The sequence below is a fragment of the Siccibacter turicensis LMG 23730 genome, assembly GCF_000463155.2.
Taxonomy (GTDB): domain Bacteria; phylum Pseudomonadota; class Gammaproteobacteria; order Enterobacterales; family Enterobacteriaceae; genus Siccibacter; species Siccibacter turicensis.
Genome location: NZ_AWFZ01000048.1, coordinates 57672 through 115342, shown reverse-complemented (window position 1 = coordinate 115342; position 57671 = coordinate 57672). Strand labels below are relative to the sequence as shown.

At 59.0% G+C, this 57671-nt stretch carries 49 protein-coding genes (2 of these 49 cut by a window edge); 12 read left to right on the top strand and 37 right to left on the bottom strand.

What is annotated here, in order from left to right; translation table 11 throughout:
- The 3 genes from DW58_RS21545 to DW58_RS15295 form a co-directional block, all read right to left on the bottom strand.
- Positions 1–667, bottom strand: partial view of a hemagglutinin repeat-containing protein gene (locus tag DW58_RS21545; protein WP_029593075.1) — the beginning only. Its footprint begins 8444 nt before the window's first position; the window shows 667 of its 9111 coding nt (coding positions 1–667); the start codon lies at positions 665–667; its stop codon lies off the left edge, out of view.
- Positions 668–679: 12 nt separating this feature from the next.
- Complete coding sequence (locus DW58_RS15300) at positions 680–2344, bottom strand: ShlB/FhaC/HecB family hemolysin secretion/activation protein (protein WP_024547972.1); 1665 nt, start codon at positions 2342–2344, stop codon at positions 680–682.
- 279 nt (positions 2345–2623) lie between these two features.
- Complete coding sequence (locus DW58_RS15295) at positions 2624–4723, bottom strand: hypothetical protein (RefSeq protein ID WP_024547973.1); 2100 nt, start codon at positions 4721–4723, stop codon at positions 2624–2626.
- A 491-nt stretch (positions 4724–5214) separates the two neighbouring features.
- On the opposite strand from DW58_RS15295, the gene mutS reads away from it, so the two are divergent.
- Together mutS and DW58_RS15285 are read left to right on the top strand one after the other, a co-directional pair.
- Positions 5215–7776, top strand: a complete 2562-nt coding sequence (mutS, locus tag DW58_RS15290; RefSeq protein WP_024547974.1) for a DNA mismatch repair protein MutS — start codon at positions 5215–5217, stop codon at positions 7774–7776.
- A gap of 126 nt (positions 7777–7902) precedes the next feature.
- On the top strand, positions 7903–8331 hold the full coding sequence (locus DW58_RS15285) for an OsmC family protein (RefSeq protein ID WP_024547975.1): 429 nt from the start codon (positions 7903–7905) through the stop codon (positions 8329–8331).
- Between the two features lie 95 nt (positions 8332–8426).
- Here DW58_RS15285 and rpoS read toward each other — a convergent pair whose 3' ends face one another.
- The 12 genes from rpoS to cysD all read right to left on the bottom strand — a co-directional run bounded on the left by rpoS (position 8427) and on the right by cysD (position 18247).
- Positions 8427–9419 (bottom strand): RNA polymerase sigma factor RpoS, encoded by a 993-nt coding sequence (rpoS, locus tag DW58_RS15280; protein ID WP_024547976.1) that lies wholly within the window; start codon positions 9417–9419, stop codon positions 8427–8429.
- Between the two features lie 120 nt (positions 9420–9539).
- Positions 9540–10667: a murein hydrolase activator NlpD gene (gene nlpD, locus DW58_RS15275; RefSeq protein WP_024547977.1), complete on the bottom strand. Its 1128-nt coding sequence runs from the start codon at positions 10665–10667 to the stop codon at positions 9540–9542.
- Between the two features lie 118 nt (positions 10668–10785).
- On the bottom strand, positions 10786–11412 hold the full coding sequence (locus DW58_RS15270) for a protein-L-isoaspartate(D-aspartate) O-methyltransferase (protein ID WP_024547978.1): 627 nt from the start codon (positions 11410–11412) through the stop codon (positions 10786–10788).
- Positions 11406–12167, bottom strand: coding sequence for a 5'/3'-nucleotidase SurE (gene surE / locus DW58_RS15265; RefSeq protein WP_024547979.1), 762 nt, complete (start codon positions 12165–12167; stop codon positions 11406–11408). Before surE ends, DW58_RS15270 begins: the two co-directional genes overlap by 7 nt.
- The gene (gene truD / locus DW58_RS15260) at positions 12148–13197 is read right to left on the bottom strand and encodes a tRNA pseudouridine(13) synthase TruD (protein WP_024547980.1); all 1050 of its coding nucleotides are present in this window, start codon (positions 13195–13197) and stop codon (positions 12148–12150) included. The genes surE and truD overlap by 20 nt, the downstream gene beginning before the upstream one ends.
- Positions 13194–13673: a 2-C-methyl-D-erythritol 2,4-cyclodiphosphate synthase gene (gene ispF / locus DW58_RS15255; RefSeq protein ID WP_024547981.1), complete on the bottom strand. Its 480-nt coding sequence runs from the start codon at positions 13671–13673 to the stop codon at positions 13194–13196. The genes truD and ispF overlap by 4 nt, the downstream gene beginning before the upstream one ends.
- On the bottom strand, positions 13673–14380 hold the full coding sequence (gene ispD / locus DW58_RS15250) for a 2-C-methyl-D-erythritol 4-phosphate cytidylyltransferase (RefSeq protein WP_024547982.1): 708 nt from the start codon (positions 14378–14380) through the stop codon (positions 13673–13675). Before ispD ends, ispF begins: the two co-directional genes overlap by 1 nt.
- Positions 14381–14401: 21 nt before the next feature.
- Positions 14402–14713 (bottom strand): cell division protein FtsB, encoded by a 312-nt coding sequence (ftsB, locus tag DW58_RS15245; RefSeq protein ID WP_024547983.1) that lies wholly within the window; start codon positions 14711–14713, stop codon positions 14402–14404.
- 190 nt (positions 14714–14903) lie between these two features.
- The gene (locus DW58_RS15240) at positions 14904–15233 is read right to left on the bottom strand and encodes a DUF3561 family protein (RefSeq protein ID WP_024547984.1); all 330 of its coding nucleotides are present in this window, start codon (positions 15231–15233) and stop codon (positions 14904–14906) included.
- 51 nt (positions 15234–15284) lie between these two features.
- Positions 15285–15890 carry an adenylyl-sulfate kinase gene (gene cysC / locus DW58_RS15235; protein WP_024547985.1) on the bottom strand — a complete coding sequence of 202 codons (606 nt, stop codon included), beginning with the start codon at positions 15888–15890 and terminating at the stop codon, positions 15285–15287.
- Positions 15890–17329, bottom strand: coding sequence for a sulfate adenylyltransferase subunit CysN (gene cysN / locus DW58_RS15230; protein WP_024547986.1), 1440 nt, complete (start codon positions 17327–17329; stop codon positions 15890–15892). The genes cysC and cysN overlap by 1 nt, the downstream gene beginning before the upstream one ends.
- A 9-nt stretch (positions 17330–17338) precedes the next feature.
- Complete coding sequence (gene cysD, locus DW58_RS15225; RefSeq protein ID WP_024547987.1) at positions 17339–18247, bottom strand: sulfate adenylyltransferase subunit CysD; 909 nt, start codon at positions 18245–18247, stop codon at positions 17339–17341.
- 470 nt (positions 18248–18717) lie between these two features.
- Between cysD and DW58_RS15220 the strand changes: the two genes are divergently transcribed.
- A complete protein-coding gene (locus tag DW58_RS15220) occupies positions 18718–19845 on the top strand; it encodes an aminopeptidase (protein WP_024547895.1) in 1128 nt (375 codons plus the stop codon).
- 51 nt (positions 19846–19896) lie between these two features.
- On the opposite strand, the gene cysH is transcribed toward DW58_RS15220, so the two are convergent.
- From cysH to cysJ, 3 genes are read right to left on the bottom strand one after another with little or no spacing between them, the layout of a single operon-like run.
- Complete coding sequence (gene cysH / locus DW58_RS15215) at positions 19897–20631, bottom strand: phosphoadenosine phosphosulfate reductase (protein WP_024547894.1); 735 nt, start codon at positions 20629–20631, stop codon at positions 19897–19899.
- 29 nt (positions 20632–20660) lie between these two features.
- Positions 20661–22373 (bottom strand): assimilatory sulfite reductase (NADPH) hemoprotein subunit, encoded by a 1713-nt coding sequence (cysI, locus tag DW58_RS15210; protein WP_024547893.1) that lies wholly within the window; start codon positions 22371–22373, stop codon positions 20661–20663.
- Positions 22373–24181 carry an NADPH-dependent assimilatory sulfite reductase flavoprotein subunit gene (gene cysJ, locus DW58_RS15205; protein WP_029593064.1) on the bottom strand — a complete coding sequence of 603 codons (1809 nt, stop codon included), beginning with the start codon at positions 24179–24181 and terminating at the stop codon, positions 22373–22375. The genes cysI and cysJ overlap by 1 nt, the downstream gene beginning before the upstream one ends.
- A 441-nt stretch (positions 24182–24622) precedes the next feature.
- Here cysJ and queD point away from each other — a divergent pair, with 441 nt between their 5' ends.
- Entirely contained in the window at positions 24623–24985 is a 363-nt protein-coding gene (gene queD / locus DW58_RS15200) for a 6-carboxytetrahydropterin synthase QueD (protein WP_024548229.1), read from the top strand.
- A 95-nt stretch (positions 24986–25080) separates the two neighbouring features.
- On the opposite strand, the gene queE is transcribed toward queD, so the two are convergent.
- The 7 genes from queE to rlmD all read right to left on the bottom strand — a co-directional run bounded on the left by queE (position 25081) and on the right by rlmD (position 35030).
- Entirely contained in the window at positions 25081–25752 is a 672-nt protein-coding gene (gene queE / locus DW58_RS15195; protein WP_024548230.1) for a 7-carboxy-7-deazaguanine synthase QueE, read from the bottom strand.
- A gap of 109 nt (positions 25753–25861) precedes the next feature.
- On the bottom strand, positions 25862–26884 hold the full coding sequence (gene adhP, locus DW58_RS15190; protein ID WP_024548231.1) for an alcohol dehydrogenase AdhP: 1023 nt from the start codon (positions 26882–26884) through the stop codon (positions 25862–25864).
- 161 nt (positions 26885–27045) lie between these two features.
- Positions 27046–28341, bottom strand: coding sequence for a phosphopyruvate hydratase (gene eno / locus DW58_RS15185; RefSeq protein WP_024548232.1), 1296 nt, complete (start codon positions 28339–28341; stop codon positions 27046–27048).
- A 173-nt stretch (positions 28342–28514) separates the two neighbouring features.
- Entirely contained in the window at positions 28515–30152 is a 1638-nt protein-coding gene (gene pyrG / locus DW58_RS15180) for a glutamine hydrolyzing CTP synthase (protein WP_024548233.1), read from the bottom strand.
- Positions 30153–30503: 351 nt separating this feature from the next.
- The gene (mazG, locus tag DW58_RS15175) at positions 30504–31295 is read right to left on the bottom strand and encodes a nucleoside triphosphate pyrophosphohydrolase (RefSeq protein WP_024548234.1); all 792 of its coding nucleotides are present in this window, start codon (positions 31293–31295) and stop codon (positions 30504–30506) included.
- A gap of 88 nt (positions 31296–31383) precedes the next feature.
- A complete protein-coding gene (gene relA, locus DW58_RS15170) occupies positions 31384–33615 on the bottom strand; it encodes a GTP diphosphokinase (protein ID WP_024548235.1) in 2232 nt (743 codons plus the stop codon).
- A gap of 107 nt (positions 33616–33722) precedes the next feature.
- Positions 33723–35030, bottom strand: a complete 1308-nt coding sequence (rlmD, locus tag DW58_RS15165; RefSeq protein WP_024548236.1) for a 23S rRNA (uracil(1939)-C(5))-methyltransferase RlmD — start codon at positions 35028–35030, stop codon at positions 33723–33725.
- 55 nt (positions 35031–35085) lie between these two features.
- On the opposite strand from rlmD, the gene barA reads away from it, so the two are divergent.
- Positions 35086–37854, top strand: a complete 2769-nt coding sequence (barA, locus tag DW58_RS15160; protein WP_029593062.1) for a two-component sensor histidine kinase BarA — start codon at positions 35086–35088, stop codon at positions 37852–37854.
- 87 nt (positions 37855–37941) lie between these two features.
- Here the strand turns inward: barA and DW58_RS15155 are convergent, their stop codons facing one another.
- The 8 genes from DW58_RS15155 to syd form a co-directional block, all read right to left on the bottom strand.
- Complete coding sequence (locus DW58_RS15155) at positions 37942–39087, bottom strand: glycerate kinase (protein WP_024550673.1); 1146 nt, start codon at positions 39085–39087, stop codon at positions 37942–37944.
- A gap of 140 nt (positions 39088–39227) precedes the next feature.
- Positions 39228–40568 carry a glucarate dehydratase gene (gene gudD, locus DW58_RS15150; RefSeq protein ID WP_035884909.1) on the bottom strand — a complete coding sequence of 447 codons (1341 nt, stop codon included), beginning with the start codon at positions 40566–40568 and terminating at the stop codon, positions 39228–39230.
- Between the two features lie 29 nt (positions 40569–40597).
- Positions 40598–41935, bottom strand: coding sequence for an enolase C-terminal domain-like protein (locus DW58_RS15145; RefSeq protein ID WP_024550675.1), 1338 nt, complete (start codon positions 41933–41935; stop codon positions 40598–40600).
- On the bottom strand, positions 41932–43293 hold the full coding sequence (locus DW58_RS15140; protein WP_024550676.1) for an MFS transporter: 1362 nt from the start codon (positions 43291–43293) through the stop codon (positions 41932–41934). The genes DW58_RS15145 and DW58_RS15140 overlap by 4 nt, the downstream gene beginning before the upstream one ends.
- Positions 43294–43669: 376 nt before the next feature.
- Positions 43670–44119 carry a flavodoxin gene (locus tag DW58_RS15135; RefSeq protein WP_024550677.1) on the bottom strand — a complete coding sequence of 150 codons (450 nt, stop codon included), beginning with the start codon at positions 44117–44119 and terminating at the stop codon, positions 43670–43672.
- Positions 44120–44132: 13 nt separating this feature from the next.
- Positions 44133–44915, bottom strand: coding sequence for a tRNA pseudouridine(65) synthase TruC (gene truC / locus DW58_RS15130; protein WP_035884911.1), 783 nt, complete (start codon positions 44913–44915; stop codon positions 44133–44135).
- Between the two features lie 2 nt (positions 44916–44917).
- Positions 44918–45247 carry a YqcC family protein gene (locus DW58_RS15125; protein ID WP_024550679.1) on the bottom strand — a complete coding sequence of 110 codons (330 nt, stop codon included), beginning with the start codon at positions 45245–45247 and terminating at the stop codon, positions 44918–44920.
- A gap of 646 nt (positions 45248–45893) precedes the next feature.
- A complete protein-coding gene (gene syd / locus DW58_RS15120) occupies positions 45894–46439 on the bottom strand; it encodes a SecY-interacting protein (RefSeq protein ID WP_024550680.1) in 546 nt (181 codons plus the stop codon).
- Positions 46440–46508: 69 nt separating this feature from the next.
- On the opposite strand from syd, the gene queF reads away from it, so the two are divergent.
- The 5 genes from queF to xni all read left to right on the top strand — a co-directional run bounded on the left by queF (position 46509) and on the right by xni (position 52910).
- On the top strand, positions 46509–47354 hold the full coding sequence (gene queF / locus DW58_RS15115) for an NADPH-dependent 7-cyano-7-deazaguanine reductase QueF (protein WP_024550681.1): 846 nt from the start codon (positions 46509–46511) through the stop codon (positions 47352–47354).
- Positions 47355–47465: 111 nt separating this feature from the next.
- Positions 47466–48830 carry a nucleotide 5'-monophosphate nucleosidase PpnN gene (gene ppnN, locus DW58_RS15110; protein WP_024550682.1) on the top strand — a complete coding sequence of 455 codons (1365 nt, stop codon included), beginning with the start codon at positions 47466–47468 and terminating at the stop codon, positions 48828–48830.
- A gap of 459 nt (positions 48831–49289) precedes the next feature.
- On the top strand, positions 49290–50579 hold the full coding sequence (locus DW58_RS15105) for an HAAAP family serine/threonine permease (RefSeq protein WP_024550683.1): 1290 nt from the start codon (positions 49290–49292) through the stop codon (positions 50577–50579).
- Positions 50580–50641: 62 nt separating this feature from the next.
- A complete protein-coding gene (locus tag DW58_RS15100) occupies positions 50642–52009 on the top strand; it encodes an L-serine ammonia-lyase (protein WP_024550684.1) in 1368 nt (455 codons plus the stop codon).
- A gap of 139 nt (positions 52010–52148) precedes the next feature.
- On the top strand, positions 52149–52910 hold the full coding sequence (gene xni, locus DW58_RS15095; RefSeq protein WP_024550685.1) for a flap endonuclease Xni: 762 nt from the start codon (positions 52149–52151) through the stop codon (positions 52908–52910).
- 161 nt (positions 52911–53071) lie between these two features.
- Here the strand turns inward: xni and rlmM are convergent, their stop codons facing one another.
- The 4 genes from rlmM to DW58_RS15075 all read right to left on the bottom strand — a co-directional run bounded on the left by rlmM (position 53072) and on the right by DW58_RS15075 (position 56095).
- Positions 53072–54172 carry a 23S rRNA (cytidine(2498)-2'-O)-methyltransferase RlmM gene (rlmM, locus tag DW58_RS15090; RefSeq protein WP_024550686.1) on the bottom strand — a complete coding sequence of 367 codons (1101 nt, stop codon included), beginning with the start codon at positions 54170–54172 and terminating at the stop codon, positions 53072–53074.
- Complete coding sequence (locus DW58_RS15085; protein WP_024550687.1) at positions 54165–54560, bottom strand: DUF423 domain-containing protein; 396 nt, start codon at positions 54558–54560, stop codon at positions 54165–54167. Before DW58_RS15085 ends, rlmM begins: the two co-directional genes overlap by 8 nt.
- Before the next feature lie 45 nt (positions 54561–54605).
- Positions 54606–55523: a glycine cleavage system transcriptional regulator GcvA gene (gene gcvA / locus DW58_RS15080; protein ID WP_024550688.1), complete on the bottom strand. Its 918-nt coding sequence runs from the start codon at positions 55521–55523 to the stop codon at positions 54606–54608.
- A 344-nt stretch (positions 55524–55867) separates the two neighbouring features.
- On the bottom strand, positions 55868–56095 hold the full coding sequence (locus DW58_RS15075; RefSeq protein WP_024550689.1) for a YgdI/YgdR family lipoprotein: 228 nt from the start codon (positions 56093–56095) through the stop codon (positions 55868–55870).
- Between the two features lie 194 nt (positions 56096–56289).
- Between DW58_RS15075 and csdA the strand changes: the two genes are divergently transcribed.
- Positions 56290–57495 carry a cysteine desulfurase CsdA gene (gene csdA, locus DW58_RS15070; protein ID WP_024550690.1) on the top strand — a complete coding sequence of 402 codons (1206 nt, stop codon included), beginning with the start codon at positions 56290–56292 and terminating at the stop codon, positions 57493–57495.
- Positions 57496–57671: the start of a cysteine desulfurase sulfur acceptor subunit CsdE gene (gene csdE, locus DW58_RS15065; protein ID WP_024550691.1), read on the top strand. Its footprint extends 268 nt past the window's final position; 176 of the gene's 444 nt are visible here — the first part of the coding sequence; it begins with the start codon at positions 57496–57498; its stop codon lies off the right edge, out of view. It begins immediately after the preceding gene.

Sequence of the window (57671 nt, the reverse complement as noted above, 5' to 3'; positions counted from 1 at the left end):
TGGCCCCGGCGGTCACGGTCAGATCTTTAGCATGGATCGCGGCGTTCACCTCCGTGGCGCGGGAGATAAGCGACAGCGCGTCGCTGTTGCTGGCGTCCAGTCCTTTGCCTTCCACGGTAATGCTGCCCCGGGTGACGTCCAGCGCCAGCAGGTTGCCCTTGCTGTCGAACTGCGGCTTGCCGGTGGTGAGCGTGGCCTGCGGGGTGTTGATAAACCCGCAGCCGTTACAGGTGATGCCGAAGGGGTTGGCGACCATGACGTTAGCGCCCTTGCCCGCCACTTCGGTATAGCCCTCCAGCCGTGAGCGGCTGCCGCCGGTCACTTCGTTGATGATGCCCTTTGCTTCCCGGCCTGCTTTCAGGTTGGGGTTGTTCTGGATGATCCCGCCCAGCTGGGTCCGGTTGAGCTGCCCGGTGGCGTTGTTGAGGATCAGCCCCTCTTTGCCGACGTTGTAGTCTTTGAATTGGTTATGCGAGAGGCCCGCGGCGTTGGGCGGAGCGATGTTGACTACCGGCACGCCGTTGGCCGCTTTATCCATGCTGGCCGCGCCGTTTGGGGTTATCGCGGCGGCAAACGCCGGAGCGACCGGCTGCCAGACCAGCAGGCTGATAATGAGCCAGCTGACAGCGCGCTGGGAGAATTTCACCGGCAAAGCGTGGTTATCCATTATCACTCTCTCTTAAAACAGTACGCTGACGCGCCAGTTGACGCTGACGTGGTCCGGCCCGAGCCAGTCGGGGTATTGCAGGGGGGTACCCACGGAAATCTGATTGCTGACCCGGCGCCCGCTGGTGCTGAGGCCGAGCGCCCCGCCCCATAGCGTGCCGGCGGCATACCGGTCGAGCGCGTCGCGGTGCAGCCAGCCGCCGTCCAGCGCCAGGGTGCCGGTGACGTCGCCGATAAACGGAAGCGAAAACAGCGGGTAGTTCAGTTCATTACGCCAGTAGCCGCCGTTATCCCCGCTGATGTACTGCTCTTTAAAGCCGCGCACCGAGCTTTCCCCGCCCAGCGACAGGCGTTCGCTGCCGTAGAGGCGGTCAGGGGACCACTGGCCGTACAGGCTGGTGAGCCAGTAAAGGTTGCCGATAACCGGGCGCTGATAGCTGGCGCTGAGGCTCCATTTGCGGAACGCGGCGCGCGGTTCGTCCGGGGCTTTCCCGGCATCGCTTTCGGCGTTAAACCAGGGCATGCCGCGGCTGAAGGCCGGGTTAAAGGTCGCCACGCCGCCGAGCAGCTTCTGTGTATGGTTGATGCCGAGCGTCAGGCTGGTGAGATCGCGCGAGCTGCTGGCAAGCAGGGCGTCGTTGAGCCAGTTACGGGTGCTGCGCCGGGTGACGCCTGCCGCCAGCGCGGTTTTGATGTCGCCGTTGCGAAACGCCACCCACGAGGCGTTGAATCGATGCGTGCTGCTGTCGCCGGTGGAGACCCAGTCGAAGCCGTTCTGGGTGAAGGTGGTGCGGTAGTTGTTCCAGCTGTAGCTGTAGTCGAACAGGGCGTAGCCATAGGGCACGCTCAGCCCGGCCTGCACACTCTGGGCGTCGTAAGCGCTGGCGAAATCGCTGCTGCGCCCGCCGCTGAAAAACCATTTATCCGCCAGTCCGGCAATATTACTGGCGTACAGCGTGGCGGTGAGCTGTTTTTCGCCGGTGCTTTTCTGGCCGCTATTATCGAGGCTCAGGCTGCCCGTTAACGGAAATTCCGGGGTGGCGGTAAGATTTACCACTGAATATCCCGGTTCGGCATCTGGCAGTATTTCAATCTGCGCCGGTTCACTGCGCAGACGGTTAATTTGCTCCATGCCCTGCTCAATATCGCGCAGGTTAAGCACGTTCCCGATAAGCCCCGGAAACGTCATTTTCAGCATGCGCGGCGTTTTTCCATCGAGATGAATGGCGCGTAATTTTCCTTCCAGCACCACCAGGGTTAATTCCCCGTGGGATAAGTCCTGCTCGGTGAGAAACGCGCGGCTGGTGATATACCCGCGGGAAATATACCACTCGGAAATCGTGTCAGTGAGCCGGGTAATATCGGCCAGCGTCAGGCAACGGTTACGCCAGGGGGCCAGCAGACGCTGCTGCTCGCGGGCCGGGATCAGCGTGACGCCGGTCAGGGAAATGGTGGTGAGAGAGAAGCATGGCCCCTGCGAGGGCGCAGCCGGCACGGCGGGCGCGGGCTGTGGCAGCGGCGTAGCCCGCTCCAGCTCGTCGCGCTGTTGCTGTGTGTTGAGCAGCAGCTGCTCCTGCTGCTGACGTACCGCATCGCGGTCGGCAGGTGACAATGGCGCAGCCACGACCGGCAATATCATTGCCGTAAAAAGTAATCCCAGAAATAAACGCACAAACATCCCGACTGTTCTTATTGACTTCCCTTTAATCCTTAAAATTATAAATTTGGCCGAGGGGAAATAATATCGGTAATACCGCACCACTCTTTAAAAAGTACAGCGCCGCAATAATTCACCTCAGGGCAAAATCAACGATCGTAAATTTGCCTTAAGCCAGACAGATACTTACCCATGTATCACTATATTAATATCGTTTTAATATCATTTAGAGCCGTGATTATTTCTCTTATGCAAAAAAAAGCCGCAAGACAGGGCTTGCGGCCAGAGGGGATACCAGGGTTAAAGCGATTTACTGGATGGCGAGGTTAGCTTACTGATACGGTCTGCCAGTTGCTGCGCCTCCATCTGGCTACGCGAAGCGACGGGCGGTGCGCTGGCGCGGCTACTAATGGAGGCCGTATCGCTGGCAATGGCGCCTTCGCCACTCTCAGACCGCGGGACATCATGACCGGTCGCCACGGATGAGGCAGGACTGGCGGGACGCGGCGTGCCAGCGTTGCTGCCAAACAGGCGGTTCATCTCTGAACCGGTGACGCTTGCCGGGCTACCCGGACGCGGCGTGGCGGTCGGCGTGCTGTCGTTGCTGCCAAACATCCGGTTCATCTCTGAGCCGGTGACGCTCGCCGGACTGCCGGGACGCGGCGTGGTGGCGTTACTGCCAAACAGCTGATTCATCTCTGAACCGGTGACGCTCGCCGGGCTGCCCGGACGCGGCGTGGTGGCGTTGCTGCCAAACAGCTGGTTCATCTCTGAACCGGTGACGCTCGCCGGGCTGCCCGGACGCGGCGTGGTGGCGTTGCTGCCAAACAGCTGATTCATCTCTGAACCGGTGACGCTCGCCGGGCTGGCCGGACGCGGCGTGGCGGTCGGCGTAGTGTCATTGCTGCCAAACATGCGGTTCATCTCCGAACCGGTGACGCTCGCCGGGCTGGCCGGGCGTGACGTGCCCGCCTCCACGCCCTCCTCGCCGGATGACAGAGAGGCATCCTCGGCGCTGGTCGCCGCGGAGTGAATCGAGCTGGCGGGGGTGGCTAACGCGCTGTCTCCCCCATCTGGCAGGGCGATATCCTGCGCCCCGGCCGGTGATGGCGCCGTCGTATCGACGGCCGTCTCCTCGCCGGAATCACGCCAGCGATGATACATAGTCAGTAGCTCGGTGGTGCTGACGCCTGCTAACCCCTGCCCAAAATACGCCAGCGCCGCCGCACCGAGGTTCGCCCCCTGCGCGGCGGCCTCCATTTTTGCCCGGAACGTTGGATCGGACAGCAGCGCCATTCGATCCAACCCAGAGCTGCGCATTGCATCCGAAATGACGAGTTCACGCGCGCCTGTTTTCGCCATGTTGGTCAATCCAAGCCCGATACCCAGGGCGAGCTTTTCGGCGACCTGATTAGGTGTGGCAAGGTTCGCGAGGCCAGCACGCCAGTTATCGCCGGTGGTAAAAGCATCTCTTCCCGCGGTCGCCAGTCGACTTTTCCCGCCTTTATATATCTGTTCAGATATGGTGTTGGTGTTTGACAGCGCCTGATAACGCTCCTTCCAGTCGGTGCGGCCAAACAGAAATTCTGGACCGTGAAGCCTGTCGTATTTATTCTGGACCACACCGCTTAATGAGCCTGCCGCTGCAGTCAGGAAGCCGCCGACGACTTTATTGCCGATATAGCCGGGCTTGGTGGTGCTCTCAAGGATACCGGGCGCTGGCGCATGGGGGTCATTTTCTGGCAGCATCTGTGTCCCGACTGCCACGGAACCCGTGACAATGTTACGCGCATCGAACCCCGACCCGCCCATGCCAGCCTGAGACACCTTATACACGCCGTTGTCGCGTTTTTTCGCTACGTCCTGCATATAGGGCTCCAGCGCGTCCATATCGGCCTGCAGCCATTTTGTATCTTTCACGCTGTTGGCAAACACTTTTTCCAGCACGGCTTTAAACCCTACCGCCGTCATGCCGCCTGCCATACCGGAGACCATATCGTGCACGTGGGTACCGGGCTGCAATCCCAACTGGTGACAAATGCCCTTACCAATCAGATCGCCCGGCACATCCGACAGGGCGTAACCCAGCGCGCCGACGGCACCTTCAAACGCTTTTGTTACCTTGTCAAACTCGTAGCCTTTTTTTATCACCGCCTCGACATCGCTGGGCTTCTGGCCCAGCTCATCGTGCAGGGCGGTGGCTTTCTCTTTCGCGATATCAGCCGGGAAATAGTTAGTCAGAATTTGGGCAATGTCATTGATGCTTTTTTGCCTTGTGGTGGCGGCTTCATCTGCGCGCGCAGCGGAAGACGCCTCCTCTGACCCTCTGTTGCGCAGTTCAATGTCGCTGGTGTGGGTATGGGCAATATGGGGTCGGTGACCGCCTACGTGGTTAACCATGTTTCTCACTCCGCAAAATAACTGATGCGTTTAAGCCAGCGCCTGCGCGCCAGCCTGCCGTTGATCCTGCGAAATGAGTACCGCCCCTTCCCATCACGCAACGATAGTATTGAGTGAGGTCTGCGCGCGAAGGGTTTCACGGCCAGTGGAAAAACTTATGCTTTTGTGACTATCTTCATAAATATGTCATCTGCCTGCTATACCGCGCAGCGTTGCCGTGCGCCCCGCCCGTTCGTCGAAGGCCATCGATTTTGCGTTGCGCCTTCCGGTTTTGTTCGCTTTTCATGGCTACCGCCCTCGGTGCTGTTTTCCTGCCATACAGACTCCGTTATCATGCGCCCTACGTCCTTATGAAACATGACGTGACCGACGTGGCACCCCCGGCGTCCCGCTCCGGGTTTCATGAGATTCAATGAGCGAGCGGATAACGCGATGAAAAATATAAAGATCGCACGCTCATTACACTTTACGCACAGGGACATCTGACGCGAATGAGTACAATGGCAAACCTCGACGCCCACACCCCCATGATGCAGCAGTATCTGAAGCTGAAGGCTCAGCATCCGGAGATCCTGCTGTTTTATCGCATGGGCGATTTTTACGAACTGTTTTATGACGATGCGAAACGCGCGTCGCAGCTGCTGGACATCTCGCTGACCAAACGCGGCGCCTCCGCGGGCGAACCGATTCCCATGGCGGGCGTGCCGCATCACGCGGTGGAAAACTACCTGGCGAAGCTGGTGAACCTCGGTGAATCCGTGGCGATCTGCGAGCAGATTGGCGATCCGGCCACCTCGAAGGGGCCGGTGGAGCGTAAAGTGGTGCGCATCGTCACCCCGGGTACCATCAGCGATGAGGCGCTGCTTCAGGAGCGCCAGGACAATCTGCTGGCCGCTATCTGGCAGGATGCGAAAGGCTTCGGCTACGCGACGCTGGACATCAGCTCCGGGCGTTTTCGCGTCAGCGAGCCGCAGGATAAAGAGACGATGGCCGCCGAGCTGCAGCGTACCAATCCTGCCGAGCTGCTCTATGCGGAAGACTTCGCCGACATGGCGCTGATTGATGGCCGCCGCGGGCTGCGCCGTCGTCCGCTGTGGGAGTTTGAAATCGACACCGCGCGTCAGCAGCTCAATATGCAGTTCGGCACGCGCGATCTGATTGGCTTCGGGGTAGAGAACGCCCCGCGCGGCCTGTGCGCGGCGGGCTGCCTGCTCCAGTACGTCAAGGATACTCAGCGCACCACCCTGCCGCATATCCGCTCCATCACCATGGAGCGTCAGCAGGACGGCATTATTATGGATGCCGCCACGCGCCGTAACCTGGAGATCACCCAGAACCTGAGCGGCGGTATCGAGAACACCCTGGCATCGGTGCTGGACTGCACCGTTACGCCGATGGGCAGCCGCATGCTCAAACGCTGGCTGCATATGCCGGTGCGCGACCACGCGGTGCTGCGCAAACGCCAGCAAACCCTGAGCGCGCTGATGGAGCGCACCACGGAACTGCAACCGGTGCTGCGTCAGGTCGGCGATCTGGAGCGTATTCTGGCGCGTCTGGCGCTGCGTACCGCCCGCCCGCGCGATCTGGCGCGCATGCGCCACGCCTTCCAGCAGCTGCCGGCCCTGCGTGAGATGCTGGCCGATGTGCAGACCGACTACGTACAGACGCTGCGTGAGACCATCGGCGACTTTGCCGAGCTGCGCGACCTGCTGGAGCGTGCGGTGATTGAAGCCCCGCCGGTGCTGGTGCGCGACGGCGGCGTGATTGCGCCCGGCTACAATGCCGAGCTCGACGAGTGGCGCGCGCTGGCCGATGGCGCGACCGATTACCTCGACAGGCTGGAGATCCGCGAGCGCGAGAAGCTGGGACTGGATACGCTGAAAGTCGGCTTCAATGCGGTACACGGCTACTACATCCAGGTCAGCCGCGGGCAAAGCCATCTGGTGCCTATCAACTACGTGCGCCGCCAGACCCTGAAAAACGCCGAGCGTTACATTATCCCCGAATTGAAAGAGTACGAAGATAAGGTGCTGACCTCGAAAGGGAAGGCGCTGGCACTGGAAAAACAGCTCTACGAAGAGCTGTTCGATCTGCTGCTGCCGCACCTGGGGGATCTCCAGCAGAGCGCGGCGGCGCTGGCCGAACTCGATGTGCTGGTTAACCTCGCCGAGCGCGCTGATGCGCTTAACTACCACTGCCCGACCCTGATCGATAAGCCAGGCATACGCATTAGCGAAGGTCGTCACCCGGTAGTGGAGCAGGTCCTGAGCGAGCCGTTTATCGCCAACCCGCTGTCGCTCTCCCCCCAGCGCCGCATGCTGATTATTACCGGCCCCAACATGGGCGGTAAGAGTACCTATATGCGCCAGACCGCGCTGATTGTGCTGATGGCGCACATCGGCAGCTTCGTGCCGGCAAGCCAGGCGGAGATTGGCCCGGTGGATCGCATCTTCACCCGCGTCGGGGCGGCGGACGATCTGGCCTCGGGGCGCTCGACCTTTATGGTGGAAATGACCGAAACGGCCAATATTCTGCATAACGCCACCGAAAACAGCCTGGTGTTGATGGATGAGATTGGCCGCGGCACCTCAACCTACGACGGGCTGTCGCTGGCGTGGGCCTGTGCGGAAAACCTGGCGAACCGCATCAAGGCGCTGACGCTGTTTGCCACCCACTATTTTGAGCTGACCACGCTGCCTGAAAAAATGGAGGGCGTCGCGAACGTCCATCTGGACGCTATCGAGCACGGTGACACCATCGCTTTTATGCACAGCGTGCAGGAGGGTGCCGCCAGCAAAAGCTACGGTCTGGCGGTCGCGGCGCTGGCCGGGGTGCCTAAAGAGGTGATTAAGCGCGCGCGTGCCAAACTGCGCGAGCTGGAGAGCCTGTCGGGCAATGCGGCGGCGACGCAGATCGATGGCACTCAGATGTCGCTGCTCGCACCGGCAGAAGAGACCTCCCCGGCGCTGGAGGCGCTGGAGAATCTCGATCCGGATTCGCTCTCACCGCGTCAGGCGCTGGAGTGGATTTACCGTCTGAAAAACCTCGTGTAGCGCTGCTCGCGGCCTCCCGTTCCACAACGTGAGGCCGCGTTTTTCCAGAAGGCTCCGAGTTCACCCGCATCCCTGCCAGCCGATCCTATACTTATCTCTACATTCAGAGACCACAGGAGAAAATGCATGACCATTCATAAGAAAGGACAGGCTCACTGGGAAGGCGATATCAAGCAAGGTAAAGGCACGGTATCCACTGAAAGCGGCGCGCTGAAACAGCAGCCATACGGTTTCAACACCCGTTTCGAAGGGGCACCAGGCACTAACCCGGAAGAGCTGATTGGTGCGGCACATGCAGCCTGTTTCTCTATGGCGCTGTCCCTGATGCTGGGCGAAGAAGGCTACACGGCGCAGAGCATCGATACCACGGCAGATGTGTCGCTGGACAAAGCTGACGGCGGGTTCGCGATCACGAAGATCGCCCTGACCAGCACCGTTCGCGTGCCGGATATCGAGGATGCGGCGTTCGACGCTATCATCCAGAAAGCAAAAGCCGGTTGCCCGGTATCACAGCTGATGAAAGCGGAAATCACCCTCGATTACACGCTGAACTGATGCTCTCTCCTGGCGCTCCGGCGTCGGGAAATTGAGTAAAAAAGCACATAAAAAAGGCCGGTCATATGACCGGCCTTTTTTGATACAACGTCGTATTATTCGCGGAACAGTGCTTCGATATTCAGACCCTGCGCCTGCAGGATTTCACGCAGGCGGCGCAGACCTTCAACCTGGATTTGACGAACGCGTTCACGCGTCAGACCGATTTCGCGGCCCACATCTTCCAAGGTTGCGGCTTCATAACCGAGCAGACCAAAGCGACGTGCCAGCACTTCACGCTGTTTGGCGTTCAGTTCGAACAGCCATTTGACGATGCTCTGTTTCATATCATCGTCTTGCGTGGTGTCTTCCGGACCGTTGTCTTTCTCATCGGCCAGAATGTCCAGCAGCGCTTTCTCAGAGTCACCGCCCAGTGGGGTGTCTACCGAGGTGATACGCTCGTTGAGGCGCAGCATACGGCTGACATCATCAACCGGTTTATCGAGCTGCTCTGCGATCTCTTCCGCGCTTGGCTCATGGTCAAGCTTGTGGGAGAGCTCACGTGCAGTACGAAGGTACACATTCAGCTCTTTGACGATGTGAATCGGCAGGCGAATGGTACGGGTCTGATTCATGATTGCCCGTTCGATAGTCTGACGGATCCACCATGTTGCGTAAGTTGAGAAGCGGAACCCGCGCTCCGGGTCAAATTTCTCAACGGCGCGAATCAGGCCGAGGTTACCTTCTTCAATCAGATCCAGCAGTGCCAGACCACGATTGCTGTAACGACGTGCAATCTTCACCACCAGACGCAGGTTACTTTCGATCATGCGGCGGCGGGAAGCGACATCACCACGCAGTGCGCGGCGTGCAAAATAGACTTCTTCTTCGGCAGTCAGCAGCGGGGAATAACCGATCTCGCCAAGGTACAGCTGAGTGGCATCAAGCACACGCTGGGTGGCTCCCTGCGATAACAGCTCTTCTTCAGCAACATCGTTATCACTGGGTTCCTCTTCTACTAAGGCTTTCTCGTCGAAAACCTCTACTCCGTTCTCATCAAATTCCGCGTCTTCATTTAGATCATGAACTTTCAGCGTATTCTGACTCATAAAGATGGCTCCTACCCGTGATCCCTGGACAAAACGCCCGTCAAACTCTCATACATCCTGCCTGCGTGGTTGCCCATGCAATGCCATCAGTGGAGGTGAACGACCTGGCACTTTGCCGATTTATCGCTGCGGTAAAAATTGCAGCGGGTTTACGGATTTCCCCTTGTAACGAATTTCAAAATGTAAGCGTGTAGAACTGGTTCCGGTGCTACCCATGGTAGCTATCTTCTGCCCCGCCTTGATCTCTTGTTGTTCCCGGACCAGCATTGTGTCGTTATGGGCGTAGGCACTCAGGTAATCATCGTTATGTTTTATGATGATAAGATTACCGTAACCGCGCAGCGCATTTCCAGCGTAAACCACCCGACCATCTGCTGTCGCGGTGATGCTCTGTCCTTTAGAGCCTGCGATATCGATACCTCTGTTCCCACCCTCGGAGGAAGAGAAGTTCTCGATAACTTTGCCTTCAGTCGGCCAGCGCCATGCTGATACGGGCGCACTGGCAGTTTGACTGCTGGCAACGGGTTCGGATGTGCTGACTACCGGAGCCGTGACGGGCGCTGTGACAACCGTCCCGGCGGGCTTATTACCCGGCAACATCTTGTTAGCACTCTGTTCACCTGAATTTTCAGAATACGTAATTGTCGGTTGCGACGCAACCACCCTGTTTGAATTTTGCGCGGGTTTGGTCGTCAGACCCTGGGCGCTGGCATCCGCCGCCGAGACGGTATTGCCCGGCGTAATCGGTCGGCCGGAAGCATTACCAATTTCAAGCGTTTGCCCGACATTCAGGCTATACGGGGCTGCAACGCCATTTCGCTGGGCCAAATCACGGAAATCGTTCCCGGTAATCCAGGCGATGTAGAACAGCGTATCGCCGCGTTTTACCGTATAGGTGTTGCCGCCAGCATAACTACCTTTAGGAATATTCCCATATTGACGATTGTAAACTATACGCCCATTTTCGGTTTGTACAGGTTGTGAAAGGCTCTGCGGCGGTGCAGATTGCACGACCGGGGCCGACTGCATCGGCGGCGTCGATGACATCTGTGGCGCTGGTGCAGGCGCACTCATTTTTGGCGGCTGGGTGACCAGCATCCCGCCAGAACTTTCCGTTCCGCTATTGCCATCGACCGAACTGATAGGGGCTTGCGACGTGTTATTATTGCTGCAGCCTGCGACTGCCAGCGCGATAAGCGACAGTGTTACTGCCCGGCGTGCTGTGAAAAGTGGGCTTCCCGTGCTCATTAATCCCCCGAAAAAAATAACTACCCGTGACGTGATAACACCGCGGCATCATGTGTTCTGACGTAATGCGCTCACTTTACGCATAACTCAGACACAGGCAACCGGAAAAACTCCTGGTTCAGGCCAGTTCGCCTTTGACCAGCGGTACAAAACGTACCGCTTCCACGGTGTCAATAACATACTCGCCCCCGCGACGACGCACGCGCTTAAGCACCTGTTGTTCGTCGCCCACCGGGAGCACAAGAATACCGCCTTCATCGAGCTGCGACAGCAGCGCGGTCGGGATCTCTCCCGGCGCGGCGGTAACAATAATAGCGTCAAATGGCGCGCGCGCCTGCCATCCCTGCCATCCGTCACCGTGGCGGGTGGAAATATTGTGCAAATCGAGCTGCTTGAGGCGACGGCGCGCCTGCCACTGCAGCCCTTTGATGCGTTCAACCGAGCAGACATGATGGACAAGGTGAGCAAGAATAGCGGTCTGGTAGCCTGAACCGGTGCCGATCTCCAGCACGCGGGAGTCAGGGGTCAGCTCCAGCAGCTCGGTCATGCGCGCAACCATGTAAGGCTGCGAGATGGTCTGCCCCGAGCCGATGGGCAGCGCGACGTTTTCCCACGCTTTATGTTCCAGCGCCTCGTCGATAAATTTCTCACGCGGTACGCTGGCGATGGCGTCAAGCACCTGTTCGTTTTTGATGCCCTGGGCACGCAGCTGAGCCAGCAGATTCTGGATGCGTTTACTCACCATTGCTCGTTCACCCCGGCGCGCGCCAGCCAGTCTGATACCACCTCCTGCGCGCTGTACGCCGTTAAATCGACGTGCAGCGGGGTGACCGACACGTAGCCTTCATCCACGGCGGCGAAGTCGGTGTCCGGCCCGGCGTCGCACTTCTCGCCCGGTGGACCAATCCAGTACAGGGTGTTGCCACGCGGATCCTGCTGCGGGATCACCTGATCCGCCGGGTGGCGGCTACCGCAGCGCGTCACCCGAATGCCTTTGATTTCACTCAGCGGCAGATCGGGGACGTTGACGTTGAGAATGCGTCCGGTACGCAGCGGTTCACGCGCCAGGCCGCGCAGCAGCTGGCAGGTGATGGCGGCGGCGGTATCGTAGTGCTGATGGCCGTTAAGCGAGACCGCCAGCGCCGGAAAGCCCAGGTGGCGGCCCTCCATCGCCGCGGCGACGGTACCGGAATAGATAACGTCATCCCCCAGATTGGGGCCGGCGTTAATTCCCGACACCACAACGTCCGGACGCGGGCGCATCAGGGCGTTAACGCCCAGAAAGACGCAGTCGGTCGGGGTGCCCATCTGTACGGCAATGTCGCCGTTGGGGAAGGTGAAGGTACGGAGCGAAGACTCCAGGGTCAGCGAGTTGGACGCGCCGCTGCGGTTGCGATCGGGCGCAACAACCTGCACCTCGGCAAATTCGCGCAGGGCTGACGCCAGGGTCTGGATCCCCGGCGCATGAATACCATCGTCGTTACTCAGCAATATTCGCATAGTCACCTGACGTGTTCATCAGTTCCCGTACCACACTGGTGGCGAAGCTTCCGGCAGGCAGCCAGAAACGCAGCTCGACGGTGACGTCGTCCCACCAGTCCCAGCAAAGCTCATGAGGATAGAGCAGCATCGCGCGGCGCGCGGCCTCTACTTTCTCACGCTCCAGCAAAAGTTGTAAATCCCCTTGCTCAGCAAGGGTTTGTTTCTCGAAAGCCAGCGCATCGCGTTGGGTTCCCCAGTCGCCTGCGCCGGGCAGCGCAGCGGTGATCATCAGCGCCTGGCTGTCCACGCGCTGCTGCAGTTCCGGCAGCTCTTCAGGGGTAGCGACGAACCAGCTTCCGCGCCCGGCTAATTGTAGCGCATCGCCGTCAACAACTTGATTAAAGTCTGTTTTGTTCAGACGCTCGCTGACAATCTGGTTAAAAAGCGCGCTGCGGGCTGCCGAGAGCCAGAAGCTGCGTTTATTGCGATCGCGCACCGGACCTGGGTTTTGTGCCCAGCGCAGCGCGCCCTGCAGGTTGCTGCCGCCGATGCCAAAACGCTGGGGACCAAAGTAGTTCGGCACGCCGCGGGCCGCGATCTGCTCAAGGCGCGTCTGCATCTCGTCACGGTGGGTGACCTGCCGCAGCACCAGCCGGAAGGCGTTGCCGCGCAGCGCACCAAGCCGCAGCTTGCGCTTGTGGCGCGCGTACTCCAGCACCTGACAGCCTTCGAGGGTAAACGTCGACAGGTCCGGCATCGCTTTGCCCGGCAGGCGCACGCAGAACCACTGCTCGGTTACCGCATGCTTATCTTTTTGCCCGGCAAAGCTCACCTCTTTGGCGTGCACGCGCAGGAATTTCGCCAGCGCATCGGCGACAAAGCGCGTGTTGCAGCCCTCTTTACGAATGCGCACCAGCAGCTGTTCGCCTTCGCCATCGGGCGCGAACCCCAGATCTTCCTGGACCACAAAATCTTCCGGGTTGGCTTTCAGTACGCCGCTGCCCTGCGGCTTGCCGTGCAGCCAGGTCAGGTTATATACGTCAATCATTGGCCGGCCTTCACCAGTAGCGCCACCGCTTCACAGGCGATGCCTTCGCCGCGGCCGACGAATCCAAGTTTTTCCGTAGTCGTGGCTTTGACGTTAACGTCATCCATATGGCAGCCCAGATCTTCGGCGATAAACACGCGCATCTGCGGAATGTGCGGCAGCATCTTCGGTGCCTGAGCAATGATGGTGACATCCACGTTGCCGAGCGCGTAGCCCTTCGCCTGAATACGGCGCCAGGCTTCGCGCAGCAGCTCGCGGCTGTCAGCGCCTTTAAACGCCGGGTCGGTATCCGGGAACAGCTTGCCGATATCCCCCAGCGCCGCGGCGCCGAGCAGGGCATCGGTCAGGGCGTGCAGCGCGACGTCGCCGTCTGAATGGGCCAGCAATCCCTGCTCATACGGGATACGGACACCGCCGATAACGATCGGGCCTTCGCCGCCAAAGGCGTGTACGTCGAAACCATGTCCAATACGCATTATGCATTCTCCTGGAGGGTTAACCGGGTAAGGTAAAATTCCGCAAGCGCCAGGTCTTCCGGACGGGTCACTTTTATATTATCTGCGCGACCGGGAATAAGTTCAGGGTGATAGCCGCAGTACTCCAGCGCCGACGCTTCGTCAGTGATGGTGGCCCCTTCATTCAGGGCGCGTGCCAGGCAGTGTTCGAGCAGGTCGCGCGGAAACAGCTGCGGCGTCAGCGCATGCCACAGATCGACGCGATCCACGGTGTGGGCGATTGTGGGTTGCCCCGGCTCGCCGCGCTTCATGGTATCGCGCACCGGTGCGGCGAGGATGCCGCCGACCGCGCTGCGTGAGGTAAGCGCCAGCAGCCGCTCAAGGCAGTCGGGATGCAGACAGGGGCGCGCGGCGTCATGCACCAGCACCCAGGGGGCGTCGCCCGCCTGGCGCAGCCCGGCCAGTACCGAGTCGGCGCGTTCACCGCCGCCCTGCACCACCGAAATACGCGCGTCGTTCGCCAGCGGCAGCCGGTGAAACCACGCGTCGTGGGCGCTGATGGCGATAATCACTCTGTTGATACGGGGATGGCGAAGCAGCCCTGCCACCGCGTGTTCGAGGAGGGTTTTATCGCCGATAGTGAGGTACTGCTTGGGGTGTTCCGCTTGCATCCGGCTGCCAATGCCGGCAGCCGGCACAACGGCAACGACATCTGGTGAGACGACCATGTAGTAGTAACCTGAGTCCGGTTAAGGATTGTTTTGTCCTGACCCCCAGTTGCGCTTAGACGCTTCCGGTACCAGGCGGTAGAAGGTTTCCCCTGGCTTGGTCATGCTCAATTCATTGCGTGCGCGCTCCTCAATCGCTTCCTGGCCGCCATTGAGGTCGTCAATTTCAGCGAAGAGTTGATCGTTACGCGCTTTGAGTTTGGCGTTTGTCGCCTGCTGTGCTGCCACATCTTCACTGACGCGGCTGAAATCGTGTATGCCGTTTTTGCCAAACCACAGCGAATACTGTAGCCAGACCAGTAAAGCCAGCAATAGCAGCGTTAGTTTGCCCATTCTGCCCCCTGAAAAACGGCAATATCATCCCATAACTTGCCGCAACACTCCACCCTCGTCACCCTGTACGGCGTGCACCCGGGGGTCACCTGAATGCGGCAGAATGTAGCACATTATTCCGGGCGCTGTCGTCGTTACGAAGCGCTACATACCTGTATAAGCTCTGTTACCGTTTGAAGCATGTCGCGGGCTAGCCCATCAGCCAGAGGAACAGCGCACCGAACAGCAGCGCGACGCTGGCAATGGTCGCCATCGCGCTCAGCATCAACCGTCCATTGAGCAACGAATGCAGCGCGACGCCGACCACAACCGCAACGGGCAGCAGCGCAAGAAAGAAGGGCCAGGTGTAGAGCAGAAAGAACAGCGTGTTGGAGCCGTAGAGGAGGAAAGGGATACCGAGCGCCAGCAGCCAGGAGAGCAACCCGAGGATAGCGCCAGGCACTGACCAGGTTGTCTCCTCGATGTCACGCTTATCAGGTGATTCAGCCTGTGAATAAATCATATTGGTGCTGTCGCGCATACTCAATCCTGTAGCCTGGCCGGTCGGGATAAAAGGCATCCCGACTGTGCCTCAGGAGTTGATGATATAGCCCTGCCGCAGCAGGTCTAACATTTGCGCCACCAATTTTGTTACTAATTGTTCGCCGTCGAGATGGACATCCGGGTGCGTCGGCGGCTCATACACCGCATCGATACCGGTAAAGTTACGCAGCTCACCGGCACGCGCTTTTTTGTACAGTCCCTTCGGATCGCGCGCTTCGCACACCGCAAGCGGGGTGTCGACGAACGCCTCGATAAAACGCCCCTCCCCTACCCGCTCGCGCACCATCTGCCGCTCGGCGCGGTGGGGGGAGATAAACGCGGTGAGCACCACCAGCCCGGCGTCCACCATCAGGTTCGCCACTTCGCCGACGCGGCGGATGTTCTCTTTGCGATCCGCCTCGCTGAAGCCGAGATCGCTGCACAGGCCGTGACGCACGTTATCGCCGTCCAGCAGATAGGTGCTGATGCCAAGCTTATGTAGCGCCTCTTCCAGCGCGCCGGCCACAGTGGATTTGCCGGAGCCAGAGAGCCCGGTAAACCACACCACCACGCCCTTATGGCCGTGGAGCTGTTCGCGCTGCGCCGGGGTCACCGGATGCGGATGCCAGACCACGTTTTCATCGTGCGCGGCCATTATTTTCCACCCGTCAGCGTACGCAGATCGCGTGCTTCCCAGTGCGGGAAGTGGCGGCGAATCAGGGCGTTCAGCTCAAGCTCAAAGGCGCTGTAGTCCAACGGCGTAGCGTGCTGTGCGGCGGTCAGCGGTGCAGAAACCATGCCCGCCCCCACGGTAACGTTGCTCAGGCGATCGATAAAAATAAGCCCGCCGGTCACCGGATTCTGCTGGTAGCGGTCGATGTTCAGCGGCTCGTCAAAGGTCAGCTCCACTTCACCAATGCCGTTGAGGGGCAGGTGCTCCACCGCATGACGCGTCAGGTTGTTGATGTCCACCTGGTGATGTACGGCGTCAACCCGCGCCCGGGTCTTCTTCCCGGCGATTTTAATGTCGTAGCTCTGCCCGGCGCTCAGCGGCTGCTCCGCCATCCACACCACGTCCACGCGTGCGCTTTGGGCCGGAGCGACGTCATCGGCGGCATCCACGATAGTGTCCCCCCGGCTGATGTCGATCTCATCGTTCAGCACCAGGGTAATGGCTTCGCCAGCAAAGGCTTCCGGCAGATCGCCATCGAAGGTCACGATGCGCGCCACGGTTGACTCCACGCCCGACGGCAGCACTTTTACGCGCTGGCCGGCGGTGATGTGCCCGGAGGCCAGCGTGCCCGCATAGCCGCGGAAATCCAGATTGGGGCGGTTGACGTACTGCACCGGGAAGCGCAGCGGCTGCGCCTCTACCGGGCGGGTGATGTCCACGCTCTCCAGCACGTCGAGCAGCGTCGGGCCGCTGTACCACGGCATGGTGGTGCTGCTGGTGGCGACGTTGTCCCCCTCCAGCGCCGACAGCGGCACAAAGCGGATATCGAGATCGCCCGGCAGCTGCGCGGCAAAGTCGAGGTAGTCCTGTTTAATCTGTTCGAAGGTATCCTGGCGATACCCCACCAGGTCCATCTTGTTCACTGCCACCACCAGATGACGAATGCCGAGCAGCGTGGAGATAAAGCTGTGGCGGCGGGTCTGATCCAGCACGCCTTTGCGGGCGTCAATCAGCAGGATTGCCAGATCGCAGGTGGACGCGCCGGTCGCCATGTTGCGGGTGTACTGCTCGTGGCCTGGGGTATCGGCGATGATAAATTTGCGCTTCTCGGTGGAGAAGTAACGGTAGGCCACGTCAATGGTGATGCCCTGCTCGCGCTCGGCCTGAAGGCCGTCCACCAGCAGCGCAAGATCCAGTTTTTCACCCTGGGTGCCGTGGCGCTTGCTGTCGTTGTGCAGGGACGAGAGCTGGTCTTCGTAGATCTGACGAGTATCGTGCAGCAGTCGGCCAATCAGGGTGCTTTTCCCGTCATCCACGCTGCCGCAGGTCAGAAAGCGCAGCAGGCTTTTATGCTGCTGGGCGTGAAGGTACGCTTCCACGCCGCCCTCTTGTGCGATTTGTTGTGCAATGGTGGTGTTCATGACGGCTCCTTAGAAATAACCCTGGCGTTTCTTCAGCTCCATAGAGCCTGACTGGTCGCGGTCGATGACGCGCCCCTGGCGTTCGCTGGTGGTGGAGACCAGCATCTCCTCGATGATCTCCGGCAGCGTCTGCGCGGATGACTCCACCGCGCCGGTGAGCGGCCAGCAGCCGAGGGTACGGAAACGCACCATGCGCTGCTCAATGGTTTCGCCCGGCTGGAGGTCGATGCGGTCGTCGTCAATCATCATCAGCATACCGTCACGCTCCAGCACCGGCCGCTCGGCCGCCAGGTAAAGCGGAACGATGTCGATTTTTTCCAGATAGATGTACTGCCAGATATCCAGCTCGGTCCAGTTGGAGAGCGGGAACACGCGGATGCTTTCGCCTTTATTAATCTGGCCGTTGTAGTTGTGCCACAGCTCCGGACGCTGGTTTTTCGGGTCCCAGCGGTGGAAGCGGTCGCGGAAGGAGTAGATACGCTCTTTGGCGCGGGATTTTTCCTCGTCGCGGCGTGCGCCGCCGAAGGCCGCATCGAAGCCGTACTTGTTCAGCGCCTGCTTCAGCCCTTCGGTTTTCATGATATCGGTGTGCTTGGCGCTGCCGTGGACAAACGGGTTGATCCCCATCGCCACCCCTTCCGGGTTCTTATGCACCAGCAGCTCACAGCCATAGGCTTTCGCGGTGCGGTCGCGAAACTCGTACATCTCGCGGAATTTCCAGCCGGTATCGACGTGCAGCAGCGGGAACGGCAGCGTGCCTGGATAGAACGCCTTGCGCGCCAGGTGCAGCATCACCGACGAATCTTTGCCGATGGAGTACATCATCACCGGATTCGCGAATTCGGCCGCCACTTCACGGATGATATGGATGCTTTCCGCCTCCAGCTGTCGCAAATGGGTGAGTCGTTTCTGATCCATATCCTTTCCTTTCCGGCCCGGTCACGCCAGGCATTAACGTTGCAATCAGCGTGGTCCGGCGTCTGGCCGGGTCCACTGCGAAGGGCCGATAGCCCTCCGTCTGGTGATAAGGGGGAAACCTGGCGGGCGACGTCACGCCACCGCCTTCCCGGGGCCCGGCGTGATGGCAAACGTCTGGTCATCGCGCGCGATGACCTGTTAGCGAGGTGAACAGGGGAAGCGTTTCACGACCACACAGCGCGTTTACCTACCGAGCCAGAGGTGACTATAGGGGCCGTGGCACAGCGAATGAAATTACCAATTGGAATGAGTAGTTCCACAAAAGAATAAACGTCGGAAAAAGCTAATCGCAAAAAGTGCTAACGCGGCGCAAAATAGTCGGACGACAGTAATTAATCCGGGCAATGAATTTTCGAATTACTTACAATTTGAAGCCATTCCCGGTTCTGACCCCATTCAAAGGATGAGTTATGTTTTCCGCGTTGCGCCGCGCTGTTATGTACGCAGCTCTTGGCGTGTGCCTCTCTCCGGTTGCCGTTGCCCAAACGCCCAACGACAAACCCGGCTCGATTGCCGCCCAACATACCCGATACATCGCTACCGTCTTTCCCGGCAGAATGACCGGCTCACCCGCCGAGATGCTCGCCGCCGACTATGTGAATCAGCAGTTCACGCGCCTTGGGTATCAGAGCGATATCCGCCGCCTGGATATTCACTACCCCTACCGCCACGCCGCCCGCCGCGTCGACTGGCAGCATGTGCAGGGCCATATGGTGATCGCCGGTAAAAAGGCGGCGTCACCGTACCAGATTATCGTCATGGCGCATCTCGACACCTTCGCACCGCAAAACGATCGCGACACCAACCACAACCTGGGCGGGTTGAGCTACCAGGGCGTGGACGATAACGCGGCGGGGGTCGGGGTAATGCTGGAGCTGGCCGAACGGCTGCGCGATGTGCCGACCGGCTACACGCTGCGCTTTATTGCCACCAGCGGTGAAGAGGAGGGGCGGTTCGGCTCCACCAACTACGTCGAGAAGATGAGCGCCCAGGAGCGGGCTAACACCCTGCTGGTCATTAACCTGGATAACCTGATTGTCGGCGACCGGCTCTACTTCAACAGCGGGAAAAATACCCCGGCGGCGGTAACGAAACTGACCCGCGACCGCGCGCTGGCTATCGCCGCGCGAAAAGGGATCCGCGCCGCCATCAATCCCGGCTTGAACCCGACCTACCCCAAAGGCACCGGCTGCTGTAATGACGCAGACGCCTTCGATGACTACGGCGTACCGGTGCTGAGCGTGGAAGCGACGAACTGGTCGCTGGGCAAGCATGATGGCTACCAGCAGGTCACCAAAAGCCGCGCCTTCCCGGACGGCTACGCCTGGCACGATCCGAAGCTCGACAGCCTCGCCCATCTGGATAAGGCTCTGCCTGGGCGCATTGAAAAGCGCAGCCGCGACGTGGTGAACGTGCTGCTGCCGCTGATTACCGGGCTGGCGACCGCTGAATTGCAGCCGGAAGACACACCGCTCAAGGGTGACAGGATTCCGATCGGCACCGTGCATCCCTCTCCGGAGCAGGCGGCCCGAAAATAACAACGGGGGAGCCGTAGCTCCCCCGTTGTACGCATCACGCCGTGCAGGCCTTTACCCCTCGTGCAGTCCGCACTCGCGTTTCAGGCCGAAGAACCGGGTCTCCTCTTCCGCCATGCCCGGTTCCCACTTACGGGTGGTGTGGGTATCCCCCACCGACAGATAGCCCTCATCCCACAGCGGATGGTATTTCAGGCCGTGCTTTTGCAGATACTGGTAAACGGTGCGGTTGTCCCAGTCGATGATCGGCAGCACCTTAAATATTCCGCGCTGGACGCCGAGCACCGGCAGCTCGGCGCGGCTACCGGACTGTTCACGGCGCAGGCCGGCAAACCAGGTTTGCGCGCCGAGCTCCTTCAGGGCGCGGTTCATCGGCTCCACTTTGTTGATCTCGTTGTACTTCTCAATGCCCGTTACGCCCTGCTCCCACAGCTTACCGTAGCGCGCCTCCTGCCAGGCCGGGCTTTGCGCGGCCCGATAGACCTGCAGATTGAGGTTCAGTTTGTCGGTCAGCTCGTCGATGAACCGGTAGGTTTCCGGGAACAGATAGCCGGTATCGGTCAGGATCACCGGAATATCCGGCCGCTGCCGGGTCACCAGATGCAGACAGACCGCCGCCTGAATACCGAAGCTGGAGGAGAGCACAAACTCCCCCGGCAGATGCTCCAGCGCCCATGCCACGCGCGCTTCCGCGCTCAGGGCTTCCAGTTGCGCGTTGGTGCCTGCCAGCACCTCCGCCCGATCCGGGCCGGACAGCGTATGTAGCGCGTTGAGATCGAGTAAAGCCATGTTCACCTCACGATTGTGTCGTTGGAGCGTTATTCCCAGAAATCACGCGCCGGGTCGAGCACCGGACGAATGATGCCGCTGCGCACGGTGAAATCGCCGAATCCTTCCCCCGCCTCGCGCTCTTTCGCCCAGCGCCCTACCAGTTCATCAAGCGACGCCAGGATCTCCGGCTCGGTGATGTTTTCTTTGTACATGCGAGGGATACGCGTCCCGATGCGGTTGCCACCGATGTGCAGGTTGTAGCGGCCCGGCGCTTTGCCCACCAGCCCCACCTCTGCCAGCATCGCGCGGCCGCAGCCGTTCGGGCAGCCAGTGACGCGCATCACGATGTGATCGTCGCCCACGCCGTGTTTAGCCATCGTCGCTTCCACCTTATCAACGAACGACGGCAGGAAGCGCTCGGCTTCGGCCATCGCCAGCGGACAGGTCGGGAAGGAGACGCAGGCCATCGAGTTTTCACGCTGCGGCGTCACGGCGTTCATCAGCCCGTGGGTGACCGCCAGTTGCTCAATTTTCGCTTTCTCGCTCTCCGGCACGCCCGCCACGATCAGGTTCTGATTCGCGGTTAAGCGGAAATCCCCTTTATGGATCTTAGCAATTTCCAGCAGACCGGTTTTTAACGGACGATCCGGGTAGTCGAGAATACGGCCATTTTCGATAAACAGCGTCAGGTGCCACTGGTCGTCAATGCCCTTCACCCAGCCGATGCGGTCGCCGCGTCCGGTGAATTCGTAGGGGCGGGTCGGCGCAAAGGTGATGCCCGCGCGGCGCTCCACTTCCGCTTTGAACGTTTCGACACCGACGCGCTCAAGCGTGTATTTGGTTTTGGCATTTTTACGGTCGGTACGGTTGCCCCAGTCGCGCTGGGTCGTGACCACCGCTTCCGCCACCGCCAGGGTGTGCTCGAGCGGGATATAGCCGAATTCGCTCGCGGTACGGGCGTAGGTTTTCTTGTTGCCGTGCTCAATCGACAGCCCGCCGCCTACCAGCAGGTTGAAGCCCACCAGTCTGCCGCTCTCGGCGATAGCGATAAAGTTCATGTCGTTGGCGTGCAGATCGACGTCGTTCTGCGGCGGGATCACCACCGTGGTTTTGAACTTACGCGGCAGATAGGTTTTCCCGAGGATCGGCTCCTCGTCGGTGGTCGCCACCTTTTCGCCGTCGTGCCAGATCTCCGCATAGGCGCGGGTCTGGGGCAGCAGATGTTCGGAGAGCTTTTTTGCCCATTCGTACGCTTCGGCGTGCAGCACCGACTCAACCGGATTGGAGGTGCAGAGCACGTTACGGTTAACGTCGTTCGCCGTTGCCAGCGCGTCGAGGCCCACTTCGTGCAGCATCTGGTGCGCCGGCTTCACGTTCTTCTTGAGAATACCGTGGAACTGAAAGGTCTGACGGTTGGTGATACGAATGCTGCCGTACAGGGTCTTATCCGCCGCGAACTTATCAATGGCCTGCCACTGACGCGTGGTGATGATGCCGCCCGGCAGACGGCAGCGCAGCATCATTGCATGACGCGGCTCCAGCTTCTGCTCCGCACGCTCGGCGCGAATATCGCGATCGTCCTGCTGATACATGCCGTGGAAACGGATCAGCAGGAAGTTGTCGCCATTGAATCCGCCGGTCAGACCGTTGTTGAGATCTTCCGCGATGGTACCGCGCAGATAGTTGCTCTCGCCCTTCATGCGCTCGGCATCGGCCAGTTTGCCTTCGACCACCAGAGGGCCTGGGTGTTTATCGCTCATTAGTAGACATCTCGCTGATAACGGCGCTCAACGCGCAGCTCACTTAAATATTCATCCGCCGCGTCGGTGTCCATGCCACCAAACTCGACGATCGCGTCCAGTAAAGCCTGCTCAACGTCTTTGGCCATGCGACTGGCATCGCCGCAGACGTAAATGTGCGCGCCTTCTTCGTTGATCCAGCGCCACAGCTCTGCGCCCTGTTCGCGCAGTTTGTCTTGTACGTATATTTTATGTTCCTGATCCCGTGACCAGGCGAGATCGATGCGGGTCAGCACGCCCTCTTTGACGTAGCGCTGCCACTCGACCTGATACAGGAAATCTTCGGTGAAGTGCGGGTTGCCGAAGAACAGCCAGTTTTTCCCGGGTGCCTCATCGGCGGCGCGCTGCTGCATAAAGGCGCGGAACGGCGCAATACCAGTGCCCGGGCCTATCATGATCACCGGGGTTTCCGGGTTGGCCGGCAGGCGGAAATTGTCGTTGTGCTCGATGAACACCCGTACCTCGCCATCCTCCTCAACGCGATCGGCGAGGAAGCTCGAGGCGCCGCCCGCGCGGGCGCGGCCTTCTACGTCGTAGCGCACGACCCCAACGGTAATGTGCACTTCGTTTTCCACTTCCGCCTGGGACGAGGCGATCGAGTAAAGGCGCGGGGTGAGCGGACGCAGCAGGCCGGTAAGCTGTTCGGCGTCAAGCTGTGCCGGCGCGAAACGCACCATGTCGACAATTGGCGTCAGCGCAGCGTAGTGCTGCAGCTTGTTTTTATCGCCCACCATCGCCAGCAGCGTCTCGTTGCGTGACAGGGCGGCATAATTCTCAACGATAGCGGACGTGTTGACCGTCAGCTCAAAATGCCACTGCAGCGCCTCACGCAGGGCAATGCTTTTGCCCTCGTGCTGAACCAGCTCATCGCCGGTCAGCCACAGCAGTTCCACCAGTTCCTTCACCAGCGCCGGATCGTTCTGATACCAGACGCCGAGCGCATCGCCAGGCTGGTAACGCAGGCCGGAGTCGCCAAGATCGATCTCCAGGTGGCGCACGTCCTTATCCGAGGCGCGGCCGGTGATTTTCTGGTTTACCGCAAGCGTAGCGGTCAGCGGCTGCTCTTTGGTGTACGGGGTGGAATCGACCTGGTTTACCGCACCGCTGGCCGCAGTGGCGACCTGTGCGCCCGAGGCGGCTGGCGCCCGGTCTTTCAATACCGACACCACGCGTGCGCGCCAGGCGGTGGCCAGCTCCTGGTACTCCACGTCGGCATCGACACGGTCGAGCAGACGCTCGGCACCAAGCTCGGCGAGTTTGTTGTCGAAATCTTTCCCTGACTGGCAGAAGAACTCATAGGAGCTGTCGCCGAGGCTGAAGACCGCAAAGGCGGTGCCGTCGAGCTTCGGCGCCTTTTTAGAAAACAGAAACTTGTGCAGCGCGACGGCCTCTTCCGGCGGCTCGCCCTCACCCTGGGTGGAGGTCACCACCACCAGCAGTTTTTCCGACGCGATCTGCTTGAACTTGTAGTCCCCGGCATTGACCAGGTTGACGCTCAGCTTTTCAGCCAGCAGATCGTCGCGCAGCGCTTCCGCCACGCGACGGGCGTTCCCGGTCTGGGAGGCGGAAATGATGGTTATGCCGGGCATCTCGGGGGCGGCTGGCTGGGCGAGCGCCGTAGCGCCGGGCTGCTGATTGAGCACGCCCCAGAAATAGCCGGATACCCAGGCCAGCTGCGTGGGCGTAAGGTCGTTAGTAGCGGCCTGGAGGCGCGCCATCTGCTCCGGATTAAGCGGGAGCGGTGCTGAAGGTGGGGCCTGAGTCGTCATGCGTTGTTGAGTTCCAGTAAGCAAGGCTGTGTTCAGGTTGAAACAGCAAGAAATGCACCTGATTTATTGGTTTATGGCTAGCCTGACGCATTTACGCTGCCGGGTAACGGTTATCCGCTTTTTCGGCACCTGTTGGTCAGAACGCGCATCAGGCAAAAAGCGTCGCCCGCTGCCGCGCAAATAATGATGGGTATCAGGGTAACGGCCGGAATAATAACAATTAAAGAAGGGTTGGAAATATTAAATAACCAAATCGACTAATCGTTTTTTCGGGTAGTTATTAGTGTTAAAAGTGGTTAATTAACCCATTGATATTATTGATTCTTAAAGTGGTCGGGACGCAGCATTTTCCCGCAGGGCGTTAATGCGGGTTTTAGCTAATGCGAAAAAAAGCCAGTTCCGGTACTATGCGGCGGTTTTTAGCCTTTCTGAGACTCTGTTATGCCTACCACGCTGTTTAAAGATTTCACCTTCGAAGCCGCTCACCATTTACCGAACGTGCCGGAAGGCCACAAGTGCGGACGCCTGCACGGTCACTCCTTTATGGTGCGCCTGGAAATAACCGGCGAGGTGGACGCGCATACCGGCTGGGTAATGGATTTTGCCGAGCTGAAGGCGGCGTTCAAACCGGTCTATAACCGCCTTGACCACTACTATCTGAATGAGATCCCGGGCCTGGAAAATCCCACCAGCGAAGTGCTGGCGGCCTGGATCTGGAATGAGATGAAGCCGGTGCTGCCGCTGCTAAGCGCGGTCATGGTGAAAGAAACCTGCACCGCCGGCTGCGTATACCGCGGCGAGTAATCCCCTTCTCTGATCAGAGAAAGGTGTGCTGCTGAACAAAACGGGAGTGCGCCAGAGGTCCCTCTCCTGTCGGGAGAGGGTCAGGCCGGAGAGAATCAGGCGATATTCAGGTATTTGTGCGTCTGCATCGACAGCCGCCAGTTGCGGGCGATACAGGTTTCGATGCATAGCCGGGTGGCATCCTCTTTCTGGCTGATAGGCTGCAGGGCGATAACGCGCTGTTTCTCATCCTTCAGGGTCGCCAGCAGATCGTCGAGCGCTTCGATGTCGCGCATCCGCCCAACCGGGTGTTTGATCTCATCCGCACGCTGCAGCGCCTGCGCAATCACATCGTACCCACCTTTCATATTCACCTTCGGGGATACCGTCACCCAGGTGCCCGTCGTACAGCGCACGTCATGCGTTCCGCTGGTTTCAATCTGGCAGCTAAAGCCCAGCGCTTCGAGCGCCATGGTCAGCGGCATCAGATCGTGGATACAGGGTTCACCGCCGGTGATCACCACATGGCGAGCCGTCCAGCCCTGGCGCTCAATGATAGCCAGCAGATCTTCACTGCTTGCCGCGCCCCATTTGTCGCTCTCTTTGGTTTTTGCGAGCACGCTGAACAGCGACACTTCCCGATCGCTCAATTTGTCCCAGGTGTGTTTGGTGTCGCACCAGGCACAGCCTACCGGGCATCCCTGTAAACGGATGAAAATGGCGGGAACGCCGGTGAAGTAACCCTCGCCTTGCAGGGTCTGGAACATTTCATTAATCGGGTACTGCATGATTCACTCTTGATTGCGGGAAACCGCGATTATCGCAGAACTCACGGCTGAGGTCATGTGTTGTGGCACCGACGCGATGCACGCCGGTGCCTGAGCGTTAAGCGAACGCTTAACGGACTGACTTATGCTTAAAATCGATGACCATTCGGCCTTTGATTTTTCCGCTTTCCATTTCATGGAAAATGGCGTTGATATCCTCCAGCGGGCGCAGGGTCACCGTAGGTTTAACCTTTCCTTCGGCTGCGAACTGGAAGGCTTCCGCCAGATCCTGGCGCGTTCCCACCAGCGAACCGACCACTTCGATGCCGTCCAGCACCAGACGGGGAATGTTCAGGCTCATGGACTCCGACGGCAGGCCAACCGCGACAATTCGCGCTCCGGCGCGTACCGCGTCTACCGCAGAGTTAAACGCCGCCTTCGCCACGGCGGTCACCACCGCCGCGTGGGCGCCACCGGTCTGCTCCTGAATGATCTTCGCCGCGTCTTCGTTGCGCGAGTTGATCACCAGATCGGCCCCGCTCTCTTTGGCGAAATCGAGCTGCAGATCGTTAACATCTACCGCAATCACCTTCGCGTTAAAGACGTTTTTAGCGTATTGCAGCGCGAGGTTACCGAGACCGCCAAGCCCGTAGATAACGATCCACTGGCCGGGTTTGATATTGGAAACTTTTACCGCTTTATAGGTGGTGACGCCCGCGCAGGTAATGCTACTCGCCGCGGCGGAATCGAGGCCGTCAGGCACCTTAACCGCATAGTCGGCTACCACAATGCACTCTTCCGCCATCCCGCCATCGACAGTGTAACCCGCGTTAGTGACGGTGCGGCACAGCGTTTCGTTGCCGCTGTTACAGTACTCGCAGTGGCCGCAGCCACGGAAAAACCACGCCACGCTTGCCCGGTCGCCAACCTTGAGGGAGGTTACCCCAGGGCCGATGGCCTTAACCACACCGATCCCTTCATGCCCCAGCGTACGGCCTGTGACATCGCCAAAATCGCCATTCTTCACGTGCAGGTCGGTATGACATACACCGCAGCACTCCATGCCCAGCAGCGCCTCGCCGTGTTCCAGTGGACGCACGGTTTTATCAATGATTTCTACGGAACGATCTTTGCTGACTACGGCTGCTTTCATCGCTGTCTCCTTGTCTGTGAGGGTCTCTCTCTACACTGGACCTCCTGACCGTGAAGCGCAACTCCCAATATTTCCCAAAAAAAAGATTAAGAAATTGGCTACCTTTTACCCATAAAAAAACCCGCCGAAGCGGGTTTTTTGTGTGATGCGGCAGTAACGAATTACTGACCTTTCACTTCGCGCAGGCCGTTGAACGGTGCACGATCGCCCAGCGCTTCTTCGATACGGATCAGCTGGTTGTATTTAGCAACACGGTCAGAACGGCTCATGGAACCGGTTTTGATCTGGCCTGCAGCAGTACCTACCGCCAGGTCAGCGATGGTTGCATCTTCAGTTTCGCCAGAGCGGTGAGAGATAACGGCAGTGTAGCCCGCATCTTTCGCCATCTTGATTGCAGCCAGCGTTTCGGTCAGAGAACCGATCTGGTTGAATTTAATCAGGATGGAGTTAGCGATACCTTTTTCGATACCTTCTTTCAGGATCTTGGTGTTGGTTACGAACAGATCGTCACCCACCAGCTGGATTTTGTCGCCCAGCACTTTGGTCTGGTAAGCAAAGCCGTCCCAGTCAGATTCGTCCAGGCCATCTTCGATGGACACGATCGGATACTGTTTGGTCAGATCTTCCAGGAAGTGGGTGAACTCTTCAGAGGTGAACGCTTTGTTGCCTTCGCCAGCCAGTACGTACTTGCCGTCTTTGTAGAATTCAGACGCAGCGCAGTCCATCGCCAGGGTGATGTCTTTGCCCAGCTCGTAGCCTGCTGCTTTAACCGCTTCAGCGATAACCGCCAGCGCTTCTGCGTTAGAACCCAGGTTCGGCGCGTAGCCGCCTTCGTCACCAACGGCAGTGCTCATGCCTTTGGATTTCAGGACTTTCGCCAGGTTATGGAAAACTTCAGAACCCATACGGATGGCTTCTTTCACAGTTTTCGCGCCAACCGGCTGAATCATGAATTCCTGGATATCAACGTTGTTGTCTGCGTGCTCGCCGCCGTTGATGATGTTCATCATCGGCAGAGGCATGGAGAATTTACCCGGGGTGCCGTTCAGTTCAGCGATGTGCTCATACAGCGGCTGGCCTTTAGAGGCAGCAGCAGCTTTGGCGTTCGCCAGAGACACAGCCAGAATGGCGTTAGCACCGAAGTTAGATTTGTTTTCGGTACCGTCGAGATCGATCATGATCTTATCGATGCCAGCCTGATCTTTGGCATCTTTGCCAAGGATTGCCTGAGCAATCGGGCCGTTAACCGCGCCAACGGCTTTGGTTACGCCTTTACCCAGGAAACGGGATTTGTCGCCATCGCGCAGTTCCAGCGCTTCGCGGGAACCAGTAGAAGCACCTGACGGAGCAGCAGCCATACCGACAAAACCGCCTTCCAGGTGAACTTCGGCTTCAACAGTCGGGTTACCACGGGAGTCGATGATTTCACGACCGATGACTTTAACGATCTTGGACATTGGGTTTTCCTCTAGCAAGTTAAACTAAAACTCCAGACAAACAACGCGCTTCCTGAACTGACACGCGGTAGCGGCTTTCGTTCAGCGGCCGACTGAATTGTGGCGACCGGTGATGCCCTGCTACCGCGAGAAACGTATCGGCGTCTAAGCCGCGTTGCCGTTATAACTGCTTGTTACTTCGCCTGACGCTTCTGGTACTCGCTTGCCGCTTTCACAAACCCGGCAAACAGCGGATGCCCGTCACGTGGGGTGGAAGTAAATTCCGGGTGGAACTGGCAGGCCACAAACCACGGATGGTTCGGAACCTCGATGATTTCAACCAGCTGATCATCACCGGAACGGCCTGCAACATGCAGACCTGCTGCTTCAATTTGCTTCAACAACATGTTGTTGACTTCGTAACGATGACGGTGACGCTCAACGATAGTTGGCGTGCCGTACAGCTGACGTACGCGGCTATCCTCAGACAGCTGGCACTGCTGCGCGCCGAGGCGCATGGTGCCGCCGAGGTCGCTCTTCTCGGTACGTACTTCAACGTTGCCGTTCTCATCACGCCATTCGGTAATCAACGCCACGACCGGGTATTTACAGTCTGGCACAAATTCCGTGGAGTTGGCGTCAGCCATACCCGCGACGTTACGGGCAAACTCCATCAGCGCAACCTGCATACCCAGGCAGATGCCAAGGTAAGGAATATTGTTTTCACGCGCATAGCGTGCGGTCGCCACTTTACCCTCTACGCCACGGTAGCCAAAGCCGCCGGGAATAAGGATGGCGTCCAGATCTTTCAGGACCTCTACGCCGCGGGTTTCCACATCCTGCGAATCGATAAGCTTGATGTTAACGGTGAGGCGATTTTTCAGCCCGCCGTGCTTCAGCGCTTCGATAACGGATTTATACGCATCCGGCAGTTCAATGTACTTCCCGACCATACCGATGGTGACTTCACCTGACGGATTGGCTTCTTCGTAAATAACCTGTTCCCATTCTGCCAGATTTGCTTCTGCGCAGTTCAGGCTGAATCGTTTACAAATATAATCGTCCAGCCCCTGGGATTTCAACATCCCTGGAATCTTATAAATAGAATCAACGTCTTTCAGTGAAATTACCGCTTTTTCTGGCACATTACAGAACAACGCAATTTTCGCGCGTTCGTTCGCCGGAACAGCACGATCGGAGCGGCAAATCAGAATATCTGGCTGAATACCGATAGAGAGCAGCTCTTTTACGGAGTGCTGCGTCGGTTTGGTTTTCACTTCACCGGCTGCGGCCATGTACGGCACCAGGGTCAGGTGCATATAGAGCGTGCGCTCGCGGCCCACTTCCACTGCCATCTGGCGAATCGCTTCAAGGAACGGCAGGGATTCGATATCACCTACGGTACCGCCGATTTCAACCAGCACCACGTCGTGGCCTTCACCACCTTCGATGATGCGCTCTTTAATGGCGTTAGTGATATGCGGAATCACCTGAACGGTTGCGCCCAGGTAGTCGCCACGGCGCTCTTTGCGCAGGACGTCAGAGTAGATACGGCCGGTAGTGAAGTTGTTGCGGCGGCTCATCTTGGTACGGATGAAACGCTCGTAGTGGCCGAGGTCAAGATCGGTTTCAGCGCCGTCTTCGGTAACGAACACTTCCCCGTGCTGAATAGGACTCATGGTACCCGGATCGACGTTGATATACGGATCCAGTTTCATGATGGTCACGTTGAGGCCACGGGCTTCGAGAATGGCTGCGAGGGAGGCTGCGGCAATGCCTTTACCCAGAGAGGATACGACCCCGCCGGTCACAAAAATATAGTTCGTTGTCATGCTGAACCTGAGAAGTTAGGTTTAAAAGACGGTGGATAACCAGGACGGGAAAGTAGTATACCCGAACAGCCAGGGCGCCACAAACTTTCCTTCTCCGTCTGCGGGCTGCTGCACGCTCTACCCGTCTGGGTTACCTCGCCCTTTATCACAAAAGAGATTCTCACCGTCTGTTGCACTTCACGCTGTTACCGCCCCGTTTTACCGCTAAAGCCCCGTCTGTGGCGTTCTTTGTCATGACGCGACGCCTGGGAGGCTCATGAAAATAGCCGCTTTTACGGAAATGTTTTTGACGCAAATCAACCGCTTGTCAGTTTACTTCAGGGCAGAAAGGGCCTTTAGAAGAAAAAGGCCTTAGATATCATGTTCCTGCTGCTTAACCTGCTGCCAGGCGTCTTCCATCTGCTCCAGGGTTGCATCGCTCATCACCAGCCCCTGGGCGGCAATAATGCTTTCCACCTGCCGGAAGCGGCGTTCGAATTTACGGTTCGCCTTTTGCAGTGCGGTTTCGGCTTTGGAACCCAGATGGCGAGAGAGGTTTACCGTGGCAAACAGCAGATCGCCAATCTCCTCTTCCAGCTTCGCTTCGTCGATCACCGCCTGCTGCGCCTCATGCATCACTTCATCAATCTCTTCATGCACTTTATCCAGCACCGGCCCGATAGAGGTCCAGTCGAAGCCAACGGCGGCACAGCGCTTCTGAATTTTATGCGCGCGCATCAGGGCCGGCAGGCTCTCCGGGATGTCGTCCAGCGCCGAGTGCTGCGCTTTCTCGGCGCGCTCATCGCTTTTGATTTGCTCCCAGCGGGCCAGTACTTCGCTGCTGGTGTGCGCTTGCGCCTCGCCGAAAATATGCGGATGACGGCGCTCAAGCTTGTCGCTGATGGCCGCGCAGATGTCGTCGAAGTCGAAACGGCCCTCTTCCTGCGCCATGCGGGCGTAGAACACAACCTGGAACAGCAGGTCGCCGAGCTCACCGCGCAGATCGTCGAAATCCTGACGCTCGATGGCGTCCAGTACCTCGTAGGTTTCTTCGAGGGTATAGGGCGCAATGGTGGAGAAGGTTTGCTCTTTGTCCCACGGGCAGCCGTTTTCCGGGTCACGCAGCCGCGTCATGATGCCGAGCAGGCGGTCGATCTGTTTCATGTTGGATCCTTACTGATAAACGGAGGGGGCAACACGTTCGCGCCCCACCCCTCCCAAACGGGAGGGGGAGAGAGGTGAGTCGGGGATGTTAGCCGCCGTGCAGACGCCGGGCATCAATGACGTCCGGCACCTGATTGAGTTTACCCAGCACGCGCCCCAGCACCTGCTGGTTGTAAATCTCGATTTCCATATCAATGGTGGCAAGCTGCTGACGGGTGTCCGAGTGGCTGGTGACACCAAGCACGTTGACCTTCTCGTTAGCGAGGATGGTGGTGATGTCACGCAGCAGGCCGCTGCGGTCATTCGCCGAGACGCGCACCACCAGCGAGTAACCGGCAGAGTAGCTTTCACCCCACACCGCGTCCACGATGCGCTCCGGGGCATGCGACTGGAGTTCAGCCAGCTGATCGCAGTCCACGCTGTGAATAGAGATGCCGCGCCCCTGGGTAATAAAGCCAACGATGTCGTCCCCTGGGATCGGCTGGCAGCAGCGGGCGATATGGTGCATCAGGTTGCCGACCCCCTCTACCACCACGCGGCCGTTGTCCTTGCTGCGGCCCTGCGGGGCATAGGTTTTTTGCTGCAGCTGACGCAGGGCGGCGGCGTCCTCCTCTGCCGCACTCGGCTTGTTGAACTGCGACTGCAGGAAGTTGACCATCTGGTTCAGGCGTATATCGCCCCCACCGATGGCGGCCAGCAGTTCATCCACTTCGTTAAAGTTGTAGCGCGGCAGCAGGTGCTTTTCCGCCTCTTTGAGGCTGATGCCGAGGCGTTCAAGTTCGTCATCCAGAATCTGCCGTCCGGCAAGAATATTCTTGTCGCGATCCTGCTTGCGGAACCAGGCGTGAATTTTCGATCGTCCCCGGCTGGTGGTGACGTAGCCGAGGTTCGGGTTCAGCCAGTCCCGGCTTGGGTTAGGCTGTTTCTGGGTGATGATTTCAATCTGGTCGCCCATCTGCAGCTGATAGGTAAAGGGCACAATGCGCCCGCCTATCTTGGCGCCGATGCAGCGGTGCCCCACGTCGCTGTGGATGTGGTAGGCAAAATCCAGCGGCGTTGAGCCCGCGGGCAGATCGACCACGTCACCTTTAGGCGTAAAGACGTAAACCCGGTCGTCAAACACCTGGCTGCGCACTTCGTCGAGCATTTCGCCGGAATCCGCCATCTCTTCCTGCCAGGCGATAAGCTTACGCAGCCACGCGATGCGATCTTCATGACCGGTATTGCCGCTGCGCTGCGCCCCCTCTTTGTACTTCCAGTGGGCGGCAACGCCGAGCTCGGCGTCCTCATGCATCTGGCGGGTGCGGATCTGGATCTCTACGGTTTTACCGTCCGGACCCAGCACAACGGTATGAATCGACTGATAACCGTTGGGCTTCGGATTGGCGACGTAGTCGTCGAACTCGTCGGGCAGATGGCGGAAATGGGTGTGCACAATCCCCAGCGCGGCGTAGCAGTCCTGCAAGCGCTCGGCGACGATACGCACCGCGCGCACGTCAAACAGCTCATCAAAGGCGAGATGCTTTTTCTGCATTTTGCGCCAGATGCTGTAGATGTGTTTTGGCCGGCCGTACACCTCTGCCTTAACGCCCTCCTCCTTGATGGACTTGCGCAGTACGCCGACAAACTCCTCGATGTAGTGTTCGCGATCGATACGGCGTTCATGGAGCAGCTTTGCGATGCGTTTGTATTCATCAGGATGCAGATAGCGGAAGCAGTAGTCTTCGAGCTCCCATTTGAGCTGGCCAATGCCGAGACGGTTCGCCAGCGGGGCATAGATGTTGGTGCACTCTTTTGCAGCGAGCACGCGTTCATCTTCCGGCGCGTCTTTCACTTCGCGCAGGTGGGCGATGCGTTCCGCCAGCTTGATGACCACGCAGCGGAAATCGTCCACCATCGCCAGCAGCATACGGCGCACGTTATCCACCTGTTCGGCGGAAACCGAATCCGTGTGCGCGGCCTTAAGCTGGCGGATCGCGTCGATATCACGCACGCCGTGAACCAGGTCTACCACCTCTTTACCGACGCTTTCGACCAGCACCTCTTCGGTGACCACGCCCGCATCGGCTAGCGGAAAGAGCAGCGCAGCGCGCAGGGTATCGATGTCCATGCTGAGCGTGGAGAGGATCTCAACCATTTCCACACCGCGCCAGAGCAGCAGTTCTGCATGCTGATGCCCCTGGGTTTGTTGCTCACAATAGACCCAGGTTTTGGCTAAGCGTTCACACGATTGCGGGCTTGCGATACCAAGAGTTGCGATCCATTTTTCATGATCGAATTCGCCTGCCTGACTCAAATGTGCACTTCTTACCGCAACCATTGTCCTCTCCTTTCGGGACCATTGGCCTGCCTGCATCGGCAAACCTGAACCACAAGACGGGATCGCATACCCGTCCCTTTACTGCTCTTAACCGTGCGCCGGACGGCTTATCCGCCCGGTGCTTTTTCTATCAGGGCCATCGATTCAAGATGCCCAGTGTGTGGGAACATGTCCAGCATCGCCAGCCGCGTAATCTGGTACCCGCCGGCGCGCAACGCCTCGCTGTCGCGAGCAAGCGTAGCGGGATTGCAGGAGACGTACACCACTTTTTCCGGCGCGAGTCGCAGGATGTGCTGCATTACTCCCGGCGCACCCGCGCGGGCGGGATCGAGCAGCACTTTATTGAAGCCCGCTTTCGCCCAGGGCTGCCGCGTGACGTCCTCTTCCAGATTCTCATGCCAGAAGGTGACGTTGCTTAGCCCGTTGAGCGCGGCGTTTTCGCGCGCCTTCTCCACCAGCGTAGCCACCCCTTCCACGCCTACCACCTCTGCAGCGCGGGCTGCCAGCGGCAGGGTGAAGTTACCCATCCCGCAGAACAGATCCAGCACCCGATCGGTGGCATCAACCGCCAGCCACTCAATGGCCCGCGCCACCATCTGCTGGTTCACCGCATCGTTGACCTGAATAAAGTCACGCGGACTGAAGGATAAGCGTAGCCCGTCTGATTCATACCAGGGAGCATCGCCAGTAACCTGCGCTATTTTGTCGCTTTCCGGCGCCAGAAACAGGGAAAGCTGTTCGGAATGCGAAAAGCGTTCCAGTTTTTCGCGATCTGCCTGGCTTAACGGTGCCAGATGGCGCAAGACCAGCAGCGGGCCGTTCTCCGCCAGCACCAGTTCGACATGCCCCAGCCGCCGTACCGCCTGTAGCTCACTGAGGCAGCCGCGCAGCCCCGGAAGCAGTGCTTCAAGACGGGGCGCCAGAACGGGGCAGTGATGCACATCCACCAGATCGTTCGATCCCGCTTTGCGAAAACCCATTTGTAAAGTTTGCGTGCGTGGCGCAAAATTTAACCCCACGCGCGCGCGGCGACGATAACCCCATGTTGGGCCTGAAATTATTTCGTCAACCGGCTGTTTCATCATGCGTGCCAGCGCCTGGGATTTGCTGCGTTGCTGCAACGCTTCGCTGACGTGCTGTTGCTGGCAGCCGCCGCACACGCCAAAATGCGGGCACCGTGGCGCGACACGCTCCGGGCTCTGGCTGAGACGGCGTTTTACCCGGGCGTGAGCAAACTGGCGCTTGTCATCGGTGATGACGACCTCTGCCGTCTCCTGCGGCAGCAGCCCCGGAATAAACAGCGTTTTACCCTGATGGCGCGCGACGCCCTGCCCAAAGGGATCAAGGTCGTCCACGGTGACGGTAATAATGTCGCGCGTGGTGTTGCGACGTTTTGCTGAGTAAAATTGCGCCATTGCGTTAATGTCTTTAATAACCTGAATGTTGCTGATTGTCCCATAATGGAACCCCATGACCAACTACAGCCTTCGGGCACGCATGATGATTTTAATACTCGCCCCCACCGTGCTGATTGGGTTGATGCTGAGTATTTTCTTTGTGGTGCACCGCTATAACGACCTGCAGCAGCAGCTCGAGGAAGCTGGCGCCAGCATTATCGAACCGCTGGCGGTATCCAGCGAATACGGGATGAACCTGCAAAATCGCGAGTCCATCCGCCAGTTGATAAGCGTGTTGCACCGCCGTCATTCCGATATCGTGCGGGCGATCTCGGTCTATGACAGCCAGAATAACCTTTTTGTTACCTCTAATTTTCACCTCGACCCCGCCGAGCTGCGTCTCTCCGAGGGTAAACCCATCCCGGCCCAGCTCACCGTGACCCGCGCGGGGGACAGGCTTATCCTGCACACCCCGATCATCTCCGAGCGCTATTCGCCGGATGAGTCGGCGATCACCGATGCAAAAATTGATAACAACATGCTGGGTTACGTGGCGCTGGAACTGGATCTCAAATCGGTGCGGCTCCAGCAGTACAAGGAGATTTTCACCTCTTCGCTGATGATGCTGTTCTGCATCGCGGTGGCGCTGGGCTTTGCCTGGCGTCTGATGCGCGATGTCATCGGGCCTATCCGCAATATGGTAAGCACCGTGGATCGGATCCGTCGCGGCCAGCTCGACAGCCGCGTGGAGGGCTTTGTGCTCGGCGAGCTGGATATGCTGAAAAACGGCATCAACTCCATGGCGATGTCGCTTGCCGCTTACCATGAAGAGATGCAGCACAATATTGACCAGTCGACCTCCGATCTGCGCGAAACCCTGGAGCAGATGGAGATCCAGAACGTTGAGCTGGACCTGGCGAAGAAAAAAGCTCAGGAGGCGGCGCGCATCAAATCGGAGTTCCTCGCCAATATGTCCCACGAGCTGCGAACGCCGCTCAACGGGGTAATTGGTTTTACGCGCCTGATGTTAAAAACCGATCTGACGCCTACCCAGCGTGACTACCTGCTGACCATCGAGCGCTCCGCCAACAATCTGTTGGCCATCATCAACGATGTGCTTGATTTCTCGAAGCTGGAAGCGGGCAAGCTGATCCTCGAAAGTATCCCGTTCCCGCTGCGCAGCACGCTGGATGAAGTGGTGACGCTGCTGGCGCACTCGGCGCATGACAAGGGGCTGGAGCTGACGCTCAATATCCGTCGTGACGTGCCGGATAACGTCATTGGCGATCCGCTGCGTTTACAGCAGATCATCACCAATCTGGTGGGGAACGCCATTAAGTTTACCGAAAGCGGCAATGTGGATGTGCTGGTCGAGCAGCGCTCCATCAGCAACAACAAGGTGCAGTTGGAGGTGCAGATCCGCGATACCGGCATCGGCATTCCCGAGCGCGACCAGTCGCGGCTGTTCCAGGCGTTCCGCCAGGCGGACGCCAGCATCTCGCGCCGCCACGGCGGTACCGGTCTGGGGCTGGTTATCACCCAAAAACTGGTGAATGAGATGGGCGGCGACGTGTCGTTCCACAGCCAGCCGAATCGTGGGTCGACCTTCTGGTTCCAGGTGAATCTCGATCTCAATCCAAACGTCGTCACCGATGGCCATGCCAAAGACTGCCTTGCCGGAAAACGCATTGGCTATATCGAATCGAACCCGGCGGCGGCGCAGAGCGCGCTGGACATGCTGGCCGAGACGCCGCTTACCGTGACCTACAGCCCAACCTTCTCCGGCCTGCCCGCGGAGCATTACGACATTCTGCTGATGGCGGTGGCGGTGACCCAGCGCGAAGAGATGGCACTGCAAAAAGAGCGCTTCCGGAAAGCGGCGGCGATGACCGACTGCCTGCTGCTGGCGCTGCCCAGCCACATGCAGATCAATGCCGAAGATCTGAAACAGGGCGGTGCCGCGGGCTGTCTGCTGAAGCCAGTCACCTCCACGCGCCTGATGCCGCTGCTGCTGGATTTCTGCCGTAAACGTGATGCGCTGCCGCATCTGGATGACGAAAAACTCCGGCTACCGATGACCGCAATGGCGGTGGACGATAACCCGGCCAACCTGAAGCTTATCGGCGCACTGCTTGAGGACCACGTTGAGAGCGTGGTGCTGTGCGACAGCGGCCCGCAGGCGCTGGAGCGTGCGCGTCACCAGGCGTTTGATCTGATCCTGATGGATATTCAGATGCCGGGTATGGACGGCATTCGTGCCTGCGAGCTTATCCGTAAGCTGCCGCATCATCTCCACACGCCAATGATTGCCGTGACCGCGCATGCGATGGCCGGGCAAAAAGAGAAGCTGCTCAACGCCGGGATGAATGACTATCTGGCGAAGCCCATTGAGGAAGACAAACTGCGCACCCTGCTGCTGCGCTATCAGCCCGGCAACCTGATCGCCGCGCCCGCGGCTGCCCCGCGCACGCCAGAACCGGTTGAAGAGAGTGAGGACTGCAGCTTCGACTGGGCGCTGGCCCTGCGTCAGTCGGCCAACAAGCCGGCGCTGGCGCGCGACATGCTGGGCATGCTGGTGAATTTCCTGCCGGAAGTGCGCGAGCGCATCCAGGATCAGCTGGAGGGCAAGGCGACCGAGCCGCTGGTGGATATCATTCACAAGCTGCACGGCAGCTGCGGCTACAGCGGCGTACCGCGCCTCAAGCAGATCTGCCTGCTGCTTGAAACGCAGCTGCGCGCCGGGGTGGCGCCGGACGATCTGGAGCCAGAGCTGCTGGAACTGCTTGATGAGATGGAGAACGTGACCCGCGAGGCGCAGGCCATTCTCGAGAGCGATAAGTAATCCCTCACGCCCCTCTCCCGCAAGGGAGAGGGGCTTCCAGCGCGCACTTCTGCCGCATCCTGCCCCTTCCCTTAGACGAAAGCCGCGTTACGCGTTCAGCTGACTGCCCACCTTCAGCGTGGCGGCAATATTGCGCGCCGTAAGGCGGATGTTGGCTGTCGCGCCGTTCATCGCCTCCTCCAGGGTGCAAATCCTGTACAGCACGCTGAACACCGCATCGATGCCGTGGTGATGTACCACGCCAACATCCCTGGTCAGACTGCCGGCGATACCGATTACCGGCAGCCCGTAGCGCTTCGCCACCCGCGCTACGCCCACCGGCACCTTGCCGTGAATGGTCTGGCTGTCGATGCGCCCTTCGCCGGTGATCACCAGCGAGGCATCGGCTACCAGCGCCTCAAGATTTAGCGCCTCGGTGACAATCTCGCAGCCCGGCCGCAGCACGCCGCCGCAGAAGGCCCACAGCGCGGCCCCCATGCCGCCCGCCGCGCCGCCACCGGCAAGCGTCGAGACCGACTTGTTCAGATCGCGGAAGATAAGCGTCGCGAAATGCGCCAGCACGCGATCCAGCTCCTGCACCATCTCCGGCGTGGCCCCTTTCTGCGGGCCAAACACCGCGGAGGCACCGTCCGGCCCGGTAAGCGGGTTGGTGACGTCACAGGCGACCTCCAGCCGGCAGGCGGCGAGGCGCGGGTCGATTCCGCTGGCATCTATACGTGCCAGTTCCGCCAGCGCTGCACCGCCCTGTGGGAGCGAGACGCCGCGCCGGTCAAGCAGTCTGACGCCCAGCGCCTGGAGCATTCCCGCGCCGCCGTCGTTGGTGGCGCTGCCGCCAATGCCGATAATGATGTGCTCGACGCCGTAATCCAGCGCATGACGGATCAGCTCGCCGGTGCCCCAGGAGGTGGTGATACGCGGGTTACGGCTGGCGGGGGGCACACGCTCAAGACCGCTGGCAGCCGCCATCTCAATAATGGCCCGCTTGCCGTCTCCGGATAGCCCATAGAACGCCGCGACCGGTTCACCCAGCGGGCCGCGCACCGTCACGTTGATGATACGCCCGCCGCTGGCGGCAACCATCGCCTCTACCGTCCCTTCGCCCCCGTCGGCGACCGGTAGGCAGACGTACTCTGCGGTGGGAAAGATCTCACGAAACCCGTCCTCAATGGCGCGGGCGACGTCCAGGGCGCTCAGGCTCTCTTTCCAGGAGTCAGGCGCGATGACGATTTTCATATGCCGTCCTTATGCGTGTAAAAGACGAGATAGTGCGCCTGCCCGCGAACACCTGGCGTAACAGGAAGCGGGATCGCCCCTGTTTTAGGAATCTGCCGCGACGCACTATCAGAAAAAAGGCGCCCGCAGGCGCCTGTTCCTCACCGCACCATGCACGGGCGCTTGTTATCGAAGGTCCAGTCGGGGATCAGATACTGCATCGATAGCGCATCGTCGCGCGCGCCCAGGCCATGCTGCTGATACAGCTCGTGCGCTTTCATCACCCGATCCATATCCAGCTCGACGCCCAGCCCCGGCGTGGAAGGCACCTGCACCATGCCGCCCTTGATTTCAAACGGCTGCGTGGTCAGACGCTGGTTACCCTCCTGCCAGATCCAGTGGGTATCGATCGCGGTGATGTTGCCTGGCGCGGCGGCCGCCACATGGGTGAACATCGCCAGCGAAATATCGAAGTGGTTATTGGAGTGAGAACCCCAGGTGAGGCCAAAATCATGGCACATCTGCGCGACGCGCACCGAACCCTGCATGGTCCAGAAGTGCGGGTCAGCCAGCGGAATGTCCACCGACTGCAGCGAGAGGGTATGCCCCATCTGACGCCAGTCAGTGGCCACCATGTTGGTGGCGGTGGGCAGGCCGGTGGCGCGGCGGAACTCCGCCATCACCTCACGCCCGGAGTAGCCCTGCTCGGCGCCGCACGGATCTTCCGCATAGGCCAGCACGCCGCGCAGCTGTTTACCCAGCGCGATGGCCTCATTGAGCGACCAGGCACCGTTCGGATCGAGCGTAACCCGCGCCTCGGGAAAGCGCTTCGCCAGCGCCGTGACCGCTTCGGCCTCCTCCGCCCCGGCAAGCACGCCCCCCTTGAGCTTGAAGTCGTTAAAGCCGTACTTCTCATACGCCGCCTCCGCCAGGCGCACCACGGCGTCCGGGGTCATCGCTTCTTCATGCCGGATGCGATACCAGTCGCAGCGTTCGTCGGGCTGGCTCTGGTACGGCAGCGGCGTGCGGGTGCGGTCGCCGACGAAGAACAGATAGCCGAGCATTTCCACTTCGCTGCGCTGCTGCCCGTCGCCAAGCAGCGAGGCCACGTTCACGCCCAGATGCTGGCCCAGCAGATCGAGCATCGCCGCCTCGATCCCGGTGACCACATGGATGGTGGTACGCAGATCGAAGGTTTGCAGGCCGCGGCCACCGGCGTCGCGATCGGCAAAGGTATTACGCACCGCGCTCAGCACGTTTTTGTATTCGCCGAGGGTTTTGCCCACCACCAGCGCCGCCGCATCCTCCAGGGTGCGACGGATCTTTTCCCCGCCCGGGATCTCACCCACGCCGGTATGGCCAGCATTGTCTTTGACAATCACGATGTTGCGGGTGAAGAACGGCGCGTGCGCGCCGCTGAGGTTCATCAGCATACTGTCGTGCCCGGCCACCGGAATAACCTGCATGCTGACAACGACGGGAGTGCCCTGATATGTACTCATTGTGCGTTTTCCTTATTCACAGCGAAAAATTAGCGACCGAACGCCGGACGTTTGCGATCGAATGTCCAGCCGGGGACCAGGTACTGCATCGGCCCGGCGTCGTTGCGCGAGCCGCCCGGAAGCTGTTGGTACGCGGCGTGGGCGCGCTCAATCTGCTGCCAGTCCAGCTCCACGCCCAGCCCTGGCGCATCCGGCACGCGGATGGTGCCGTTGGTAATCTGCAGCGGTTCACGGGTCAGACGCGCGTCGCCCTCCTGCCAGATCCAGTGGGTATCAATGGCGGTGGGGTTGCCCGGTGCCGCTGCGCCGACATGGGTAAACATGGCCAGTGAGATATCGAAATGGTTGTTTGAGTGGCAGCCCCAGGTCAGGCCCCAGTCGTCGCAGAGCTGCGCGACGCGCACCGCCCCGGAGAGCGTCCAGAAGTGCGGGTCGGCGAGCGGGATATCGACGGCGTTAAGCATCACGGCGTGCCCCATCTCGCGCCAGTTGGTGGCAATCATGTTAGTGGCGACCGGCAGCCCGGTGGCGCGGCGAAACTCCGCCATCACCTCACGCCCGGAGTAGCCCTGCTCCGCGCCGCAGGGGTCTTCGGCGTAGGTCAGCACATCACCGAGCCCTTTACACAGCGCAATCGCCTCATCCAGCAGCCAGGCGCCGTTGGGATCCACGGTGATGCGCGCATCCGGGAAGCGCTTTTTCAGGGCGCGGGCGGTGTCGATCTCCTGCTCGCCCGGTAGCACCCCGCCCTTGAGCTTGAAGTCCTTAAAACCGTAGCGATCCTGCGCCGCTTCTGCCAGGCGTACCACCGCCTCTGAAGTGAGCGCTTCCTGATGACGCAGCTGATACCACGGGTGATCGCCCTGGCTCTTCTCCAGATAGGGCAGGTCGGTTCGGGTGCGATCCCCCAGATAAAAGAGATAGCCCAGCACCGTCACCGCATCGCGCTGTTTGCCCGGCCCGAGCAGTTCGCACACTGGCACGTTCAGCGCTTTGCCCAGCAGATCGAGCAGCGCCGCTTCCAGCGCGGCGACGGCGTTAACCCGCAGTTCAAAGGTCCAGGCCCCTTTCCCGAAGGTGTCGAAGTCCGCCGACTGGTTGCCTTTGTGCACCTGCTGCACCACGCGGTTCAGGCGGGCCACCTCCTGGCCGACGACCTGCGGAATGGCGTCCACCAGCGTCTGGTAAATCACCTCTCCGCCCGGTGCTTCCCCTACGCCGGTATTCCCGGCATTGTCGGTCAGCACCACGATATTGCGGGTGAACCAGGCGCTGTGTGCGCCCCCGATGTTGAGCAGCATGCTGTCCTGCCCGGCTACGGGGATCACTTTCATCGCCGTGACCCGCGGGCTTGATTGCGTATTCATTCCCGACCTCCGCTTGCCACCGGCTTCAGCACAATGCGTTTGATATCGCCCACCAGCACCAGATAGCTCAGTACCGCTATCAGGGCATGGACGCCAACGTACACCAGCGCGCCGTTGAACGACCCGGAAACCCCGACGATGTAGCCGATAACAATCGGCGTAACGATGCCGGAGACGTTACCAAACATATTGAACAGCCCGCCGCTCAGACCGCTTATCTCTTTCGGCGCGGTATCCGCCATCACCGCCCAGCCCAGCGCGCCGATGCCTTTCCCGAAGAATGCCGCCGCCATAAAGCCCACCACCATCCATTCGGCGTCCACGTAGTTACAGAACACCATGACGGTAGAGAGCAGCATCCCCAGTACGATAGGCGTTTTACGGGCGATGTTCAGCGAGCCGGTGCGGCGCATCAGCCAGTCGGAAATCACCCCGCCGAGCACCCCGCCGACGAAACCGCAGATCGCGGGTATTGAGGCGATAAACCCGGCTTTAAGAATCGACATGCCGCGCGCCTGCACCAGATAGACCGGGAACCAAGTGATAAAGAAGTAGGTCAGGGCATTGATACAGTACTGGCCGATATACACGCCGATCATCATGCGGGAACCCAGCAGCTGTTTGATCTGCCCCCACTTCTCGCGCATCGGCACCTGCACTTTGGCGCTTTTCTGATCCATGTTGATCAGCGCCCCGCCCTGCTCGATGTACTCCAGCTCCTTTTTGTTCACGCCGGGGTGATTGTTGGGTTCGTGGATCATTTTCAACCACAGGAAGCTGATGATGATGCCGAGGCCGCCCATAAAGAAGAACACGTAATGCCAGCCGACTTCATGTGTCAGCCAGCCCATGATCGGGGCGAAAATGACCGTGGCGAAGTACTGGGCCGAGTTGAAAATAGCCACCGCTGTGCCGCGCTCCTGCGCCGGGAACCAGGCCGCCACAATGCGACTGTTACCGGGGAACGATGGCGCTTCCGCCAGGCCGACCAGGAAGCGCAGGGTAAAGAGCGCGACGATGATGCCAAACCCGCTGAAGATATCCACGAAGCCCTGCAACAGGGTGAACAGTGACCAAATGAAGATCGACCAGAAATAGACGCGCTTTGAACCAAAGCGGTCGAGCAGCCAACCGCCGGGGATCTGGCCAATCACGTAGGCCCATGAGAAGGCGGAGAAGACGTAGCCCATGCCTACCGGATCGAGGCCGATATCCCGGGCCATTTCCGACCCGGCGATGGAGAGAGTGGCGCGGTCGCCGTAGTTAAACGAGGTGACGATAAACAGCATCACCACTATCCAATAGCGGGCGTTGGTGCGCTTCTGCGCCACGTCCGCCGTCTGGCTTACTGTATTCATTGTTGCACTCCTGAATCATAGCTGTTTCGCTACATCCATTCTGAACGGCACAACCTGTAGGGTAATCAGAATGAGGTATGGGCGGCGGCGCAGTTATCCCCGGCACGGGTCCGGATCTCTGCGTTTTTTGTAACCGGCTGATGAAGTATATGAAGGGGCTGACGGCCCCTCACCGTGCAGGAACACAACATTGCACCCGTGTAACGGGCGGGTTTATGGCAAAAGCCCAGGGTGATGGGGGGTGGTTCACGAAAAATGAAACAGCACGGGGATGCGGGCGGTATGGAAGTATGAAAGGCTCAGGGGTGTGACGCGCGTCGCTTGACGCGAAAGTCCTCATTCCCGCAGCGAGGCGGCGAATGAGGACGCGTGCAGCTTAGTTCAGCAGCGCAACCCAGGCTTCAACCCAGGGAATAGCCACGGTTTCAGGTTCGGGATGATCCACCGCATCAATGAACAGCGGCTCCCCCAGACGGCTGGCGCCCTGCTCCTGCAACAGCGCATCAAACTTCTTCGCCCCGCCGCAAAAATGGGTGTAGGAGCTGTCGCCCAGGCCAATCACGCCATAGCGCAGCGTTGGCTGGTGGCCAAGACGCGCGTGAATATCTTCATAAAGCGGAACGATGCTGGAGGGCAGCTCGCCCTGACCGGTGGTGGAGGTTACCACCAGGGCAATCTTCTGGCTGAATCCTTCCCAGTCAGCCAGCGTCGGGTCTTCAAACACCGTCGCCTGATGGCCGTGCTGGCTTAAAATAGCCTGCGCCTCTTCCGCTACCAGCAATGCGTTCCCGTACATGGTTCCGACAAAAATGCCTACTTCAGCCATGATTCACTCCTGATTAGTCAAACTGCGTGTCGTCATCCTGACCGCTGGCATCGGGAAACTCAACCCTTTCGATTTCAGGGAGATGTCCACGCCAGCCAAAGTGTGACAGGGCATCCATCCAGACGCGGTCCAGCCCGGCATCAATGGTCAGCGGCTGGCCGGTCACCGGATGGGTGAGCGTCAGACGGCTGGCGTGCAGCATCAGCCGGTTGCAACCAAAGTGCTCCGCGGCGGCGCGATTCTGGCGCAGATCGCCATGCTTTGAGTCGCCGATGATGGGATGACGCAGATGAGAAAGGTGGCGGCGCAGCTGGTGCTTGCGGCCGGTTTGAGGCTCAAGCTCAACCAGGCCGTAGCGCGTGGTCGGGTAGCGGCCCGTAGCCAGCGGCATCTCTACCGTTGCCAGCCCCTTGTAGTGGGTCACCGCCGGCTGCGGATCTTTATCGCCCCGGGAAAATTTGTCGGCAATCTTGTCCAGCTCTTCCACCAGCGGATAATCCAGCACGGCTTCCCCTTCCAGCCAGCCGCGCACCACGGCATGATAGCGCTTCTGAATCTGATGCTGTTCAAACTGGCGGGAGAGCAGGTGCCCCACTTCGCTCGACAGGCCCATTAACAGGACGCCGGAGGTGGGACGATCAAGGCGGTGAACGGTGAAAACGTGCTGCCCAATCTGATCGCGCACGGTTTGCATCACCACCACTTTCTCATCGCGATCCAGCCAGCTACGGTGGACCAGCCAGCCGGAGGGCTTATTAATGGCGATCAGCCACTCGTCCTGATAAAGCACTTCCAGCGTCACGCGTCGTCACCGGCGATGAGCTTATCGAGATCCAGCAGGACCACGAGCAGCGCGTCGCGTCCGGGTTGGGTGCTTTCCAGCGCCATTTCATAATACGGGGCCACCGCAAACGCGCCGGGCAGCGGGAGTCCACCGTCGAGGATGGCGTGCATGCGGGGCAGCAGAACCCACTGCAGCCACTCGTGCGGCGTCAGGGTATCCATGCAAAAAGGTTGAGTACTTTCAAAAGCGGCAGCGTCTGGCGCCGTGGGCTGCCACTGCTGGTGTTCGCGCAGTACGTCTTCAATACGCACCAGCTGTCGGCGTATACGATTGTGGTGTTCCATGATGACCTGAACGGATAAACAAAGGGCGCATAGCATAACATGCCAGCGCAGGCGGCGAAAAAGGCATAAAAAAGGGAGCACTGCTTACGCAGTGCTCCCGGTTTCGTTTCGCAGCAGTCCAGCTACATTGTTGCTCCCTGCTCGTCCTTGAAAACTTTTCCTGTGGTCTCCTGACCGACAATCCTTGTACCGCGTCCTGCGCATATCATCCTGACAATCAATGTGTGTCACCCCCCTGACACATCATCCCTGGTCATCCTGACCCACCGAACATCCTCTCGGCTCCCAATCTCCTTCCTGGAGGTGTCCCTTACGCTATCCTGCGTTATCCTCTGCTTCGTCCCGAAGCACTATCCTTGCAGCACCTTCTGGTGTATTCCTGACATGACGCGCCATCATCCTGATGTTCGCTTCATATGCACAACGTCCTGTTGGCGAGATATAGAATCGTAGATTACGGCCTGTCTTACAAGGCACCTTAAGACAAATCTGGTGTTGACGTTTCGTTTGAAAGTAGGCAGAGCGTCATTAACTCATTGTTTAGTAAAAACATTAACAAAAACGCGCGCTTCATCCTTTTCTTACAAAGCATCTATCTCTCACAGCCCGTGTAAGAGATGTCTCACAAGGATACGGGTAAACAGACCTATACCGCAGGACTCAGGCTTTCGATAAACAGCGCCAGCGAGGGCGAAAGAGGGGTGCGCTGCCGGGTGCCAAGCTTTTCATGCAGCACCTCGCCGGTCAGGTTGCACACCGATACCACTTCCATTTCATCGTCCAGCGTGGCGATAAACAGCGTGGGCGAAAGCTTAAGGCGCTTCTGGGTCACCAGGTGGCCGATGAGATTTTCCTGCATACGAATGGCGTCGTCTTCACTCCACGCCTGTAACAGGGTGAGCGGCAGATTATCGAAGCGGGCAGGCATATCGCCGGCAAACTGCGTGGTATAGAAATCATGAACCGCTGGCTGAACCACCAGCTCCAGCGCGCTTTCCACGCCGCTTAACCGCGTGTCACCCACCCAGGCCGCGGGCTGCCACTGCACCTGGCCGTCTCCGGTGGCGACAATACAGGGAGAAGGCACGCCATACAATGCCTCACTGGCGGGCAGCGTGCCGTGTGCTGCCTGAAAAGCCGCGCTGTAACGCGACGTAAAAGCCCGCAGGGCCTGCTGTACTTCACTCTCCACGCCGTTCGTCCTTATCGTCTGGTACACTATGGTGAACGAAATATTCTACCTGCTTTATCACGGTGACACATGTCCTCTTACGAAAATCATCAGGCGCTGCAAGGCCTGACGCTGGGAAAATCGACCGACTATCGCGATGTTTATGACGCCACGCTGCTTCAGGCGGTGCCGCGCAGCATGAACCGACTGCCGCTCGGGCTGCACGATGACGCCCTGCCCTTTCACGGCGGCGATATCTGGACGCTGTACGAACTGTCGTGGCTTAACGCCCGCGGGCTGCCGCAGGTGGCGGTCGGCCTGGTGGAGCTGAACGCGACCAGCGTCAATCTGGTGGAGTCGAAGAGCTTTAAGCTCTACCTCAACAGTTTTAACCAGACGCGTTTCGACTCGTGGGAGCAGGTGCGTGCCACCCTTGAGCGCGATCTCAGCGCCTGCGCCCAGGGTACGGTGACGGTGAAACTGATGCGTCTGGATGACGTCGAGGGCGCACCGCTGGCCCGTTTCGAGGGCGAGTGCATTGACGATCAGGATATCGCTATCGACAGCTACGCGTTTAACGCCGATTACCTTTCAGGCGCGGCGGGTGAGGCGATGGTTGACGAAACCCTGGTCAGCCATCTGCTGAAATCCAACTGCCTTATCACCAACCAGCCGGACTGGGGTTCGGTGCAGATCCGCTATCGCGGGCCGAAAATCGACCGTGAGAAGCTGCTGCGCTATCTGGTCTCCTTCCGCCATCACAATGAGTTCCACGAGCAGTGCGTTGAGCGCATTTTCAACGACGTTCAGCGCTTTTGCCAGCCGCAGGCGTTGAGCGTTTATGCGCGCTACACCCGTCGCGGCGGGCTGGATATCAATCCGTGGCGTAGCAACGTTCCGTTTACCCCGGCAACCGGGCGGCTGGTGCGTCAGTAAACGTCGGAAAAACAATATGCGGGAATTTCGTTCCCGCCGGTTGTTAAAGTGAAGACGCCAGGGCTATTGTAACTCCAGGGCGCGGCATACATCGCCCCATAAGGAGATAGCTTGATTACACAGATTAGCCCGCTTGGCTCTATGGATATGCTGTCGCAGCTGGAAGTCGATATGCTCAAGCGCACCGCCAGCAGCGATATCTACCAGCTCTTTCGCAACTGTTCCCTTGCGGTACTCAACTCAGGCAGCCAGACCGACAGCAGTAAAGAGCTGCTGTCGCGTTTCGAAAATTTCGACATTAACGTGCTGCGCCGCGAGCGTGGCGTTAAGCTCGAACTGATCAATCCCCCGGAAGAGGCGTTCGTTGATGGGCGTCTGATCCGCGCCCTGCAGGCGAACCTGTTTGCGGTGCTGCGCGATATTTTGTTCGTCAGCGGCCAGATAAGCAACGCCGGACGCTTTCAGCACCTCGATGTAGAAGACTCCACCCACATCACCAACCTGGTGTTTTCCATTCTGCGCAACGCGCGTGCGCTGCACGTCGGCGAAGCGCCGAGCATGGTGGTGTGCTGGGGTGGCCACTCCATCAATGAAAAAGAGTATCTCTACGCCCGCCGCGTCGGCACTCAGCTGGGCCTGCGGGAGCTGAATATCTGCACCGGCTGCGGGCCGGGAGCCATGGAAGCGCCGATGAAAGGCGCCGCGGTCGGGCACGCTCAGCAGCGCTACAAAGAGGGGCGCTTCATCGGCATGACCGAACCGTCCATCATTGCCGCCGAGCCGCCTAACCCGCTGGTGAACGAGCTGATTATCATGCCGGACATCGAAAAGCGTCTGGAAGCGTTTGTTCGCATCGCGCACGGCATCATCATCTTCCCGGGCGGGGTCGGCACCGCTGAGGAGCTGCTCTATCTGCTGGGGATTCTGATGAATCCACACAACGATAATCAGGTTCTGCCGCTTATCCTCACCGGCCCGCGTGAAAGCGCCGACTACTTCCGGGTGCTGGATGAGTTTGTCGTCAGCACGCTTGGCGAGCAGGCGCGCCGCTACTATCGCGTGATTATTGACGACGCCGCCGAAGTGGCGCGGCAGATGAAAAACGCGATGCCGCTGGTGAAAGAGAACCGCCGTGAAACCGGCGATGCCTACAGCTTTAACTGGTCAATACGCATCGCCCCGGATTTACAGGTTCCGTTTGAACCGACCCACGCCAACATGGCTAACCTGAATCTCTACCCGGATCGTCCGGCTGAACAGCTGGCAGCCGACCTGCGCCGCGCCTTCTCGGGTATCGTGGCCGGGAACGTGAAAGAGGTTGGTATTAAAGCCATCGAAACCTACGGACCCTATAAGATTCACGGCGATCGCCAGATGATGCTGCGCATGGACGATCTGCTCCAGGGCTTTGTGGCGCAACATCGCATGAAACTCCCCGGCACGGCCTATATCCCCTGCTACGAAATCTGCACCTGATATTCCTCTGCGGACAGCCTGCGCTGTCCGCCCTTATCCATATCTAATACTTATCAATAATGGCCTGTACGGCTGCGTCCCTGCTCATATTTATTCAGAAAGTTGAGTTTAATCCGACTCAATATGCTGCTTAATCTCATGAAAACAGATAAATATCTGAATCTGGTCAGGGCTGCATTTATTGCATACGCCATTGGTGGTAGCCTTCACGCCCATATAATGTCGTGGAAAACCGATCTGTTGGGGGAATGATCCAGGAATAGCTACCTAATAAGTAGATTATTGCAATTGAGATCGCGATCACTGATAGATTGATAACTTATATGTATCTTTCCGCCCGCAAACAGTTCCGGCTAAAAATTATAAAGAAAGCGTCTTAAACAATTTTTCATATTGTTGACTGTTAAAATTTCGTTATATCTGACTATTGATCGCATTTACGTTCCTCCAGGAGAAAAAATGGAAAATATTCAAACCAGCACGGTTGCCTCCGTCGAAAAGACAAGCGGATGGCGCAAAACTGACACCATGTGGATGTTGGGCCTCTACGGCACCGCCATCGGCGCCGGTGTGCTCTTCCTGCCAATTAACGCCGGTGTTGGCGGCATGATCCCGCTGATCATCATGGCGATCCTGGCGTTCCCGATGACCTACTTCGCACACCGCGGCCTGACCCGCTTCGTGCTGTCCGGTAAAAACCCAGGCGAAGACATCACTGAAGTTGTAGAAGAACATTTCGGTGTGGGCGCCGGTAAACTGATTACCCTGCTCTACTTCTTCGCTATCTACCCGATTCTGCTGGTATATAGCGTGGCGATTACCAACACCGTCGACAGCTTCATTACCCACCAGCTGGGTCTGGTTTCGCCGCCGCGTGCGCTGCTGGCACTGATCCTCATCATCGGTATGATGACCATCGTGCGTTTCGGTGAGCAGATGATTGTGAAAGCGATGAGCGTGCTGGTGTTCCCGTTTGTGGCCGCTCTGATGCTGCTGGCCTGCTACCTGATCCCGCAGTGGCACGGTGCAGCGCTGGATACCCTCAGCCTGAGCGGCGCGACGACTACCGGTAACGGTCTGTGGATGACCTTGTGGCTGGCAATTCCGGTAATGGTGTTCTCCTTCAACCACTCCCCGATCATCTCTTCCTTTGCCGTAGCAAAACGTGAAGAGTACGGCGCGGGTGCCGAGAAGAAGTGCTCTAAGATTCTGGCCTATGCCCACATCATGATGGTGCTGACCGTGATGTTCTTCGTGTTCAGCTGCGTGCTGAGCCTCTCCCCGGCGGATCTGGCGGCGGCGAAAGAGCAGAACATCTCTATTCTGTCTTACCTGGCAAACCACTTTAATGCGCCGATCATCGCCTGGATGGCACCGATCATTGCGATTATCGCGATTACCAAATCCTTCCTCGGCCACTACCTGGGCGCGCGTGAAGGCTTCAATGGTATGGTGATTAAGTCACTGCGCAGCAAAGGTAAAACCATTGAAGTAAACAAGCTGAACCGCATTACCGCTGCGTTCATGCTGGTCACCACCTGGATTGTTGCCACGCTGAACCCGAGCATCCTGGGCATGATTGAAACCATGGGTGGCCCGATCATCGCGATGATTCTGTTCCTGATGCCGATGTACGCCATTGCTAAAGTTCCGGCGATGCGTAAATACAGCGGCCACATCAGCAACGTCTTCGTGGTTATCATGGGTCTCATCGCTATCTCAGCGATCTTCTACTCCCTCTTCAGCTAAGACTTCTGCGCCGCCGTCCGGCGGCGCCTTTCACACACCTTTTTACTTATCATGGATGCATCATGATTAGCGTATTCGACATCTTCAAAATCGGTATTGGCCCCTCCAGCTCGCACACCGTCGGGCCGATGAAAGCGGGTAAACAGTTCACCGACGATCTGATTGCCCAGGGCCTGCTGCATAAAACCACCCGCGTGGTGGTTGACGTTTACGGCTCGCTGTCCCTGACCGGTAAAGGTCACCACACCGACATCGCGATCATCATGGGGCTGGCCGGCAACCTGCCGGACACCGTCGACATCGACGCGATTCCGGGCTTTATTCAGGATGTGAACACCCACTCACGCCTGTCGCTGGCGCAGGGTCAGCATGAGGTGGCGTTCCCGGTGGATCAGTGCATGGTTTTCCACGCGGATAACCTGTCGCTGCATGAAAACGGCATGCGCATCACCGCGCTGGCTGGCGAGCAGGTGATCTACAGCCAGACCTACTACTCCATCGGCGGCGGCTTTATCGTCGACGAAGCCCATTTCGGGCAGAGCAACGAGACCGACGTCGCGGTGCCCTACCCGTACAACAGCGCCGCCGATCTGCAAAAGCACTGCAATGAAACCGGCCTGTCGCTCTCCGGGCTGATGATGAAAAACGAGCTGGCGCTGCATACCGCCGATGAACTGAACGCGCACTTCGCCCGTGTCTGGGACGTGATGCGCGGCGGCATTGCGCGCGGCACCACCACCGAAGGCGTCCTGCCGGGGAAACTGCGCGTTCCGCGTCGCGCGGCCGCCCTGCGTCGTATGCTGGTGAGCCAGGACAAAACCAACGCCGACCCCATGAGCGTCGTAGACTGGATCAACGTCTTTGCGCTGGCCGTTAACGAAGAGAACGCCGCCGGCGGACGTGTTGTGACCGCACCGACTAACGGCGCCTGCGGGATTGTTCCAGCGGTGCTGGCGTACTACGACAAGTTTATCCGTGAAGTGAATGCTAACTCGCTTGCCCGCTATATGCTGGCGGCCAGCGCCATCGGCTCACTTTATAAGATGAACGCCTCGATCTCCGGTGCGGAAGTGGGCTGTCAGGGTGAAGTCGGCGTCGCCTGCTCAATGGCAGCGGCAGGGCTGGCCGAGCTGCTGGGCGCCAGCCCGGCGCAGGTGTTTATCGCCGCCGAGATCGGCATGGAGCATAACCTTGGTCTGACCTGCGACCCCGTCGCCGGCCAGGTTCAGGTGCCCTGCATCGAGCGTAACGCGATTGCCGCCGTCAAAGCGGTCAACGCGGCACGCATGGCGATGCGTCGCACCAGCGATCCGCGCGTATGCCTCGATAAGGTTATCGAAACCATGTACGAAACCGGTAAAGACATGAACGCCAAATACCGTGAAACCTCACGCGGTGGACTGGCGCTGAAGGTTGTCGCCTGCGATTGATCCCTCTCACGCCTCTGCCCGTCACGGGTAGAGGCGCATTGATTTGCGAACCGCTTTCCCGTTTTACACTTCCCACCTGGCCTCACCCGGCCCTGACATGCCACACTTACGCCACTCAGTTATGCAGGAAGCGCTCGTTGTGTCTGTACATTTATTGATTGTTGATGCCCTCAACCTGATTCGCCGTATTCATGCGGTGCAGGGTTCGCCGTGCCGCGATGGCTGTCTTAGCGCCCTGGAGCAGCTGCTGGTGCAGTCTCAGCCCACCCATGCGGTGGCGGTATTCGATGACGAGGCGCGCAGCAGCGGCTGGCGTCATCAGCTGTTGCCCGATTACAAAGCGGGCCGCGCACCGATGCCGGACGATCTGGCGGCAGAGATGCCGCGTCTGCGCGAGGCATTCCTCGCCAGAGGCGTCGCCTGCTGGCACCTGGAGGGAAACGAAGCGGACGATCTGGCCGCTACCCTTGCGGTAAAGGTAGCGGATGCCGGTCACGAGGCGACAATCGTTTCCACCGACAAAGGCTACTGCCAGCTGCTGTCACCCCACATCCGCATCCGCGACTACTTCCAGAAGCGCTGGCTCGACGTGCCGTTTATCGCTGCAGAGTTTGGCGTTGCTCCCGCTCAGCTTCCGGATTTCTGGGGGTTAGCGGGGATCGGCAGCAGTAAAATAGCGGGCGTGGCCGGCATCGGCCCGAAAAGCGCGACGCAGCTGATTAACGCGTTCGGCTCGCTGGAAGCGCTCTACGATCGGCTGGCAGAGGTGCCAGAGAAGTGGCGCAAAAAGCTGGAAACGCATCGCGACAGCGCCTTTACCTGCCGCGAGGTTGCGCGCCTGAGAACCGATTTACAGCTCGACGGGAATTTACAGCAGCTACGGCTGACGCCGCGTACCTGAGGTGTAGTTGAGAAGAACGCGACGTCAGCGCGTGAATGCCGGCAAGAAATCGGGGGGAAAGTGACAGGTCAGCCCTGCCTGCGCGACCCCCGCGGTGATGCGGGGTGCGCAGACAGCGTGCGGCGCTTTAAACGTCAGACGTATAAGGGTAAACCGGCCACTCAACGCTCGTCGCGACGCCCGCCAACCGCGGCCCACATGCGCCGCACGTGCACCGTCACCTCTTCACGATCGTGATAGAGCTGACGCGCCTGAATCTGAGCGGCAATGCCCTGCGCATCGAGCTGTTCGCGCAGCGACGCCAGGTTCTGCGACACCTCTTCATAGCGTTTTTTCATCGGTAACTTGAGGTTGAAGATGGTTTCGCGGCACCAGCCGTTGACCAGCCACTGCGCCATCAGCGCCGTCACTTTGGCAGGCTTCTCCACCATGTCGCACACCATCCACGAGATGTTGTTGCGCGTCGGGCGATAGCGGAAGCCATCCTCCCGCAGCCAGGTAACCTGCCCGGTGTCCATCAGGCTCTGCGCCATCGGGCCGTTATCAACAGACGCCACCCACATGTTGCGTTTCACCAGCTGATAGGTCCAGCCGCCCGGGCAGGCGCCCAGATCCACCGCGTGCATGCCGTTGGCGAGACGCTCATCCCACTCGTCAGCCGGGATAAACACGTGAAACGCCTCTTCCAGCTTCAGGGTGGAACGGCTCGGTGCGTCGGACGGGAAGCGCAGGCGCGGAATGCCCATATAGAACGGCGAGTTGTTGGTGCTGAGCGAGTAGCCGGTATAGCAGCAGCCCGGCGCGATGAAAAAGACATGCACTACCGGGCGCTTCGGCGTCTCATAATTGGTCAACACCTTCGCCTCGCGCAGCGCAGCGCGTAGCGGCACCGTCAGCTTGCGGCAGAACTTCATCAGCTCTTTGCTTTCGTTGGTGTCGGCCACTTCCACGCGCAAATCACCGCCCTTCTCCACCACGCCCTGCAACATCCCGACGATCGGCGTAACGCGATCTTCAGGCGGCAAATCGGTCAGCAGTTCGCCGGCGACGAACATCTGGCGGGCAAAGATAAGCGAGCTGAACGGCAGATCGCGCACCAGCTTTTCCGCATCGTCGGTCTGATAGCACTCAAACACCACGTAACCGGACTGCTCTTTGACGCGTGCAAATCCGTAGACCTCAAGCCGTGCGGCCTTATCGGTAATCTCTGCCGCACACTCTTTTTCAAATCCCTGACGGCAGTACAAAATAACTTTATTCATTCACAGAGCCTTTACGCTTAAGACGCAGCGCGCCGATTAACATCAACACCCAACCGGCAAGGAAGCTGACGCCGCCAACCGGCGTCACGAAGGCCCACAGGCGCAGATGCGACAGCGCCAGACAGTAAAGGCTGCCGCTGAACAGCACGGTACCCAACGCCATAAAGACGCTGCTCCAGTAAAACCAGATGCTGATCCGGCGCTGCATGGCAACCGCCAGACCAAAAATAGCGAGGGTATGGAACGCCTGGTACTCAAGCCCGGTCTGAATCCATCCCATTTCGACAACGCCGAGCGTTTTGCTCAGCACATGCGCACCAAAGGCGCCCAGGGCGACAAAAATAAAGCCACTCACCGCGGCGAAAATCAGCATGAATCGGCTGGTCATGGTGGTTATAACCCTAAAGTAAGGCGTGCCGGGCACGCGAATCAGTTATTGCTCGTAGCGAAAGCGGAATTTTTCTTGTTCACTGGCCGCTTTCGCCAGGATCCATTGGCGGAAGGCCGCTATTTTACCCAGTTCTGCCTGACTGTCATGACAAACCAGATAAAAGGCATTTTTACTGACCAGCACGTCGTTAAACGGGCAGACCAGACGTCCGGCTTCTATCTCGGACTGCGCCATCACATTGTTCGCCAGCGCAACGCCCTGCCCGTGGATCGCCGCCTGCAGCACCATGGCGCTGTGGCTGAAGATAGGGCCTTGCTGAACGTTGATATGGGTAAGACCGAGCTGGCGCGTATAAGTTTGCCAGTCGCGACGCGACGCGTCATGCAATAACGTGTGCTTTTCGAGGTCCTGCGGCGTTTTCAGTGGCTTATCGCCGGTAAGTAACAACGGCGAGCATACCGGAAGCAAATATTCAGCATAAAGTTTTTCGACCCGCAGCCCCGGCCAGTTACCGCGACCGTAGAAAATCGCCACGTCGACATCGTCGGCCAGCTTGTCCTCTTCGCGGTCCACCGCCTGGATGCGCACATCGATTCCCGGATAAGCTGAGTTAAAGCTTGAGAGTCGCGGCACCAGCCAGTGAATGGCAAAACTGGGCAATAAACTGACGGTTAAGGCACCGCGCGCACTCCTCGCCTGGAGCTTGCGCGTGGCCTCATTGAGCTGGGAAAAGATCTCTTTGATATCCTGAAAATAGCTCTGCCCCTCTTCGGTGAGCAGCAGGGAACGGTTACGTCTGCGGAACAGCTTTATCCCTAAAAAGTCCTCTAATGACTTAATCTGGTGGCTTACTGCGGCCTGCGTGACGAAAAGTTCTTCGGCCGCTTTAGTGAAGCTCAGGTGGCGGGCGGCGGCGTCAAAAACACGTAATGCATTCAGTGGTGGTAATCGCTTGGACATGAGGTAAGGGTTCAATTGTTAACGGCAATTAACAAACAGGAAACAACAGGTTACCTATTAGTTTTTTTTATCTGAGCCATTATAAATTGTCCGTTGAGGTTGCACCAGCAAATACCTATAGTGGCGGCACTTCCTGAGCCGGAACGAAAAGTTTTTTGGGATGAGAGTTCTGAAGGGCTTTTGGCTTACGGTTGTGATGTTGTGTTGTTGTGTTTGCAATTGGTCTGACATTTCAGACCGCGGTAGCAAGGCTACCCCTTTTCACTTCCTGTACATTTACCCTGTCTGTCCATAGTGATTAATGTAGCACCGCATAATTGCGGTGCTTTTTTTTGCCCGTGGAATTAGTCTTCCAGCGCAACCATCTCTTTCACGTCAGTACGGTTGATCTGCTGCTTGTTACCGTTCGCATCTTTGTACTGGATCATACCGGTGTCGTTGTCGGTAGTCGGTTTACCGTCGGCTACGATAGTGCGTCCATCGTTAGTGTGCATGACATAGTTCGGGCTGGAACAGGCCGAAAGAGCAAAGGTCATCATACATGCAGAAATTACAGCGGCTGCCTTATTCATAATTCTTCTCCTTGTAGACATTAATGCTATGTGCGCCTCTTATTCTTAAGAGGCCAGAACACTCACCTGACACTTTTCAGCATAACCTGCTTTTAAGACTCTGCCAGGGAAAACGGATAAATCCGATGGTTATCAATCACCTTGTACGTCCGCGCAAAATGGGCGACGATCGGTGTAATGACACGAGGAATACCATGAAATCATTTAATCCGGCTCGGTTTCGCGAGCAGTTCCCGGCGCTTGCCGATGCAGGCGTCTACCTCGACAGCGCGGCCACCGCGCTAAAACCGCAGGCGGTAATCGACGCCAGTCACCAGTTTTACAGCCTGAGCGCAGGCAGCGTACACCGCAGCCAGTTCACTGAGGCCCGGCAATTGACCGAGCGATATGAGGCCGCGCGCGGCAGCGTCGCCGCGCTGCTTAACGCCCCGCAGAGCGAGAGCATCATCTGGACCCGCGGTACCACCGAAGCCATCAACATGGTGGCCCAGTGCTGGCTGCGCCCGCGTCTGCAGCCGGGAGATAACATTATCGTCAGCGAAGCAGAGCACCACGCCAACCTGGTGCCGTGGCTGATGGTGGCGCAGCAGACCGGCGCCGAGGTAGTGAAACTGCCGCTTGGCCCGGACAGGCTGCCGGATTTAACGGCGCTGCCCGACCTGCTCACCGCGCGCACCCGGCTGCTGGCCATCGGCCAGATGTCCAATGTGACCGGTGGCTGCCCTGACCTGGCCCAGGCCATTGGGCTGGCGCATGCCGCCGGGGTAAAAGTGATGGTCGACGGCGCGCAGGGGGTGGTGCACTGCCCGCCGGACGTGCAGCAGCTGGATATCGATTTCTACGCCTTTTCCGGCCACAAGCTTTACGGCCCAACCGGGATCGGCGTGCTGTACGGTAAACCGGAACTGCTGGAGGCGATGACGCCGTGGCTGGGTGGCGGGAAGATGATCGTCCGCGTCTCCTTCGACGGCTTTGAAACCCAGCCGCTGCCGTGGCGCCTGGAAGCCGGCACGCCAAACGTGGCGGGGGTTATCGGTCTGAGCGCCGCCCTGACGTGGCTGCGCGACATTGACCTGAACGAGGCCGAAAACTACAGCCGTGGCCTGGCCACGCTGGCGGAAGCCGAACTGGCCAGGCGTCCCGGCTTTCGTTCGTTCCGCTGCCAGGACTCCAGCCTGCTGGCGTTTGATTTTGCCGGTATTCACCACAGCGATCTGGTTACGCTACTGGCCGAATCCGGCATTGCGCTGCGCGCCGGGCAGCACTGCGCCCAGCCGCTGCTGGCGGCGCTTGGCGTTAGCGGCACGCTGCGCGCCTCCTTTGCGCCCTATAATACCCAACAGGACGTCGAGGCACTGGTAAACGCCATCGACCGGGCGCTTGAAATTTTGGGGGAATAAATGACCAGCACAACACTCGCCGGGCATCCGTTCGGCACCACCGTCACCGCACAGACGCTGCGCCAGACGTTCGCCCCGCTGACCCAGTGGGAAGACAAATACCGGGCGCTGATCCAGCTTGGCAAGCAGCTTCCCGCCCTGCCGGAGGACGTCAGGCAGCAGACCACGGAAATACC

Coding starts and splice junctions, on each gene's coding strand:
- DW58_RS15300 (WP_024547972.1), bottom strand. CDS start 2,344: ATGTTTGTGCGTTTATTTCTGGGATTACTTTTTACGGCAATGATATTG.
- DW58_RS15295 (WP_024547973.1), bottom strand. CDS start 4,723: ATGGTTAACCACGTAGGCGGTCACCGACCCCATATTGCCCATACCCAC.
- mutS (WP_024547974.1), top strand. CDS start 5,215: ATGAGTACAATGGCAAACCTCGACGCCCACACCCCCATGATGCAGCAG.
- DW58_RS15285 (WP_024547975.1), top strand. CDS start 7,903: ATGACCATTCATAAGAAAGGACAGGCTCACTGGGAAGGCGATATCAAG.
- rpoS (WP_024547976.1), bottom strand. CDS start 9,419: ATGAGTCAGAATACGCTGAAAGTTCATGATCTAAATGAAGACGCGGAA.
- nlpD (WP_024547977.1), bottom strand. CDS start 10,667: ATGAGCACGGGAAGCCCACTTTTCACAGCACGCCGGGCAGTAACACTG.
- DW58_RS15270 (WP_024547978.1), bottom strand. CDS start 11,412: ATGGTGAGTAAACGCATCCAGAATCTGCTGGCTCAGCTGCGTGCCCAG.
- surE (WP_024547979.1), bottom strand. CDS start 12,167: ATGCGAATATTGCTGAGTAACGACGATGGTATTCATGCGCCGGGGATC.
- truD (WP_024547980.1), bottom strand. CDS start 13,197: ATGATTGACGTATATAACCTGACCTGGCTGCACGGCAAGCCGCAGGGC.
- ispF (WP_024547981.1), bottom strand. CDS start 13,673: ATGCGTATTGGACATGGTTTCGACGTACACGCCTTTGGCGGCGAAGGC.
- ispD (WP_024547982.1), bottom strand. CDS start 14,380: ATGGTCGTCTCACCAGATGTCGTTGCCGTTGTGCCGGCTGCCGGCATT.
- ftsB (WP_024547983.1), bottom strand. CDS start 14,713: ATGGGCAAACTAACGCTGCTATTGCTGGCTTTACTGGTCTGGCTACAG.
- DW58_RS15240 (WP_024547984.1), bottom strand. CDS start 15,233: ATGCGCGACAGCACCAATATGATTTATTCACAGGCTGAATCACCTGAT.
- cysC (WP_024547985.1), bottom strand. CDS start 15,890: ATGGCCGCGCACGATGAAAACGTGGTCTGGCATCCGCATCCGGTGACC.
- cysN (WP_024547986.1), bottom strand. CDS start 17,329: ATGAACACCACCATTGCACAACAAATCGCACAAGAGGGCGGCGTGGAA.
- cysD (WP_024547987.1), bottom strand. CDS start 18,247: ATGGATCAGAAACGACTCACCCATTTGCGACAGCTGGAGGCGGAAAGC.
- DW58_RS15220 (WP_024547895.1), top strand. CDS start 18,718: ATGTTTTCCGCGTTGCGCCGCGCTGTTATGTACGCAGCTCTTGGCGTG.
- cysH (WP_024547894.1), bottom strand. CDS start 20,631: ATGGCTTTACTCGATCTCAACGCGCTACATACGCTGTCCGGCCCGGAT.
- cysI (WP_024547893.1), bottom strand. CDS start 22,373: ATGAGCGATAAACACCCAGGCCCTCTGGTGGTCGAAGGCAAACTGGCC.
- cysJ (WP_029593064.1), bottom strand. CDS start 24,181: ATGACGACTCAGGCCCCACCTTCAGCACCGCTCCCGCTTAATCCGGAG.
- queD (WP_024548229.1), top strand. CDS start 24,623: ATGCCTACCACGCTGTTTAAAGATTTCACCTTCGAAGCCGCTCACCAT.
- queE (WP_024548230.1), bottom strand. CDS start 25,752: ATGCAGTACCCGATTAATGAAATGTTCCAGACCCTGCAAGGCGAGGGT.
- adhP (WP_024548231.1), bottom strand. CDS start 26,884: ATGAAAGCAGCCGTAGTCAGCAAAGATCGTTCCGTAGAAATCATTGAT.
- eno (WP_024548232.1), bottom strand. CDS start 28,341: ATGTCCAAGATCGTTAAAGTCATCGGTCGTGAAATCATCGACTCCCGT.
- pyrG (WP_024548233.1), bottom strand. CDS start 30,152: ATGACAACGAACTATATTTTTGTGACCGGCGGGGTCGTATCCTCTCTG.
- mazG (WP_024548234.1), bottom strand. CDS start 31,295: ATGAAACAGATCGACCGCCTGCTCGGCATCATGACGCGGCTGCGTGAC.
- relA (WP_024548235.1), bottom strand. CDS start 33,615: ATGGTTGCGGTAAGAAGTGCACATTTGAGTCAGGCAGGCGAATTCGAT.
- rlmD (WP_024548236.1), bottom strand. CDS start 35,030: ATGGCGCAATTTTACTCAGCAAAACGTCGCAACACCACGCGCGACATT.
- barA (WP_029593062.1), top strand. CDS start 35,086: ATGACCAACTACAGCCTTCGGGCACGCATGATGATTTTAATACTCGCC.
- DW58_RS15155 (WP_024550673.1), bottom strand. CDS start 39,087: ATGAAAATCGTCATCGCGCCTGACTCCTGGAAAGAGAGCCTGAGCGCC.
- gudD (WP_035884909.1), bottom strand. CDS start 40,568: ATGAGTACATATCAGGGCACTCCCGTCGTTGTCAGCATGCAGGTTATT.
- DW58_RS15145 (WP_024550675.1), bottom strand. CDS start 41,935: ATGAATACGCAATCAAGCCCGCGGGTCACGGCGATGAAAGTGATCCCC.
- DW58_RS15140 (WP_024550676.1), bottom strand. CDS start 43,293: ATGAATACAGTAAGCCAGACGGCGGACGTGGCGCAGAAGCGCACCAAC.
- DW58_RS15135 (WP_024550677.1), bottom strand. CDS start 44,119: ATGGCTGAAGTAGGCATTTTTGTCGGAACCATGTACGGGAACGCATTG.
- DW58_RS15125 (WP_024550679.1), bottom strand. CDS start 45,247: ATGGAACACCACAATCGTATACGCCGACAGCTGGTGCGTATTGAAGAC.
- queF (WP_024550681.1), top strand. CDS start 46,509: ATGTCCTCTTACGAAAATCATCAGGCGCTGCAAGGCCTGACGCTGGGA.
- DW58_RS15105 (WP_024550683.1), top strand. CDS start 49,290: ATGGAAAATATTCAAACCAGCACGGTTGCCTCCGTCGAAAAGACAAGC.
- DW58_RS15100 (WP_024550684.1), top strand. CDS start 50,642: ATGATTAGCGTATTCGACATCTTCAAAATCGGTATTGGCCCCTCCAGC.
- rlmM (WP_024550686.1), bottom strand. CDS start 54,172: ATGAATAAAGTTATTTTGTACTGCCGTCAGGGATTTGAAAAAGAGTGT.
- DW58_RS15085 (WP_024550687.1), bottom strand. CDS start 54,560: ATGACCAGCCGATTCATGCTGATTTTCGCCGCGGTGAGTGGCTTTATT.
- gcvA (WP_024550688.1), bottom strand. CDS start 55,523: ATGTCCAAGCGATTACCACCACTGAATGCATTACGTGTTTTTGACGCC.
- DW58_RS15075 (WP_024550689.1), bottom strand. CDS start 56,095: ATGAATAAGGCAGCCGCTGTAATTTCTGCATGTATGATGACCTTTGCT.
- csdA (WP_024550690.1), top strand. CDS start 56,290: ATGAAATCATTTAATCCGGCTCGGTTTCGCGAGCAGTTCCCGGCGCTT.